This is a genomic window from Microbacterium schleiferi, assembly GCF_038150145.1.
Taxonomy (GTDB): Bacteria; Actinomycetota; Actinomycetes; order Actinomycetales; family Microbacteriaceae; genus Microbacterium; species Microbacterium schleiferi_B.
In genome coordinates this window covers 57,672-114,126 of record NZ_JBBWSA010000004.1, presented here as the reverse complement: position 1 = coordinate 114,126, position 56,455 = coordinate 57,672, and the positions used below count along the sequence as shown (strand labels likewise).

The following is a 56,455-nucleotide window of genomic DNA, read 5'->3' as shown; positions in this document are numbered from 1 at the left end:
GAGCTGGAGCAGGCCGATCTCGCTCGGCCTCCTCCGTGAGATCCTCGGACTTGAACCGCCGCAGAGCTTTCGCTACCTGACTGCGGATCAGGTTGAGGCAATCCGCTCCCGAGCGAACCGTGCTGAGGTCTTCCCGGTGCGTACCGATGGTCAAGGACCGAATGATGCGCATGCGAGGCCGCGAAACGGGAGGCCGATCGAACTCCAAGCCGGCGCATCTCATGACGCACGAGGAGCGGGGGAGAGTGCGTCAGGAGTATTGCTGGCGGGGAATGCCGCGTCAGTCATGCGCGGTCGGATGGTCCGATGAAGCTATCGATGACCGCTCGAGCGGCCCACTGGTTGGATCAGTTTGAAGTAGATGACCGCGCAGGGGCCATTGCTCTGCTTGACGCAGTGAGGTTCATTCCCGGCGGCGATGTGGTCGCAGGCGTAAGGCGCACAGTCGAGCGCTTCATTGCGGAGCACGGGGAACAACTTCCGGTGGCTCTCGTCCCAGTGCTATCGGACGAAGACCTCATCCGGCCCGCCGGAGCGGAAGTCGACTCGCGGGCAACGGCATTCATTGACTTTGATCCGGCGCAACCGCTTGCCAACAATCCAGGTAGCGAGGCGCTTATCGCCCAACTCATCGGCGAGTTGCGCCGCTCAAGCGCCGCAGAATGGATAGCTCCGACCCCGCTCACGCTTGACGAAATGCGCAAGTCTGGGGTGCGGACCCTCGTCTGCATCACCGACTACGTTGGTTCTGGCCAGCAGGTCCTGGACTATGTGGCGACTTGGTATCGCAACACCACGATCAAGAGCTGGTGCTCGTTCGGGTGGTTGAAGATCGTCGTAGTCGCGTACGCAGCGACGTTGGCTGGAAAGCGCACACTGGACGCCAGCAAGCTAATCCATGATGTTCAAGTCATCGAGATCGTTCCGGGGATCAACGAGTTGCGCCGAGCCGAGCCTGAGGGCAAAGCCGAAGAGGTCTGTCGCGTGTACGCGAAGCGGGGAAAGGTGTGGCCCGCTCTCGGCCATCGAGGTAGCGCTGGCTTGTACGCGAGTTCGTTCTCAGTTCCCAACAATCTCCCGGCGATCCTCATTCGGCGATCCGATCGGTGGGTGCCCTTCTTTGACGGCCGGTCAGTGCCCGTCGATTTGGCGGACGAGATCGGCGAGCATCGACCGGACGTTGACCTTCCGGGTCATCTCGAGGAGGCGGGTCAGCTGCGGCTCGCAGCACGTCATCGCGACGGCTATATCGAATCTCGTTGGCAGAACTTCGTCGGCGTGCTCGCGTTGCTCCCACGCTCTGACGAGGAGTTGGCCCTCGCGCTCGGTCTCGATTTACGAGCGATCCGCAACGTTATCGAGTCGCTTGAGCGGCTTTCTCTGATCGACGGAAGCCGAGCGATCACGTCCGCTGGTCGGAGGGAGCTCGCCGCTCAGCGTCGCAAGGCGCGCAGCGGTGCATCAGTGCTCACGCCACCAGATCCTTCGCCGTACTACCCTCGGTATACGAGGTGAGGGGGGATCACGGGCTTAGTGATGAAGCTGCCACGTCGTGGCAGCTCGCTAGAGCACGGCCTTCGCGTCGTGCTCGAAGACCGCGGCTAACTGCGGTCGGAGGACGATCAGAGGCTGCGCGTAGGGCTGGATGGAGAATGCCTGCCCTCGTGGGCCTCGGGGATTCTCCATCCAGACCGTGCGGACCCTATCGGGTCGAAAGGTAAGTGCCGTGATCCCTCCGAACCTCTACTACGAGCAAGGTCGTCACCTTGGCATAGAGGCCGACTCGCTGGACAAGGCAACCGCAGAGGTTGCCCGGTTGACTGCAGCGGGTGCCTATCCGCTACTTTCCCTCGCCCACTTGGCACATGAGACTGGTGCGACTTACTCGTACCTCCGGGAGGTTGTAAGCCGCACGAGGGATCCCTATCGTTCGATCGCGGTCCCCAAAACGACCGGCGGCGTCCGGGCGATCTCAGCACCGGAGCCAATCCTCATGGATGTCCAACGATGGCTTCTTGATCATGTGCTCGACAAGTTGACTTCCCACCCGGCGAGCTACGCCTACGAACGGGAAACGTCCATCGTCCAGTGTGCGACGCAGCACTTGGGTGCCAACTGGATGGTGAAGATGGACCTTCACGACTTCTTCGGCACAGTGAACGAGGTCTCGGTTTATCGGGTGTTCAGACGGCTCGGGTATCGCAAGCTTCTTGCATTTGAGCTCACTCGGATCACGACTAGGGCAGAAGGCGCTCGCACCGCGTCCTGGCGTGCCCAGACCGCTGTGATCCCGAGCTACGCCGTGGCAGGCGTCGGCGTGCTTCCGCAGGGCGGACCGACGAGCGGGGTGCTTGCAAACGCCGCTGCGGCGAGGCTTGACATGTTCCTGCAGAATCTTGCGCTTTCGCGTCGCCTTACATACACCCGCTATTCGGACGACCTGGTGTTCTCGGGCCGCACTTCGTTCCAGCGAGCTGAGGCCCAGAGCCTCGTTGGCGAGATTGCTGGTCTAGTTCGGAAAGCCGGCTTTGTCGTACACCGAGCGAAGACGCGGATCGTGCCACCTGGCGCGCGCAGGGTTGTGCTCGGGTTGCTTGTCGACAGCTCGGTTCGCCTACTGCCAGAGCATCGACGGCGCATCGAGGTGCACCTGCGGGGTTGTGAAGAGAACGGATTGGCGCGCCACGCCGCGCATCGCGGATTCGACTCAGTGTTCTCATTCGTCAATCACCTGGACGGCTGGATAGCGTTCGCGTTGGGCGTCGAACGAGAGCGAGCTCTGGCCTGGCGCCAACGGTTCCACCAGATTCTCGATCTGGAAGGACTCCCGAAGGTCGGGCGGGCTAGCTGACCTCACATCGGCGGCAGCTCAAAGAGGAACTCCTGCGCTGAGGAACTGGCGGACTGAAGGGAGCTCTATCGCATGCGGTGAAACTCGAGCAGCACGTCAAGCACGGCGCGATTCTTTCGCCGCTTTACCGGCACACCCGCCGGGCCCCGGCCGGTGCCATTCACGACCCACTCCTTGGAGACCCCTGATGACAATCATGAAGAATCGTCCTGCAACAAGTACCGCTATCGCGCTGAGCCTCGCTCTGGCCGTCACCGGCTGCGCTTCAGTGACCGGCTCCGGCCCGGGCGCCAGCACCGCCCCTTCCTCCGCGTCAGCTTCCGCTTTCGCGTTCAATGCCACGGACGTGATGTTCGTGCAGATGATGATCCCGCATCATGCGCAGGCCATCGAGATGTCGGACACCCTCCTCGCCAAGGATGGGGTCGATGCCGACGTGCGCGAGCTGGCAGAGAACATCAAGGCCGCGCAGCAGCCCGAAATCGACACGATGGAGGGGTGGCTCACCGCGTGGGGCGCGGAGATGCCCGGCGCCGGCGGAATGGCAGGTATGGGCCACGACGACGGAATGATGAGCGACGACGACATGTCGGCACTGGCGGCGGCCTCCGGCCCTGACGCATCGCGTCTGTTTCTCGAGCAGATGATCGTCCACCATGAGGGTGCCATCGACATGGCCCAGGACGAACTCGACAGCGGATCCAGCCCCGACGTGAGGGAGCTCGCCGAGGCGATCATCGTTGCTCAGACTGCCGAGATCGCCACCATGCGGGCCATGCTTGCCGAGCTCTGACGGCCTGAGCTGAGAGCGGCAAGCCCTCGCTCTGGAAGGACCCCCTCCGCGTCACTCTACGCGGAGGGGGTCTAGGGCGGTGCCGGGGGCGTAGAAGCTGCCGAGCAGGATGGCGCCGTCCAGCGTCAGACTCACCTCACCGGCTTCGACTGACGCAAACTGCACGCGCGCGCCGCGGCGGCCGCCGATTGTGACAATCGAGCCGCCGTCTTCGAGGTGCGGGGCTGCCAGGCGCCAGTCCATCATTCCGCCGTGAGCGAGGAAGCGGACGGAGCCGGTGAAGGCGCCCTCGACGCCGTCGTCCGCAGGAAAGATCACCTCGTCGCCGTCGAGCCGCGCCCCGTCAGCGACCTCGATCGAGCCCTCGGCAGATCGCACGTACTCGTGCAGGCTCTTCTTGATGCCCCACCGCAGCGCGTGCATCAGCGCACCCGCCGATGCACGGACTGGTAGCTGAGGTAGGCGTGCAGGCCCTCGATCCCGTACTCCACGCCGAGGCCGGAGTCGTGGCGCCCGCTGAAGGGGGCGGCGTGGTTGGAAGCGAAGAAGTTCACCCCGATCGAGCCGGTGTCGATGCGCCGCGCGACCTCGAACGCGCGGTCCTCGTCGGCACCGAAAACGATCCCGCCGAGCCCGAAAGGTGTGTGCGCCGCCTTTCGTCGAGCCCGGAGATGTGGTCGAAGCCGACACCACCATCGGGATCATCGAGATCATGAAGCTCATGAACCCGGTCGTGGCAGGCGCCGCCGGCACGATCGCGGCGTTCGAGGCGCAGGATGGCGCGCAGGTGCAGTTCGGTCAGGTCCTCGCGCGGTTCGAGGCGTGAGCTGTGAGCACTGACCGGCCCGTCGTTCTTGTCGCCAACCGCGGCGAGATCGCCGCGCGCATCGTCGCCGCAGCGCAGCGGATCGGAGCAGAGGCGGTGCTGGCTGCCAGCGCTGCTGACACGCAGTCGCTCGCGGCCCGGGCTGCCGACCGCGTGCTGGTCATCGGCCCCGCTCCGTCGGCGCAGAGCTACCTTCGCCCCGAACTCATCGCCCAGGCAGCTGTCCACGCCGGCGCCGATGTGGTCCACCCCGGTTACGGCTTCCTCAGCGAACAGCCGCGGCTGTGTGAGCTTCTCGAGGAAGAGGGGATCGCCTTTGCCGGCCCCCGTCCCGAGACCCTGCGCGCTGTCGGTGACAAGGGCAGCGCCCGGGCCGTGGCGGTGGCAGCCGGGGTCCCCGTCTCTCAGGGCCGGGTCATCACCGACGTGCACGATGTCGCAGCTCTCGGTGCCGACGTGGGCTATCCGCTCATGGTCAAGGCCATTCACGGGGGCGGGGGGCGCGGCATCCGCCTTGCCACCACCGAAGCCGAACTCGTCGCCCTTGCTCCCCAGGCCGCGCAGGAAGCTGCGGCAGCCTTCGGTAACGGCGACCTCTATATGGAGCGCTACTACGGCTCTGCCAGGCACGTCGAGGTGCAAGTCTTCGGCGACGGCGAGGGTGGCGCGCTGATCTTCGGTGACCGCGACTGCTCTGTGCAGCGCCGCCATCAAAAGCTCATCGAGGAATGCCCTGCTCCCGGGTTGTCGGCCGAGCGTCGCCGCGTGCTGCACGATGCCTCGCGTGCGCTCGTGGAAGCGCTGCGCTACCGGGGCGCCGGCACGGTGGAGTTTCTCGTCGACACGCTCAGCGACGACGTCGTCTTTCTCGAAGTCAACGCTCGCATCCAGGTCGAGCACCCGGTCACCGAGGAAGCCTTCGGAGTCGACCTCGTCGCAGCCCAACTCCTGCTGGCGCTGGGGCTGCCCACCGGGTTGCCGGTGCCCCCCGCAGTGCCGCCGGCTGTCGCGATCGAGGTGCGTATCAATGCCGAAGACCCCGCCGCCGACTTCCGACCCAACGCGGGACGGATCGGCCAGGTGCGGTGGCCCCGTGGCCCCGGCATCCGCATCGACACCCAGATCGAGTCCGGGTTCGAGTTTCCGCCCTACTACGACAGCCTCGCCGCCAAGCTCATCGTGCGTGCCCATGACCGCGCCGCCGCGGTCGATGGCGCGCTCGCCGCGGTGCGCAACACGCGCGTGGCGGGCCTGACTACCACGCTCCCCATGCTCGAGGCGGTCCTTGCCCACGAGGACTTCAGGGCGGGGCCGGTGCCGACCACCTGGTTCGGGCAGGAGTGGGAGCGCATGAGGGAGAAGATCGGATGACGCAGCATCCGCGTGCCGCGCACTTGAGTCAGCTCGGCGGGAACCGCACCCGCGGGCCCGTGCGCATCGTCGACACTTCCTTGCGCGATGGCAACCAGAGTCTGTGGGGGGCCACCGGCATCACGACGGGCATGGCCGAAGCTGCGGCTGTCGATCTGGCACAGATGGACCTTGCCGCGATTGATTTCACCAGCTCCACCCACCTGTCGATGGGGGTGAAGTTTCACCACGAGAACCCCTGGGAGCGGCTGGACCGGGTCAGCGCGGCAGCCCCCGAAACCCTGTTGTCGGCGATCACGACAGGGATGCGCTTCATGTCGTGGGAGAAGGCCAGCGAGCCGGTGATGCGCCTTGCCCTGCGGATGATGGCCACCCACGGGGTGCGGCGCCTGCACATTGCCGAGCCGATGAACGACCGGGACGCCACCATCCGGGTCGCGCAGTGGGCCAAGGACGAAGGCTTCACGCAGATCGTGGCCGGCGTCGTCTTCACCGAGAGCCCGGTGCACACCGATGAGCGCTACCTCGCTAATGCGGCTGCCTACCAGGCCGAGCCGGCGATCGACCACGTGTACCTCAAGGACCCCGGCGGCTTGCTCACCGTCGAGCGCGTGCGAGAGCTCGTGCCGCAGCTGCGGGAGGTCGTGCACAAGCCCCTCGAGCTGCACAGCCACACCACGACGGGGGCGGCGTCCCAGCTGTATGTCACCGCCGCAGCTCTGGATGTCGATGTGCTGCACACGGGTCTTGGACCTCTCTCCAACGGCACTGCCCAGCCAAGCCTGGAGCACCTGCTGACCAACCTCGACGCCGTCGGCATCGAGGTTGATGTCGACCGGGATGCCACTGCCCGGGCCGCGCAGACGCTGTGGGCGATTGCGCGCTCGCAGGGCCTGGCGGCCGGGGCTCCGAGCGAGTTCGATCTCGGGGCACACGTCCACCAGGTTCCGGGAGGAATGATGGGGACCCTGCGACGCCAACTCGGTGAGATCGGGATGGCCGATCGGCTTCCCCGAGTGCTGGAGGAGTGCGTGCGGGTGCGCGCCGACCTCGGGTACCCGATCATGGTGACGCCCTTCAGTCAGTTCGTGGGCAGCCAAGCGCTCATGAACGTACTGGCCGAAGAGAACGGACAAGACCGCTATAGCCGCATCCCCGATGAGGTCGTGCGATTCGTCCTCGGCCACTTCGGCACTCCCGAGGGGCAGATTGACCCCGACGTCCAGACGCGCGTGCGGGATCTTCCCCGCGCAGCCGAACTCGACCGGCCCGTCCCCGAACCGTCGCTTGACGAGCTGCGGATGCTGCACTCCGAGAGGCTCGGCCGTGAGCTGGCTGACGAAGACCTGCTGCTGGCGATCGTGATGCCCGCCGAGCAGCTCGATCCGATGTATGCCGCGGGTCCCGCACCGCGCTGGGTACCAGCATCCGCGGGGCCACCGCCGACGGATGTCGCCTCGTTCATCGCTGCTGCGCACACCCTGCCCCGGTGGAGGTCTTTGCGTATCGCGTTCGGCGAGACCCGCATCGCCCTGGACCGTCCCGCACAGGAGGAGCGATGACATCCGAGATTCTTTCCCGCCTCGCCGCCGTTGAGGGTGTCATGTTCGATGTCGACGGATGCCTGGTGATCTCTGACGGACCCGCAGGCCAGGAAGGCTCAGCACTCCCGGGGGCTGCCGAACTGATCGCGCAGATGCGGGCATCCGGGCGCCGGGTGTGCGTCTTCACGAACGGCACTGCGCAGCCGCCCGCCGAGATCGCCGCGCACCTGCGTCACCTGGGGCTCGGCGTCGCCGACGAGGAGGTACTCACCCCAGCCGTGGCCGCGGCCCGCACCTTGCGCGAGCGCTACGGCCAGCAACCCGTGCTCGCTTACGGCGGTGGCGGGGTGGTGCCGGTGCTGCGGGCTCACGGGATTAACCTCATCGACCCTGATGAGCACCGCTCGGGCGCGGCATCGGGCGCTGTCGCCGTGCTGGTGGGATGGGACACGGATTTCACCAAACCGAAGCTGCAGTTCGCCGCCGAGGCGATCCTCGCCGGAGCGGCGTTGTACTGCACCTCGGATGCTCCGGCCTTTGCGAGCAAGGACCGCCTGAACGTCGGACTGTCGGGCTTCATCGTGGCAGGACTTTCGCACGTGACCGGGCAACCCTGGACGGTGCTGGGAAAGCCGTCGGCGTTTGCGCTCGAGACCGTGTGCTGGGCACTGGGAACGACCACCGAGAGCACTCTTGTGCTCGGAGATGACCTCTACCTCGAAGCCAGCATGGCCCGTCGTGGCGGGGCGGTAGCGGGCATCGTCCTCACCGGGATGACCACCCGCGAGCGCCTCGCCGACATCCCGGGCGACGAGATGCCCGAGATCGTGGTCGAGTCGATGACCGAGCTCGCGGCCTTGTTCACGGATGCCGACGAGCTGCGGATGCCGGTCTCAACCGGTCTCAAGCGATGACGGACTCCGGCCAGCGCGCCCCCGCGCACGAGGTGCTCTACCGCCCCTCGACTGCTGCTCGCGATGGATCGGTGATCGCAGAGTACCTGCGCTGGCTCGCTGCCGAACGTGGACTGCGCTTCGACGATGTCCAGTCACTTCATGCGTGGTCGGTCGACGAGCTCGAGGCTTTCTGGCAGAGCGTGTGGGACTTCTTCGGGGTTCGTGCATCCGCCCCTGCGCGCTCGGTTCTTTCGGGCGGGCCGATGCCGGACGTCTCGTGGTTCGAGGGTGCCGAGCTCAACTACGCCGAGCACTGCCTGCGCCACGATGTCGATGCGCTCGCGATCTTCGCAACCTCACAGACGCGCGAGGACGTCTCGCTGAGCTTCGGCGACCTTGCCGAGCAGGTCCGGCGGGTGCGGGCGGGGCTGCACCGACTCGGTGTCGGACCTGGCGATCGGGTCGTGGCGTACCTTCCCAACATCCCCGAGACCGTGGTGGCGTTCCTTGCGACCGCGAGCCTCGGAGCGATCTGGGCCAGCTGTGCTCCCGAGTTCGGAGCCCGGGCAGTTCTCGACCGCTTCGGTCAGCTCGATCCCGACATCCTGCTGGTTGTCGGTGGCTATCGTTTCGGTGACAAACCGATCGACAAGTCGGCCGACGTCGCTGCGATCCGTGCGGGGCTGCCGACGGTCAGGAAGACGATCGGCGTGCCATACGGTGACTTTGCCGTCGATGCAGACATGGCGTGGGACGAGATCGCGGCGCCCGCGGACGATCCGCTCACCTTCGCGCCAGTGCCGTTCGCGCATCCGCTGTTTGTGTTGTTCTCGTCGGGTACGACAGGGGCACCCAAGCCGATCGTCCACGGGCATGGCGGCATCCTGCTCGAGCACCTGAAGACTCTCGGGCTGCACTGGGACCTGCGGGCGGGCGATCGACTGATGTGGTTCAGCACGACGGCCTGGATGATGTGGAACACCCTCGTCTCGACCCTGTTGCACGGCGCCGCCGCGGTGCTGATCGACGGAAACCCCCTCTACCCCGACCTCGACGCGCAGTGGCGCCTCGCCGCCCAGACCCGGGCAACGCTGGTCGGCGCGAGCCCGGGACTTATCAGCGCGTCGCGGGCGGCGGGACTTTCCCCTGCCCACGATCACGATCTCTCGTCCGTGCGGCAGATCGGCGTGGCCGGCAGCCCGCTTGCGGCCGAAGGATTCGTGTGGATTCACGAGCAGTTCGGTGACGATGTCGTCTTGAACGTCGGCAGCGGAGGCACCGACGTCTGTTCGGCGATCGTGCAAGGCTCGCCGCTGCACGACGTGTGGCTCGGGGAGATCAGCGGCGCCTCGCTCGGTGTGGATGCCGTCGCTTTCGACGCCGCCGGAGAGGTCATCGTCGACGACCTCGGTGAGCTCGTCATCCGTCGCCCCATGCCATCGATGCCGGTGGGCTTCTGGGGCGACGCTGACGGCAGCCGCTATCGCGACACATACTTCGACGTCTATCCGGGTGTGTGGCGGCACGGCGACTGGGTGCGCTTCGCGCCGGGCGGCAGCTGTGTGATCGCCGGCCGATCAGACGCCACCCTCAACCGGGGCGGCGTGCGCCTCGGTACCGCCGAGTTCTACCGCGTCGTCGAGGAACTTCCCGACGTGACTGACAGTCTCGTCGTGCACTTGGAGGATCCTGACGGTGGGCCGGGTGTGCTCGTCCTGTTCGTTGTTCCCGCGACCGACGCTGGCGCCCCAGCCGCAAGCGCTGCGTGGGATGAGGAGCAGAGCGTTGCCCGCATCACTGTCGCCCTGCGCTCGGCGCTGACCCCCCGACACGTGCCAGATCACATCGCGGTAGTCTCCGCCATTCCGCACACCAAGACGGGAAAAAAGCTCGAGGTACCCGTGAAACGCGTGATGCAGGGGAGTGACCCCGTTGAGTTGGCGGCGCTGTCGTCGCTGGATGACCCGCACGCCCTCGAACCGTTCGCCCGGTTCGCTCGCGAACGTGGCCTGCTGGTGTAGCAGCCGGGACGCTGCTTCGTCGCAGTATCGACGTATGCCCCGCGGGACGTACGGGCCTCCGTAGACTGGCGCGCGCTGCCGATCAGAAACGAGACGATGAGCATCCCGAACCCGTCCGAGCACTCCTCGCCGCTGGCGCACCGCCCGTGGCTTGCCGCCTACGCCGAGGGTGTGCCCGCAGACATCGACGCGGTCGACCAGACGCTCGTCGACATGCTTTCGGCATCCGTCGACCGCTACGGCAAGGACGCGGCGCTGGAGTTCTTCGGAAGAACGACCACCTACGGCGAGCTGGGCGAACAGGTCGAGCGGGTCGCGAACGGACTGCGCAAGCAGGGGGTCCTCGCGGGTGACCGGGTGGCGCTCGTGCTGCCGAACTGTCCGCAACACGTCGTGGCGTTCTACGCGATCCTGCGCCTGGGCGCCATCGTCGTCGAGCACAACCCGCTGTACACGGCTCGCGAGCTGCGGCACCAGTTCGAGGTGCATGGCGCGGTCGCCGCGATCGTGTGGGATAAGGTCGCCGACACGATCGCCGAGATGCCCTCAGACGTCAGGCCGCGCACGATCGTTTCGGTACGGATGCCGGACGCGCTGCCCCTGGGCAAGCGTCTCGCCCTGAGGCTCCCGGTCCCCGCAGCGCGGGAGACCCGCACCGCGATGACGGCGAAGCCGACCGCAAAGAAGCTCGTAGCGTGGAAGACGCTGACGGCTGCCGGTCGTCTTCCGAAGAAGATCGCGAAGCCGGCGCTCGATGACATCGCACTGCTACAGCTGACCAGCGGTACGACCGGAACCCCGAAGGCTGCGATCCTCTCGCACCGCAATCTGCGCTCGAACGCCGCTCAAGGTCGCGCGTGGGTGCCGGGCCTGAAAGAAGGTGCCGAAACCTTCTACGCCGTGCTTCCGCTGTTCCACGCCTACGGCCTGACTCTGTGCCTGACGTTCGCCATCTCGATCGGGGCGCGCATCGTGTTGTTCCCACGGTTCGACGTCGACGCAGTGGTGACCGCTGCGAAGCACTCGCCGCCGACGTTCCTGCCCGCCGTCCCACCGGTCTACGACGCCCTGGCCCGGGCGGCTGCCCATCGCCGGATCGACCTGCACAGCATCCGCTTTGCCATCTCAGGGGCAATGAGCCTGCCGATCCCGACAGTCACGCGGTGGGAGGAGGCCAGTGACGGCCTGCTCGTCGAGGGCTACGGCATGACCGAGTCCTCGCCGGTTGCCCTCGGAAATCCCATCGGTCCGACGCGGCGCCCCGGCACGGTCGGGGTTCCGTTTCCGAGCACCGAGATCCGCGTGGTCGACCCCGACAACCCGAGCATCGATCGTGCGATCGGCGAAGCTGGCGAGCTGCTCATTCGGGGACCCCAGGTCTTTCAGGGCTACTGGGAGCGTCCCGAGGAGACAGCCGCTGCCCTGCTTCCGGGCGGCTGGCTGCGCACCGGCGACGTCGTGACCGTCGCCGAGGACGGCTTCGTCACGGTCATTGATCGCGTGAAGGAGCTCATCATCACGGGCGGCTACAACGTCAGCCCGAGCGAGGTCGAGCAGGTGCTTGTGTTGCATCCGGATGTCGATGCCGCAGCCGTCGTCGGTATCCCGCGTTCCTCGGGTGGCGAGGATGTCGTGGCAGCCGTCGTACTGCGCGAGGGTGCCCACTTCGACTCCACGGGACTGCGCGACTTCTCGCGTCAGCATCTCGCTGCGTACAAGGTTCCCAAGCGCATCGTCGAGGTGGCCGATCTGCCCCGCTCGCAGATCGGCAAGGTCCTGCGCCGGTCGGTGCGCGAGAGCCTCACGGGGAGCTGAGGCGAGCGCCCGGCCCCTGTAACGCGGGTGAAACCGACCGCGCGTATCGTGGCGCGCGACGCTCATGAAAGCGAAAGCCCGCACCCGGCGGGTGAATGGAAAGCGTGAAGCGGCTCGAGAAGGAGTTGCTATGACATTCCAGGTTCCCCTCGTGGACATCACCGCGTACGTGACCGACGGGACGCCCGAGGCGAAGGCCGAGGTCGCCCGCCGCATCGACGACGCGTGCCGCACAGTCGGGTTCATCCAGATCACCGGCCACGGCATCCCCGATCCCGTCATCCGCGGCCTCACCGACGCGATGGACGCCTTCTTCGCCCTCGACCTGGAGGCGAAGAAGACCTATCGAACCCCGCCGCAGATCAACCGCGGTTACAGTCCGCCGAAGTCCGAATCGCTAAGCCTCAGTCTCGGCGTCGAGCAGGCCAGCCGCATGAACGACTTCTTCGAGGCGTTCAACGTCGGGGCATCCGCTGCGACCTACCCGCATATGGCAGAACTCCCACAGCCCGACTACGCAGAGAACCTCTGGCCCGCCGTCGAGGGGTTCCAGACGCAGGTGGAAGCCTACTTCGACGAGGCTGCCCGCGTCGCCCGGGTCATGACCCGGATCTTCGCCGACGCACTGGGGCTGGACCCGGAGTTCTTCGCCTCCCGCACCGATCACTCGCTGGATGTCATGCGGATGAACAACTACGCGCTGCCGCCTGGGACCGATGTGACTCTCGACGGCGACCTCATCGGCATGGGCGAGCACACCGACTACGGGATCGTGACGATCCTCTGGGCCGATCAGGTCAAGGGTCTGCAGGTGCTCGGCGCGGACGGCTCGTGGAACGACGTGTCGCCGGCCGACGATGCCTTGCTGATCAACCTTGGCGATGTCACGGCCCGGTGGACCAACGAGCGGTGGATGTCGACGCTTCACCGTGTGAAGCCACCCGTGATCGACGGCACGATCGAGCGGCGCCGATCGGCTGCCTTCTTCCACGACGGGAACGTCGATGCCCTGATCGAAACGCTGCCCTCGTGCGTGGATGCCGAGCATCCCGATCTCTACGAGTCGGTCACCGTGGGCGAGCACATCGCCGCAAAACTCGCCGGGTCGCGCGCGGGCGTGCGCAACGAGGCGGCCGCGCGGGAGTCGGCGCGCGTGCTCGCGAGCCAGCGCTACTGAGGATGTGAGCGTTCGAGGCGCGCATCGAGACCGTCGAGCAGAAGCATCAGACCAAAGTCGAATCCCGACCCCTGGTCGGAGGCGTGAAGGTTCACGTGCTCGATGAGATGAGTGTGTCCGACCTGTTCGAGGTAGGCCAGGGCGGCGTCGCGTTGTTCACGCTCGGCGGCGGCATCCGTCGGCGCGAAATCGAGGGCCTGGATGACGTACCCCTGGATGTAGGCCTCGAGCACGTGATGGGCATGAAAGGCCTGTTCGGGTGTGAAACCAGCGCTGCGCAGGTGCCCGAGGGATGCGTCGATGTAGGTCATCCGTGCCGGACCACCGCTGGACGCACGAATCCGGTTGGCCCACGGGTGGCGCAGCAGCGTCGTGAACGCTGATCGGGCGGTGCGACGCACAGCCGTGCGCCAGTCGCGCGTGTCGCCGGTCAGGGTGACCTTGGCCCAGACGAGATCAACGATCCCGTCAATGACGGCTTGCTTCGATGGCAGGTGGTGGTAGATCGACATCGCCTCGACGCCGAGCCGGGCACCCAGTGCCCGCATGGTGAGCGATTCGAGCCCCTCGGCGTCGACGAGTTCCAGCGCCGCGGCGAGGATGCTGTCGCGGCTGAGCGGTCGGCGAGTCGCGTCGGGCTCCCCGTCGGATCTCGTCATGTGACGACCTTCCCGCACCTTGACGAACTTACGGTGTAAGACTAGCCTGGTCGCCAGCCATACAGTGTAAGGCTGAATCGATTTGACTCAGGAGGGCCACCATGCTCGCTATTCGCCGCTCCCGCTACGGCGGACCGGAGACGCTCGAGATCGCTGACATCGATGACGAGCCGCTGGAAGCGGGGCGCGTTCGGCTGAGGGTGGCGGCTTCATCGCTGAACCCGTTCGAGTGGCATCACATGCGCGGCCTGCCGTGGTTGATGCGCCCCACATCCGGATGGCGCCATCCGCGCAATCCCGGACTCGGCGTAGACGTTGCCGGCATCGTCACCGAGGTTGCGGATGACGTCGCTGATCTGCGAGTGGGCGATCCCGTGTTCGGCGTCGCGCGAAACTCGCTGGCGGAGTCGGCGACCGCGCGCGCCGAGTATCTCGTGCGGATTCCCGATGGCGTGGAGCTGGAAGCCGCGGCTGCTGTGCCGCTTGCGGGTCTGACGGCGCTGCAGGCCCTGCGCAACCAGGGGCTCATCACGGCGGGCTCCGGTGTGCTGATCCTCGGCGCCGCGGGTGGCGTGGGGCACTACGCCGTGCAGATCGCCCGCGCTCTCGGTGCTGGTCGTGTTGTGGCAAGCTGCAGCGGGCGCAACGCCTCGTGGGTCCAGGGTCTGGGAGCGGACCGCGTTCTGGATTACACGCGGGGCGAGGTCGACGCCATCGACGAGCGGTTCGACGTCATTCTCGATATCGCCGGCGGAGCACGAATCGCGTATCTGCGATCCCTTCTCGCGCCGGGAGGCTCGCTTGTCCTCGTGGGTGGCCCCGGCGACGGGTGGCTCCTCGGGCCTGCCACACGGATCTTTCGAGGACTGATCACGAGTCGATTCCGCCGAGAGCGGGTCGTCATGGTAAACGCGACGTGGTCGGGAGAAGACCTCGCGACCCTCGCGACGATGCTCGGCGAGGGGAGCCTGCGCAGCATCATCCATCGAGAGGTCGGACTCACGGAGGTGCCCGCGGCGATCGCGGAGCTCGAGGGTGGACACGTCCCGGGAAAAATCGTCGTGCGACCCTGACGGCCGCGGTGGCCTCAGCGGGGACCTTCGGCCCTTCATGTGGCCTGACCACAGGCGTATCGTGCCCGTGTGCGCACGATCGAAGAGACCCTCGACCTCCAAGCCGATGCGGCGATCCACAAGATCGAGGGGATGAGGCATCCGCTGCGCTTCACCGTCTCGGGGATGCTCGCCGGCGCCTACGTCGGCATCGCCGTCGTGTTGATGCTCAATGCGGCAGGCCCGCTGGTCGAAACCAGCGGCGGTTGGGCGAAGCTCGTCAGCGGCTTGGTGTTCGGCGTCGCACTGACCCTCGTCGTCTTCGCGGGGGCAGAGCTTGTGACCTCATCGATGATGACGCTCACGCAGGGAACACTCATGCGCGCGACAGCACCCGGCCCGGCCGCGGGCGCGCTCGGCTTCACGTTCGTCGCGAACCTCCTCGGCTCGGCACTGTTCGGGGTGCTCGTCGCGGTGTCGGGAGTCCTGCACGCCAATCCCGCTGCTGGCGCGATGCTCGAGGTGATGCTGGATGCCAAGGCTCACGAATCACCTCTGGAGCTGTTCGTGCGCGGCATCCTGTGCAACGTGCTCGTGTGCCTCGCGATCTGGATGGTCGCGCGGTCGACCACCGACGGTCCGAAGTTCGTGGTGATCTTCTGGGCACTTCTGGCGTTCATCACGTCGGGTTTCGAGCATGTCGTGGCAAACATGACGACCTTCACCCTGGGGTTTGCGACCGGAGTCCCGAGCGCGACCTGGCTCTCGTTCGGCACAAACATGCTGTGGGTCGGCCTCGGCAATCTCGTCGGCGGCGCGGTGTTCGTGGGACTTGCCTACTGGGTGATCGGCGGGGCGCCGCGCTGGCCCTCCGTACAGACCCTCAGGCCCGAGGAGGCCCAGGCGTCGGTGTGACGGATGCCGCGAGCTGCGTCATCCGACGCTGGCGCATCGCCAGAAACAGGGGGAACGTGAAGGCGAAGGCCGTAAGCCCCGAACCGAGGATGTAGAGCCACGCGAAGCGCATCCCGAGCCGGCGAGACTCGGCGACGATGAACACGCACCCGGCGACGGCGACGACGAGCAGGTCGACCGTGATCGACGAGACAGCCGGGCCGCTGGTGGTGAGGTCGCCGATGAAGTCTCGCAGCTGGATGATCGCGAGGGTGTTGAAGAACCACGTGCCCACCAGCCCCGCGAGGGCCAGGACGAGGTAGGTGATGGCGAGCGGGCTCCAGTGTCTGGTCATGCCTCGATCCTGACCGCTCGCTCAGCATCCGACCAGGTGCGCGCCTCAGGCAGGATGGATGAGTGATCGATGACTCCTCGCACGGCTCCCCCGATCCTTCCGTCGACCTCGACGCTCTTGCCGGCCGAGCGAGCGAGATTCGTCTGATCGCTGTCGATATGGACGGCACCTTGCTTGACGGCGAAGGCGCGGTGCCGCCGGCGCTGTGGCCGATGCTCGACCGCCTGCGCGCGGCGGGGATCGCGTTCGCACCCGCCAGTGGCAGGCAGCACGCCACACTGCGCCGGGAGTTCGGTACGCACGGTGACGATCTTGTCTTCATTGCCGAGAACGGCACGTTCGTGACGCGCGGTGATGAGGAGCTCAGCGCCGATGTCATGGACCGCGCGTTCGTCGCAGAGCTTCTGGGTGACATCCGCGGCTTCACCCACGACGTCGGCGTCGTGCTGTGCGGCAAGGGCTCGGCGTATATCGAACGAACGGATGCCGTCTTCCGCAGCCAGGCGGAGAAGTACTACGCGCGCCTGACCGATGTCCCCGACCTCACCGCCGTGGAGGACGAGATCCTGAAAGTCGCCGTCTTCGACGTCGAGGACGGCGAGAAGAACACGGCTCCCGCGCTGGAGCGACACCGTCTGACGCACCAGGTCGTCGTATCGGGACACCACTGGGTCGATGTCATGAACCGGGGAGCCTCCAAGGGCACCGCGCTTCGCGCCATCCAGGACCTCCTGAACGTCACTCCCGAGCAGACCGCCGTGTTCGGGGACTACCTCAACGATCTCGACATGATGGATGCCGCAGACTTCTCGTTCGCGATGGCCAATGCGCATCCGGATGTCGCGGCAGCAGCCCGCTACCGGGCGCCATCCAACGTCGACCACGGCGTCATCCGCGTCCTGGAGCGCCTTCTGGGCTGACGGCCCCGCGTGCGGCTGCCACGGGGCAGGCTGGACCCATGATCTCTATCCCCACCGTGACCCTGGCCGACGGCGTGAGCTTCCCGGAGGTGGGCTTCGGCACTTATGGCCTCCGCGGGGACGATGGCACCGATGCCATCGTCTCGGCCGTCCAGGCGGGATACCGCCTCCTGGATTCGGCAGTGAACTACGAGAACGAGGGCGAGGTCGGTGAGGCGGTTCGGCGCAGCGGCCTGGACCGCGACGAACTGATCGTCACGACGAAGATCCCGGGGCGCGACCACGGGTACGACGAGGCCCGCCGCAGCGCCCACGAGTCTCTCGACCGCCTCGGGCTCGACCGCATCGACCTGTATCTCATCCACTGGCCGAACCCCAGCGTCGACAAGTATGTCGACACGTGGCGCGCGATGATCGACCTGCGGGCTGAGGGACTCGTGCGCTCGATCGGAGTGTCGAACTTCACGGAGGCGATGCTCGATCGGCTGCACGGCGAGACGGGAGTGATGCCCGTCGTGAATCAGGTCGAGCTCCACCCCTACTTCCCGCAGGCATCGCTGCGCGCGTACCACGCGACTCACGGCATCCGCACCGAGAGCTGGAGCCCGCTCGCGCGCCGCAGCGAACTGCTGAGCGAACCGGTGATCGGCGACCTCGCGACTGAACTCGGCATCAGCCCCACGCAGGTCGTGCTGCGCTGGCACGTGCAGGTCGGCGCCACGCCCATTCCCAAGTCCGCTCACGCCGGTCGCCAACGCGAGAACGCCGATGTCTTCGGATTCACGCTCACCGACGATCAGGTTGCCGCGATCTCGGCGCTTGAGCGCGGGCGGCTCTGGGGCGGCGACCCGAACACGCACGAAGAGATGTGACGGCGACTCGCTTCAACCGCCGACCGGGCTGTCAAGTCCCACCGATCCTGACATCCAGCCCGAGACGCAGGGTGAGGATCCGTTGCGCGCCGATCTCAGCGAGGAGGGGCAAGGAGATCTCGCCCCTGAAGACGAGTAGGGAGCCGAAGTCAGCGGGAGCGGTGGTCTTCGGGGTGAAGGCGCGCACCGCGTCGCGGTTCGCGGGGGCCGCCGGCTCCCAGGAGTCGAATGACGCGCTGCCGGTGGCCCGCCCACGGCGAAAGAAGCTCCAGCATCCCGTCGTCATCGGTGCGCGAGCCGGTCAGGGCGTACCCGACCTCGTGCGCGAGGTGATAGTCGCCGACACTGACAGCATCCGGGTCGCCGAACGCCTTGATGCGTGTCTCGGCTGAGCTCCACGGCCCGATACCGGATTGGCTGAGCAGGATGCGATCCACGTCCTCGATGTCGGAGGCAGCGTGAACGGCGCGAACGATCGAAGCCCCTCGCGCCGCAAGCTGGACGATCGTGCGAGCTTGCGGGGGCTCGAGTCCGGCGCGGTGCCAGTCCCACGATGGGATGCGATGCCAGCCCTCGATCGATGGCGGGGCGAACATGGGCCGCGGGGTGGGACCGGGGGCGCGCGTTCCGTGGGCGGTCACTACTCGTCGCCAGGCGCCGAAGGCCTGGATGCCGGTGACCTTCTGTTCGAAGACCGAGCTGGCCAGAGCGTCGAACACGAGGTCGGTACGGCTCAGGCGCAGGCCGGGGTGACGATGTGCGAGGTCGGCGATCAACGGATGCCGCGAGGGGTCGAACCCACTCGTGTCGTCGTGGGCGCCGCACAGCGCGGGAACCTGGTTGAGGGCCCAATCAGCTCCCTCACCCCAGGCCGCAGCGCGCACTGAGCCGTCGGAGGTGCCGCGAAGAGCGAGCGTCGCAACACCCTGGGGGGTGCGGCTGGCGCGCCAGATCACCGACCCTGCCGTTGCCATCGTGGGGTCGTGCGAACCGCGTCGCTGGAACAGCACGGTGGCAGCGAGGTTCAGCGGATGCCGAGGCCGGTAGACCATCTCGATCGCCGCCGCGGAAGCGGTGGGGCTCGGTGCGAGCGAGGTCATGCCAACACGATACGGGCGCCCGCTGACACCCGTGCGGTGGCCGCGCGCTGCCTAGAACCGGTCGGGCGACGGCGCGCCGTGGCCGTACCGGATGACGACGTCGGCGTGGCGGTCGAAGCGGTATCCGACGCCACGCACTGTGCGAACGATGTCTTCGTAGCGTCCAAGCTTCGAACGCAGGCGTCGGACGTGCACATCGATCGTGCGTTCTCCGGGCACCTCGCCGTCCTCGGCGCTCTGCCACAGCGAGGAGACCAGTTCCGCCCGCTCGATCGTTCGGCCTTCGCGCAGCACCAAGTACTGGAGCAGCTCGAACTCCGTGAAGGTGAACGGCGCTGTTTCGCCGTCGATGACGATGCGCTTGCGTGAGATATCGAAGACGACACCGCGTGCGGAACGGTCGGTGTCTTCGGGTTCGGTGGCAGCAGTGACCGCGGCGATGGCCGACGGCTCACGCAGCGCGCGGCGCACGACATCGACATCGCGTCCGCCGGCGCCGCGAGGGGCGAGTGCGACGGTGGCGTAGGTTTCGGCATCCGGTGCGAGCTCGGCCAGGGTGCGGCGCAGTGCATCGACGAGAACCGGGAGTGAAACGCCGGCAGCGGCGGCTTTGGTCTCATCGAGACCGACATACAGAGCGAAGCCGCGGGGAGTGCGTGCGGCGGGCTCCTCGGCGATCGGAGGCACGGCGTGCAGGTGACGGGTGGGAGCGGGGCGGGTGAGGAGGGCGGTGTTCGACATGGGGATGATGGTCCTTGCGGAGGGCCCGGCTGGTTCGGGCAGAGGTGTTGCGGTGACCCGGCGGTCGGTGTCGAGCGCAGTTCTGATGGGTGCGCTCTGCGAGAGGGCTAGGGGGCGGTGCGATCTGGATCGCAGAACGAGCCCCGCTGAGGTGTCGTCAGCGACACATTCGACAACACATGACTGAGCGGCCGGCCATCATCATGCCGGCAGTACCGTTCGCCTCCCAGGCGGACAGAACATGCGCGTTGTCAGTCATGCGGCCGATTATGACCGACAGTGTCGAAGTGCGTCAAATCCCGGGCATCGCGCCCTGATCCCCCGGTATTCCGCGAGCAATCTGCTCACGGGGAGGAGGTTGATGGTGACACTTCGTCAGTCGCGCGGTGTGGGTCGCGACCAGGTCACGGCTTGTTGTTCGCAAAGACAAAAGGGTTGCGGTCGGCATCCACCTGTGCGTACTATCGCCGTCGAAGCGTTCAGCGAAGCGCTTCGAACACCAGGCAAGCACGTGGATTTGCCACGACATCGGTGGATTCGAGGGCACACCCGATCCGGCGGTGTTCAAGCGGTGGACTGCCTTCGGCCTGCTGAGCTCCCACTCTCCCGCCCGGCGCATGGACCCACCTGTTGACTGGCGAGCGCGTCGAGGGTAGCGGATGGCGCACCGAGGTCCACGGGTTCGACAGCGTGCCGCTGTACGTGCGCCCCGGCGCAGTCCTGCCCTGGGGTGCGCGCGATGACAGGCCCGACTACGACTATCTCGACGGACTCGCGCTTCGTGTCTTCCCGGGGGGAGAGGGGATTGCTAGCGTCACGGTGACCACCCCCGACGGGCGGGTCGAGACGTTCGAGGTCGACCGCGCCGCGGTCACCGAAGGAGAATGATCGAGAGTGAGCGAGCAATGACCGGATCTCCTGACTACCGTGATTCCGGCCTGGTCTTCCCTGACGATTTCACGTTCGGTTCGGCGACAGCGTCGTACCAGGTGGAAGGTGCGTTCGACGAGGACGGGCGCGGACCCTCGATCTGGGACACCTTCAGCAAGACGCCGGGCAAGGTGTGGAACGGCGACACCGGGGATGTCGCCTGCGACCATTACCACCGGTGGGAGAGCGACCTCGACCTCATGGCCGAGCTGGCCCTCGACGCCTACCGGTTCTCGATCGCGTGGCCCCGCATTGTGCCGACGGGGCGCGGTGCCGTGAACCAGGCAGGACTCGACTTCTACTCGCGACTCATCGACGGTCTGCTCGCCCGGGGCATAAAGCCGGTAGCGACGCTGTACCACTGGGACCTGCCGCAGCCGCTCGAGGATGCCGGTGGTTGGGCGAACCGCGCGACAGTTGACGCGTTCGAGGAATACGCGAGGGTCGTGGGCGCGGCGTTCGGTGACCGGGTGCACACCTGGACAACGTTGAACGAGCCGTGGTGCTCGGCGTATCTGGGGTACGGTCAGGGCGGTCATGCGCCGGGTCGTCACGAGCCGGCAGCGGCTCTCGCGGCCGTGCATCACCTCAACCTCGCGCACGGGCATGCCGTGCAGGCGTTACGCGAGACGTCCACCGGCGACCCGCAGTACTCCGTCACGCTCAACTTCCACGTCCTGCGCGGCGAGGGAGACGGCGCCTCGGAGGCGATGCGCCGGATCGACGCTCTCGCGAACCGGGCGTTCACGGGACCGATACTGCGCGGGGAGTACCCCGCGGATCTGCTGGAGGACACGGCGTCAGTGACCGACTGGTCGTTCGTGCGCGAGGGTGATCTTGCCGACATCCATCAGCCGATCGATGTGCTCGGTGTCAACTACTACTCGACCGCGACAGTGCGCATGTGGGACGGCGTCTCACCGAAGCAGCAGAACGACGGACACAAGGGCGCCGAGGGCGGCACCGCGTGGCCCGGCAGCGACCAGCTCGTCGAGTTCGTGGAGCAGCCTGGCCCGTACACGGCCATGGGCTGGAACATCGCCCCCGAGGGGCTCGAGGAACTGCTCGTCTCGTTGCGCGAGCAATTCCCGCAACAAGCGCTCATGGTCACCGAGAACGGCGCGGCCTTCGACGACGTCGTGGCGGCCGACGGATCGGTGCCCGACCCGGAGCGGCTCGACTACCTGCGGCGCCACATCACCGCGGCCCACCGCGCGATGGCCCGTGGCGTCGATCTGCGCGGGTATTTCGTCTGGTCCCTGCTCGACAACTTCGAGTGGGGCTACGGGTACGCCAAGCGGTTCGGCATCGTGCGCGTCGACTTCGACACCCTCGAGCGCACCGTGAAAGACAGCGGCAGGTGGTACCAGGAGCTGGTCGCAACCCACCGGATCCCCGCGTAGCGAGCGGCTGCGTCATCCGGCGCAACACCGACGCCGCGCCTTCTGCGCGAGCGTACGCTGGAGGCATGAGCGAGACGCGGTTCGCCGACCAGAAGGATGCCTCCCGGTACACCCTGCACGTGGGTGACGATCTGGTCAGCGCGCTCGATTACAACGACGACGGCCGTTCCGTCGCCCTCACCCGGGCGTTCACGCCACCACCCTTCCGGGGCAAGGGCTACGCGGCCGAGATCGTTGCGCGCGCCGTCGCGGAGCTGGAGGCGCGCGGCGACCGCGAGGTCATCCCGGTGTGCTGGTACGTCGCCGAATGGTTCGAGCGGCACCCCGAGCACGCCGGCATCCTCAAAGCTCGCGCCTGAGCAACCGCGCCAGCGGGGCGCTGACGCGGATTATCGGCGCATATGGTCGTCTTGCCGAGAAGAGGCGACCGTACGCGCCAACTGTTCGCGACGAATGTGGCAATATCGGCCAGTTTGTTGGCTTGCGCCGCGGCGAAGCGCTTGCTCCCGGGTCGCTCTAGGATGCTGCGAACGAAGGAGGAACGCCGTGAAGTCGAAGCGCGTGACCCTCGCCAATGTCGCTGCCGCTGCCGGTGTCTCGCGGACGACCGCTTCGCTCGTGCTGTCGGATCGTGGGGACGAACTGCGGATCTCCGAGGCAGCGCAGCAGCGCGTGCGCCGCGTCGCAGCAGAGCTCGCGTATCGGCCCAACATCCTCTCGTCAGCGTTGCGCCGCGGGTCTAGCCGGACGATCGGCTTCGTCTCCGACACGGTGGCTACCTCGCAGCTGGCCGGCGACCTCATCAAGGGCGCTCTGGAATACGCCCACCGAAGCGGGTACATGCTCTTCATCGGTGAGACCGAGGGTGCCCCCGACGAAGAGCGGCGCCTCGTGCAGGGCATGATCGACCGCCAGGTCGATGGCCTCATCATCGCGTCGATGTTCACGCGTGTGCGTGCGGTGCCCGCGGGAATCGATCCTCGAAGCGTCGTGCTGCTGAACGCTCTTCCCGAAGACAGCGCCGTCGGAACCGTCCCCTCCATCGTCCCCGACGAGTACGCCGCCGGACGCGCTGCAGTCGAGGTTCTCCGGGCGGCAGGGCACTCCCGTATCCACCTCCTCGGCGCGGGCCCGGGACCCGACGACGTTCCGGTGCAGACTGTCGCGGGGTCCGAGCGGTTGCGCGGCATTCTCGATGCCCTGGCCGAAGACGGGCTGGAGCCCGCCAGTGCACGGCTGTGCTCCGTGTGGCTGCCTGAGGACGGATGGGCTGCCACTCGTTCGCTGTTGGACACCGGCGTGCGCGGTGAGGCCATCATCACCTTCAACGACCGCCTGGCCTTCGGTGCCTACCAGGCGATTCACGAGGCGGGACTGTCGATTCCCAGCGACTTCTCGATCGTTTCGTTCGACGACCATCAGCTCGCGAGTTGGCTGCGTCCGCGACTGACGACCTTCGCGCTGCCCCACTACGAACTGGGAGCGCTGGCGCTTCAGGTGCTGCTGGACGATGATGCTCCCGACGGGCGGCGGATCCGGCGCGTTCCGATGCCGTTGCGGATGCGCGAGTCTGTGGCAGCTCCCGGCCCGGGACGGACGGGTGTGGGCGCCCGCGCAGCGGCATCCGCCCCGCGTGAGGCCGCCGTATCCCCGTGAGCCTCGGAGCGGATGTCGGGAGCCCGCCGTAGCGTGAGGGCATGCGCATCCTCCACACCTCCGACTGGCACATCGGGAGGTCGTTCCACGGCCACTCGACGCTGCCAGCGCTGCGGGAGGTGCTCGATGCGCTCACCGACCAGGTTCGAGACAACTCCGTCGATCTCGTGATCGTCGCGGGCGATGTCTTCGACTCATCGACGCCGCCGGCCGAGTGCTACACGCTGCTCACCGACACGCTCTCGGGGCTCGCTGACGCCGGTGCTGCCGTGGTCGTGACCAGCGGCAACCACGATTCGGCGGCCCGCCTGGGATTCCAATCCGGCCTTTTGCGGTCGGGGATTCACGTTCTGACCGACCCGGCGACGCTCGACGCGCCGATCACGCTGACCGACGCGCACGGGCCCGTCCACGTCTACGGCATCCCCTACCTCGAACCGGCACTGCTGCGCCGGACCTGGCCCGGCGAGAAGCTCCGCACGCAGCACGACGCCATCGCTCACGCGATGGGACTCATTCGCGCAGACCGTGCTACGCGGGGTGGTCGCTCGATCGTCGTGTCGCACTGTTTCGCCGCGGGGGTCGATCCCACACCCGGCCTCGAACGAGACATCCAGCAGGGCGGACTCGACGTCGTCCCCCTCGCCGAATTCGAGGGCATCGACTACGTCGCACTCGGACACATCCACGGTCGTCAGCAGCTGGCCCCCGCGGTGCGGTACGCGGGAGCACCGTTGCACTACAGCTTCGGCGAGGCAGACAAGCCGCGCGGCTCCTGGCTTGTCGATCTCTCGGCAACCGGCGAGGCCTCTGTCGCCTGGCTCGATCTGCCGATACCCCGCCGCCTCGTCACAATTCGCGGGACGCTCGATGACCTGTGCTCCGGCGCCGACCACGAGCACGCCGCGAATGCGTGGGTGCGGGCCGAATACACGGATGCGACGCCGCAACGGGATCCGCTGCGCCGCCTGCAAGCGCGCTTCCCCTTCTGCGCCGCCGTCGTGCACGCTCCCGAGAGCCGGCACGACCGTGACGAGCAGACCTACGCGGGCCGCGTCCGGACAGCCCAGACCCACGTCGAACTGATCGATGCGTTCCTTGCCCACGTCCGCGAGGGCGAGGGAGCGAGCGAAGCCGAGGCCGCGCTCATCGCTGACGTGCTCGCCGATCGCGCGGTCGCGGAGGCCCTCGCGTGAGGATCCACAGGGTCCAGATCGAGGGGTTCGGTCCGTTCCGCGAACGGCAGGATGTCGACCTCGACGCACTGGCCCCGTCGGGGGTGTTCGTGATCGCCGGTCGCACCGGAGCGGGCAAGTCCAGCATCCTCGATGCGATCTGCTTCGCCCTCTACGGCACGGTCCCGCGCTATGACGGCGTCGATCGTCGCCTGCGCAGCGATCACTGCGGCCCCGACGATCCGACGCAGGTCACGCTGGAGTTCAGCACCGGAAGTGACCGGTGGCGCATCTCGCGGTCGCCGGACTACGAACGCCCCAAGCGCCGCGGCACCGGCATGACAGTCGTCGCCGCCGACGCGCTGCTGGAGCGGCTGGAGACGGACGCGGATGGCGGCGAGCGGTGGGTAGGTTATGCGGCGGGTCCGCGCGACGTGGGCCACGCGATCGACGAGGTCGTCGGCCTTTCCCACCAGCAGTTCCTGCAGGTGATCCTGCTCGCCCAGAACCGTTTCTCGCAGTTCCTGCTGGCCGGAAACACCGACCGGCAGCGGGTGCTCCGAACGCTGTTCGGCACCCAGATCTACGAGGACTACGAGAAGCGGCTCGACGAACGCCGCCGCGAGTCCGAGCGCGAACAGGAGCGCGACACCGGGCACCTGCAAAGCCTGCAGAGTGACATCGAAACGCTCGCACGAGAGGCCGGATGGCTCGTTCCCGACGAGACGGTCGACCTCGAGCGGCTGGCCGCCCGCGCCGGGTACGACCTGCAAACCCGCGCCGACGCCGTTGACCGGGCCGAGGAGGCTCTCGCCGCCGCGGAGGGCGAGCACACCCGCGTGCGCCAGTTGCGCGAGCAGCAACAACAGCGCAACGCCGCGCGCGAGCATCTGGCAGCGATCGAGATCGAATCCGAGAGACTCGGGCCGGATCGAGTGCTCCTCGAGAGAGCCCGCGCTGCGGAGCCGCTGCGCGCCGCGATCGAAGAGGCGGGCCGTGCTCACGCCGACGTCGAGGCGACGGGCAAGAGCGAGGCGTCGATACTCGCTGACGCTGTCGCGGGGGTAGACACCGCCCTCACTGTCGACGAGTTGTTCGCCGCGGCTCAGGCTCTTACGGGCGACATCGCGCGATGGCAGGATGCCGAAGATGCCGAGCAGCAGCTCGCTATGTACCGCGCCGATCTGAACCGCGCAACCACCCAAGCGGAGGCGGTTCGGGCGGTTCTTGCGGTGACACGCGACGCGCTCACCGTGGCTGAGCAGGAGCGGGCGCGGCTCGGCGACGAGATCGAAAAACTGTCCATCGCTGCGGCTGGACTCGATGCCGCCCGCGCCGAGAGCGAAGACCTAGCCATGCGCCTGGTCGCCGCGCGAGAGGCTGAAACCGCGGCAGGTGAGCTTGTCGACGCGAGCGCTGACCGGCTCACGGCGTCGCGTGCCGTCGAGGAAGCTGTGGCAGCGTGGGGACAGCTGATGCGTCGGCGCCTGGCCGGGTTCGCCGCGGAGCTTGCCGACGGGCTCACGGATGACGATCCCTGCCCCGTGTGCGGGTCGCTGGATCACCCCGAGCCCGCTCCGAGCAACCACGATCCCGTCACGGATGCCGTCCTCGCGGCCGCCGAAGAGGATCGCGACCGCGCCCTGGCGGCGGATCGCGAGAGCGCCGCACGTCACACCGCGGTCACCGCGCGCGTCGACGCCGCGCGTGCTCGGGCGCGAGGTTCGGTCGACGAACTTCATGCGCGTCAACGCGAGAGCCAGTCCCGGCTCGAGCTCGCCGAGCGCGCAACCGAGGCGCTCGATCGCGCCCGTTGTCTGCGAGGCGAACTCGAGGCACGCGAGAACGAACTGCGGCGAGAGCTGGACGAGGCTGCCGCTCGCCTGACAGAACTCGACACGGCCCGCACCGTACTGGGCGGGCGGATCACGGAGGCCGAGGAAGCCGTCGCTACTGCGCGCGGTCCTTTCCCCAGCGTTCACGCACGGATCGCCGACGCCGAGGCTCGGCGACGAATGGCGCAGTCGCTCGCGGAGGCTCGCCGTGCCCACGAGCTCGCGCTCGAACGGGTACGGGATGCCGATCGCGAGCTCGACGCGGGAGTCGCGGCGTCCTCGTTCCCTGATGCGCCGTCAGCACGTGCCGCGCTGCTCACACCGATGCAGCTCGAAGACCTTTCGTCGCGGCTGAGCGATCACGACGCCGCCAAGCGCATCGCGAAGGAGCGCCTGCTCGAGCTCGAACTGCAGCTCGCCGATGCCCCCGATGACCTCATCGACACTGACGCGTCGCTCCGCGAGGCAACGGCAGCCCGGGAGACGTGGCAGCGTGCCGTCGCCGAACTGGCAGCGGTCCGCGAACGCGTTGCACGTTTCGGCGACGTGCGCGCGGCAATCGAGAGGCTCAACCAGGACGGCGAGCAGCGGCGCGAGCGGCACCGGATGCTCGTCCGTCTGGCCGACACACTCGCCGGGCGCGCCCCGAACACCATGCGCATGACGCTCGAGACGTTCGTGCTCGCCGCCGAACTCGAAGAGATCGTCGCAGCCGCGAACCTGCGCCTCGCCGATATGTCCGACGGGCGCTATCGCCTGGAGCACACCGACGCACTTGCGCGGCGAGGTGCAGCTTCGGGCCTCGGGCTACACGTCCACGACGCGTACACGGGACGATCGCGTCCGCCCCAGTCACTCTCCGGTGGCGAGACCTTCCTTGCCTCACTCGCTCTTGCCCTGGGCCTGGCAGAGGTCGTCACGAGCCGCGCGGGCGGCATCCGGCTTGACACGCTGTTCATCGATGAGGGGTTCGGATCGCTGGATGCCGAGACCCTCGAGCTCGCGCTGCGGACCCTCGACGACCTGCGCTCGGGTGGCCGCACGATCGGCGTCATCAGCCACGTCGAGGCGATGAAAGAGCAGCTGCCGATCGGCATCCTTGTCGAAGCGTCGCCGCACGGCTCAAGGGTGATCACGGAGGCCGCGCCCAGCCTGCTCTGATCGCGAGCGCCGCCGTGACGGGCCGCGTCCACTCGACAGGGGCATACGCTGGCAGGGTGAGTTCGGATTCGGGAGCGTCGTCGCAGCCACGAACCACCACGATCCCGCTCACCAACGCCGCGCGGTGGCGAGCGTTTGCCGTCGCGGCATCCGTCGCGGCGATCACGATCCTTGACCTGTCGAAGGTCAATGTTGCGCTGCCCTCGATCGAGCATGCTCTGGGCGCCGGTTCCACCGAGCTCCAGTTGATCGTCTCGGGCTACGTCCTGACCTTCGGTCTGTTCTTGGTTCCCATGGGGCGCTTGGGCGACCAGCGTTCCCGCCGCGCGCTGTTTCTGGTGGGCCTGATCCTGTTCACTCTCGCAAGTCTTGGGTGCGCGCTGGCTCCGAACATCGTGGTCCTCATGGTCTTCCGATTGCTACAGGGTGTTGCTGCCGGCATCCAGATGCCGCAGGTCCTCGGCTTGATTCAGCAGATTTTCCAGGGGGCCGAGCGGGGGCGCGCGTTCGGTCTGTTCGGAGCCACGATCGGGCTCGCCACGGCGTTCGGACCGACGCTCGGTGGGCTCATGATCGCCCTCGGCGGTCCGGATGACGGCTGGCGCTGGATCTTCTGGATGAACGTTCCGCTGGGAATCGCCGCGATCGCCGCCGCGGTCTGGGTACTTCCGACCACTCGGATCCACACCGGGCGCCGCATAGCTCTCGACCCGATCGGTGTGGTTCTGTTCGGCGTGACGGTGCTCGCCCTGATGTGGCCGTTCCTGTTCACCACGGGCTCACCCGACGACGACCCACGTCGGTGGTGGTTGCTGACCGTCTTCGTCCTGTTCGCGGCCCTCTTCGTCGCCTGGGAACGGCGCTACGCCGCCCGCGGGCATGCGCCACTGATCCCGTTCTCGCTGTTTCGCATCGCGTCCTATCGCAACGGCACCCTGCTCGCTACCTCGTACTTCGCGGCCCTCCCCGCCCTGTTCCTGCTGACCACCCTGTACCTGCAGACGGGGCTCGAGCTCGAGCCCGTCTTCGCAGGGATGGTCACCATCGGCTTCGCGCTCCCGAGCGCGGTGGCCTCCTGGGTCGGCGGCAATCTCGTGACCCGCATCGGTCGCCCGTTGGTCGTCGGTGGACTCATCATGGTCCTGGTCTCGGCGGTCGGTCTCGTGCTCGTCGCCATGTTCGCGACGCCCGCGCTGACTCCGTGGCTGATGGGCGCCGTGATGATCGTCGGAGGCCTCGGGGGAGGGCTCGTCATCTCACCGAACCAGACCCTCGCGCTCGCGGACGTGCCGGTATCCGAGGGAGGCCTTGCCGGCTCGGTGGGCCAACTCGGTCAGCGCATCGGTACTGCCGTCGGCACTGCCGTCGCTCTCGCTCTGTTCTACGCCACGATCTATCGCGAGACCGGAAACCGGGACTCGCTGGCCGTCTACCACGACGCCTATCTCATCGGGATGTCGTCAGTCGCCCTCTTCATCGCGCTGGCGTTCGTCGTCTCGATCGTCGACCTGTCCCGGCGCCGAGCTGCGGCACGGGATGCCGAAGCCGACGAGGCTGAGGAGCGTCGCGCGGGACCGACCTGAGCCAGGAGCTCCGAGCTAGCGGCCTCAGAGACCGTAGTCTCGGCGCACCCTCTCCAGGAGCAGCACACTGCAGGCATCCGTCGCTTCGCCCCAGTCCCACCGCGCGCCGTCCTGGGCGCGATCCGACACGGCCTTGAGCACCCGGATCGGCACGTTGTACTGCTGAGCGACCCACACATACGCGTAGACCTCCATATCGACGAGGGACGCGCCGAGATCACGGATGCCTGCGGCGGCGTCCGCATCGTCCACGAAGTGGTCGCCGGTCGCGATCGTGTGGCCACTCCCGCCGAACGAGAGCATGGCCGGGAGTGACACGTGCTGCCCCACGACATTGTCGAGGTCGGTCACATCGTGTTGGATCGCGGCAGTGACCTCGTGCACGGTGGCCTCGACATCCTCGTGGATGGCGCCGGCGGTGCCTACGACGACGATCTCGTCGTAGTCGCCGCGTTCCAGGGCGCGCGTCAGCGCATGCGTCGCCTGGAGTTTTCCCGGGCCCGTGACAAGGCGGTCGAAGCCGGGAAGCTCGTCGGGAAACGCAACCAGCTCGCGGTCGAGGGCCGCAACGAGAAGTCTCATGCCTTCATTTTGTCTGGCGTTTCGAGGTGTACGGGTTCACGCTCAGCGGCGAAGATGGGAGGCGACGACAGGAGGACGCAAGTGAAGTCTGTGGTGTTGGAAACTCCCGACGGGATCGACGTGCGGCTCGGGTGGGACCCGTCGATGAGCGAACACGATCGCAAGCGCCTCCTGGCCAAGGAACTCGTCGCCGCCAAGCTCAAGCTCGACCCGAAGGACGTCAGGGTCGAGCGGGAAGCCCCGGCTCAGTTCGGGTTCCACACGCAGCTGTTCGCGAGCGTTGAGGGCAAAGAACTACCGCTGCACATCCGCAACGCGAGCTTCCGCGCGGCAACCGTCGTCGCTCTCACCGATCAGCCGTACACGATCGGGCTCGACATCCGCGACCTGCATCCCGACGAGGCCACGATCCATGAGATGCAGCGTCACTCGCACCTGTTCGACGAGTCCAACATCCTGAACCTCATCGACCATTGGACGCGCGTGCAGGCCGTGCGCGAAGCCGATGGCCGCGGTGCGCGCGTTGTGCCCGATGTGGTCAAACTCGACGCGACCCGGCAGCGGGGGTGGGTCCCCGACCGCAGGGCGCAGTACACGATCCTCGATCTCTCCCGCGATGGCTTCGTCGTGACGCTCGCCTTCGCCGACGCCGAGGACGCCCGCACCCCCGTGTGAGGAAGGCGGCTCCGACTTCCGGGATTTTCGTTCGGTCGCGCCATGAGGTGGGTGGTGGATGCCTGAACTCGCGATTGGGCGCGACCGAACTCGGGACCCGACCATTCGGTCGCGCTGATGTGCGGGTGATGCAGCCTCCATGCCGCGCGACGGCGCGACTGAACAAAGGAGAGTGGATGCTCAGGCGTCGGATGCCGGGCTGAGCGCGGCATCCAGTTCCGCAAGCCACACCCGGGCGTTGCCGTCCGAGGGTGCACGCCAGTCGCCGCGCGGCGACAGGGACCCAGCAGGCGACACCTTCGGACCGTTCGGGATGGCTGACCGCTTGAACTGTGCGAACCCGAAGAAGCGCTGCAGGAACACCCGTAGCCAGCGCACGACGGTCTCTCGGTCGTAGTCGTAGCGCTCGTCGAGCGGGAACCCCGGGGGCCACGCGCCGGCGTCAGCGTCCCGCCACGCCTGTTCGGCGAGGAACGCGATCTTCGACGGGCGGAAGCCGTACCGCAGCACGTGGAAGAGGGTGAAGTCGTGCAGCGCATACGGGCCGATGCGGTCCTGGGTCGACTGGATCTTGCCGTCCTGGTCAGCGGGCACGAGCTCGGGGCTGATCTCGGTGTCGAGCACCGACTGCAGCACGGTGGTCGCTTCGGGGGTGAGAGCAGCGGCTCCCTGGTCTTCGCCGTGCGCGATGACCCACCGGATGAGGTGCTGGATGAGGGTCTTCGGGACCCCGGCATTCACGGCGTAGTGGCTCATGTGGTCACCGACGCCATAGGTGGCCCAGCCGAGCGCGAGCTCCGACATGTCGGAGGTTCCGATGACGATGCCGCCGTTCTGGTTCGCCAGACGGAACAGCAGGTCAGTGCGGACTCCGGCCTGCACGTTCTCGAACGTGACGTCGTAGACCGGCTCGCCCTGGCTGAAGGCGTGTCCGATGCTGCGGAGGATCTCGGATGCCGTGGCACGGATGTCGATCGTCTCGATCGAGGCGCCGATGGCCGTCGCCATGGCTACGGCATTGGACTTCGTGTGGTCGCTGGTTGCAAAGCCGGGGAGCGTATACGCGAGGATGTCGGAGCGCGGCCGCCCCATCCGATCCATCGCCCGGGCGACGACGAGCAGGGCGTGGGTGGAGTCGAGCCCACCGCTGACGCCGATGACGGGTTTCGGGTTGCCGATCGCCCGCATCCGCTGCACGAGGCCCTCGACCTGAATATTGAAGGCCTCGTAGCAGTCCTGGGCAAGGCGGGCAGGGTCGTCGGGCACGAACGGGAACCGATCGAGGTGACGGCGAAGTCCGACATCCGTGGCAGGCGGATCGAGGACGAACTCGATCCTGAGGAAGTCATCGGCGCCGAGTGCACTGCGGTTGTCGTCGAAGGTGCCCTGACGGATGCGGTCTTGACGCAGCCTGTCGAGATCGACGTCGGCGACGCTGCGGCGGGGTCCGTCGGGGAAGCGCTCGGTCTCGGCCAGCAGCGTGCCGGCTTCGTAGACCATCGTCTGGCCGTCCCACGACACGTCGTTCGTCGATTCGCCCAGGCCCGCTGCAGCGTAGACGTAGGCGCTCAGGCACCGTAGCGACTGGGACTGCACGAGGATGCGACGGTCATCGGCGCGGGCGATGGTGATCGGGCTTCCCGAGAGGTTGGCGATGACGCTCGCTCCCGCCAGTGCTGCCGGGGATGACGGCGGAACGGGCACCCACATGTCTTCGCACACCTCGACGTGCACCACGAGACCCGCGACATCACGCGCCTCGAAGAGCAGGTTCGTGCCGAAGACGGTCTCGAGAGCGCCGATCCGGATCGCCTCGCCCGACCACGCCTCACCCGGCGCGTACCAGCGCCGCTCGTAGAACTCGCGGTACGTGGGCAGGTACGCCTTCGGAACCACGCCGAGTACCTCGCCGCGATGGATGATGACCGCGCAGTTGTAGAGGCGGTTGCGATGGTGCAGCGGGGCGCCGACCACCAGCACGGGGAAGAGGCCGACGGATGCCGCCACGATCCGCTCGATGGCGCGGGTGACGCCGTCTAGAAGCGCGTCCTGCATGACGAGGTCGTCAATGGCGTAGCCCGACAGGCACAGCTCGGGGAACACGGCGACGGCGACGGCATCCGCATCGCACTCGCGCGCTGCCGCGAGAACCGCTTCGGCGTTGGTCGCGGGGTCGGCTACCGCCACCGGGATCGTGCACGCCGCGACGCGCGCGAAGCCGTGGCGGTACGCGCTTTCGAACGGCAGGCTCGTGCTCACGCCTCCAGTCTCGCACTTCGCGTCCTGCCGCGCCGAGAAGCCCGCGACTGCACCCGGCCAGGCATCCTGGCTGGGCCGTGTCGGATGCCCCGGCTATCGTCGGGAGCGGAAAGGCATCATGCGATACATCGAGAGCGAGCGCCGGTTCGTCTGGAGCGCGAGTGACCTCAAGGCCGCCGCCGAGTGCGAGTTCGCCTGGGTGCGGGCTATCGACGCGAAGCTCGGTCGAGTCGATCCGGTGGAGGACCCGGTCGATCTCACTCTGGAGCGCGCAGGGCGGCTGGGTGGCGTCCACGAGCATCGAACCCTCGAGGCCTACCGCGAACGATTAGGCGATACCGTCGTCGAGATTCCCGAGACCGTTTCCTCGGATGCCGAGGCTCTTGCCCGCGCCGTCGAGCTGACCAACGACGCGCTGCGTTCCGACCGGGTGAGCGTCATCTACCAGGCGACCTTCGCCGATGACGAGTTCGTGGGTTTCGCGGACTTCCTGCTGCGGGATTCGGGCGGGCGCTGGATCGTGCAGGACACCAAGCTCGCCCGCCACGCGCGAGTCACCGCGCTCATGCAGCTCGCGGCATACGTCGATCGGCTCGACCAGCTCGGGGTGCCCCGATCCAGTGAGGTCCAGCTGTTGCTCGGCGACGGATCGACCAGCACCCACCGCGTCGACGACCTCCTGCCGGTCTATGCGCTGCGCCGCCAGCGACTGCGGGCGCTGCTGGCAGACCGGCTCTCGACATCCGTGCCGATCGCGTGGGATGACCCGCGCGACGAGCTGGGAGTCGTCGCGTGCGGCAGGTGCCCGACGTGCGAGCTCGAGGTCGTCGCAACGCGGGATCTGTTGCTGGTGGCAGGCATTCGTCCCGTCCAGCGCGAACGGATGCAGGCAGCCGGCATCCGCACGATCGATGACCTGGTCGATGCGAGCGCGACGCCGGCGGGGATGAACCCCGACACCTTCGCGATGCTGCAGACCCAGGCGAGACTGCAGCTGCGAACGGCCGCCGGGGTGGGCGCCTTCGACTCGTCGGCCGCGGGGGATGCCGTACCCGGTGCCCCTGCCGCGCCAGCACCACCGCCGTTCGAGGTCGTCGCGCCGGCCGCGCTGGCAGCTTTGCCAAGGCCCGACCACGGCGACCTCTTCTTCGACTTCGAGGGTGACCCGCTCTACACCGAGGCGGTCGATGGTGATGCGCGGGGACCCGAGCAGACGATCTCGTGGGGTCTGGACTATCTGTTCGGCTGGGTCGATGATCGCGAGCAGTACAGCGCGCTCTGGGCCCACTCCTTCGCCGACGAGCGGACAGCCCTCGAGACGTTTCTCGACATGGTCGCGGTACGCCGTGCGGCACACCCCGCCATGCACATCTACCACTACGCGCCCTACGAACCCACGCACCTCCTGCAGATGGCTGCCCGATACGGGGTTCGGGAGGCAGAAGTCGATCGCCTCCTGCGTGATGGGGTCTTCGTCGACCTCTATCCCGTGGTCAGACGCGCGCTGCGCGTGGGGTCGCGTTCGTACTCGATCAAGAAACTCGAGCCCCTGTACATGGGCGACGAGGTCCGCACGAGCGATGTGCAGCGCGGCGATGACTCGATCGTGAGATACGTCGAGGCGCGGGCGCTCGCCGAAGACGGGGACGCGGATGCCGCGCAGGCCATCCTCGATGACATCGCCGACTACAACCGCTACGACTGCGTCTCGACCCGGCGCCTGCGCGATTGGCTCGTCGACCGCGCTCGCGAGACGGGTCGGCGCCCGGCCGCGAATCCGGAACCGAGCGAGACCGGCTACGAACCTTCGCCGCAGGCGACAACTCTGCTGCGCCTGGCGGGTGAGACCTCCGATGAGGCTGATGCGCAGGCACTGCGCCTCGCCGCCGCAGCGATCGACTACTACCCGCGTGAGGCGAAGTCGTTCTGGGCCACCCACTACCTGCGGCTTCGCGAACCGATGTCGCTGTGGGAAGACACGCGAGACGTTGTTGCCGTGGACCCGGCGCGTTCCCGCATTCGTGAGGACTGGCACAGGCCCGAGGGTTCTCGAGCAGACCGGCGCGTGATCGAGGTGCGGGGCGAGCTCGCGCCCGGCACGAGGCTCCGCCCCGGCGCCGACCCCTTCGCGATCTACGAGCTGCCCGCGCCCTTCCCATTCGCCGCCGCAGCGCGGTGGATTCACGCCGATCATCGGGTCAGCGTCATCGAGGAGCTCGAGGACGGTGTGGTCATCGAAGAGCGAGCCGTCGAGGGCTTCACCTGGCAGGACCTGCCGATCGCGCTGACGCCGGCCGCCCCACCTCGCGCGGCAAGTCAGCAGACCGCCATCGACGCGTGGGCGGCTGCCGTCATCGACGCCCATCCGAGATTCCCGAAAGACCCGGCATCCGACATCCTGCGGCGCCTACCCGCCCGATTGCTCGCGGCTGAGCCGGCGACCGCTGCTGCGGACGCTGACGACGTCGACGCGCTCGTCGAAGCAGTGCTCCGCCTCGACCACAGTGCCCTGTCGGTGCAGGGACCTCCGGGTACCGGCAAGACGTACGTCGGTTCGCACGTGATTCAGCGGCTCGTCGCCGAGCACGGCTTCCGGGTGGGAGTCGTCGCCCAATCGCACGCGGTGGTCGAGCACATGCTCGGCCGTGTCATCGCAGCGGGGGTACCCGCTTCTCGAGTCGGCAAGGCGCCGAAGGATGCCGACGCCGACGTGCCCTTCACCGTGATCCCCAAGAACGGTGTTGCCGCGTTCGCTGCCGAGAACGCGGCAACCGGTTTTGTCGTCGGCGGGACGGCGTGGGACTTCAGCCACGAAGGTCGTGTGCCGCGCGGGAGTCTCGACCTGCTCGTCATCGACGAGGCCGGTCAGTTCTCCCTCGCATCCACGATCGCCGTCTCGCTTGCAGCGCCGCGGCTGCTGCTCATTGGCGATCCGCAGCAGCTTCCGCAGGTGAGTCAGGGGACGCATCCGGAGCCGGTCGATACGTCGGCGCTCGGATGGATCATGGACGGCGAAGACGTCATCCCGTCGAGCTTCGGACGCTTCCTTGCGGCTTCGCGGCGGATGCATCCCGCGGTCACGGCCCCGGTCTCGGACCTGTCGTACCGCGGTGCGCTGCGCGCTCACCCCAGCACGGCGCTCCGGCGCCTCGAGGGTGTCACGGCCGGCGTCGTTCCCGTGCCGGTTCGTCATCGCGGCCGGGCTACCCAGTCACCGGAGGAGGCCGAGACCGTCGTCGCGATCGTGCGCGATCTCGTCGGGCGCTCGTGGACGGATGTCGTCGTGGACGACCGCGACAGCTCGGTGACCAGCGCGACATCCCGGCCGCTGCAGGCCTCGGACATCATCGTCGTCACGCCCTACAACGCGCAGCAGGTGCTCGTGGAGTCAGCCCTGTCGGCAGCCGGTTTCGACGGGGTTCCGGTCGGGACCGTCGACCGTTTTCAGGGCCAGGAGGCTGCTGTCGCGGTCGTGTCGCTCGCGGCATCCTCGGGTCGAGACGCACCCCGAGGGCTTGAGTTTCTGCTGCTGCGCAATCGCCTGAACGTCGCCATCTCGCGGGCGATGCACACTGCCTATATCGTCTACTCGCCGGGGCTGCTGGACGACCTTCCGCGCACGCCCGAGGGAGTGGCTCGCCTGAGCGGATTTGCGCGGTTGGTCGGGGCCGTACCCACCGAGACGGGCAGGGCGATGGATGCTGCTTCGGCGGTTCCCGCGATGAGTGCGGTGGTTCCCGGCGGCGATACCCCCGTCGGCTAGGATCCGGCCGAGGCTCGCTCGCGCCTCGGATCTCGGGAGTACATCATGCCGGTCATCGATAGTGCCATCTATGTCGACGGGGTGCGGGTCGAGAGCCCGACGTCGCTTGAGGAGGCGTACCGGCTGCGCCAAGAGCTCCACGGGTTCGCGTGGATCGGTCTGTACCGACCCACCGCTGAGGAGTGGGACTCGGTTTCGCGGGAGTTCGACCTTCACCCGCTCGCGGTCGAGGATGGCTCGACGGGTCACCAACGCGCGAAGGTGGAGCGCTACGACCGCACCCTGTTCGTCGTGTTGCGCCCGGCGCGCTACGACGACGCTCGAGAACGGGTGGAGTTCGGCGAGGTCCACCTCTTCGTAGGACACGGCTTTGTGATCAGTATCCGTCTCGCGGAGTCTCCCGATCTTGCCGCGGTGCGACAGCGGCTCGAGAGCACACCCGAGCTGTTGCGGCTCGGTTCCGAGGCAGTTCTCTACGCGGTGCTCGACCGGGTGGTAGACGACTATGAGCCAGTCATCGGGGGCATCGAGAACGACATCGACGAGATCGAAGATCAGCTCTTCGGCGACGCCAACGACGAGTTCCTCTCGCGGCGGATTTACGAGCTCTACGGTGAGGCCGCTGCGTTCGGGCGGGCGGTTCACCCGCTGATCGGAATGATCGAGCGCCTTCGACGCGGGTACGAGAAGTTCGACGTCGATCTGGAACTGCGCCGCCATATGCGGGACGTCCTCGATAACGTCACCCGCGTGAGCGAGCGCGTCCAGTCATCCCAGGCTCTACTCGACAAGGCACTGACGGTGCACTCCGCTCTGGTGGCGCGCCATCACACCGAAGTGTCGATGCGTCAGGACGAGCAGGTCAAGAAGATCTCAGGCTGGGCGGCGATCATCTTCGCGCCGAGCCTCATCGCCGGAATCTACGGGATGAACTTCGATGACATGCCCGAGCTTCATTGGCCGTGGGGTTACCCCATGGCGATCGGGATGATGCTCGCGTTCGCGGGCGGGCTGTACGCGATCTTCCGCTCGCGCAAGTGGCTCTAGCGCCCAGCCTGTGGGCACGATCGGGTCCGCGGCCCGTCAGACCGTGCCGTACAGGCGGTCGCCGGCGTCGCCGAGGCCCGGCACGATGTAGCCGCGCTCGTTGAGGCGCTCGTCGATGGCGCCGAGCACCAGGGTCACATCGCGCCCGGCGACCTGCTTCTCGATCGCGGCCACCCCCTCCGGCGCGCCGAGCAGGCAGATCGCCGTGACGTCCTGTGCACCGCGGTCGAAGAGGAAATCGATTGCCATGCCGAGCGAGCCGCCGGTTGCCAGCATCGGATCGAGCACGAAGCACTGCCGGTCGCTGAGGTCCGCGGGCAGGCGCTCGGCGTACGTCGTGGGCTCGAGGGTCTCTTCGTTGCGCACCATGCCGAGGAAGCCGACCTCGGCGGTGGGGAGGAGCTTCACCATCCCGTCGAGCATTCCGAGGCCCGCGCGCAGGATCGGAACGACGATCGGGCGCGGCTCGCTGATCTTCACGCCGGTTGTTTCGGTCACGGGCGTGCGGATGGTGATCTCGGATACCCGGACGTTGCGGGTCGCCTCGTAGGCAAGAAGGGTCACGAGTTCTTCGGTCAGTTGCCGGAAGACCGGCGAGGGCGTGCGCTCGTCCCGTAGGACGGTGAGCTTGTGCGTGATGAGCGGGTGATCGGCGACGTGCAAGCGCATACGCCTCAGAGTAGTCCTAGGCTCGTGGCGTGACCCACGCCGACACTGACCTCTCGGCGATGGGTCGCGCGCTCGAGTTGGCGCGCGAAGCCGGAGGAGCCGGCGAGGTTCCGGTCGGCGCCGTCGTTCTCGATGAGACAGGGGCGGTCATCGGTGAGGGCCGCAACCGACGCGAGGCGACGACCGATCCGACAGCGCATGCCGAGGTAGTCGCGATGAGGGCGGCAGCCCAGACCCGGGCCTCGTGGAATCTGGAGGGGTGCACCCTGGTCGTGACGCTCGAGCCGTGTCTCATGTGCGCCGGAGCCCTGCTCCAGGCGCACGTTTCCCGGCTGGTCTTCGGCGCGTGGGACGACAAGGCGGGAGCTGCCGGATCGCTCTACGACGTCGTGCGGGATCGTCGGCTCCCGGTTCGCGCCGAAGTGATCGCGGGCGTGGAGGCGGATGCCGCGGCATCCGTGCTGCGCGACTTCTTCGCCGCCCGACGCGACGCCTGACCCAAGCGCCGCTAGCGGGGCAGGTGGGGAAGGATGGCGGTCCCGAGTTCCTCGAGCTGGTCGAGATCGGTCAGATCGACCTGCTGGAAGTAGATCCGGGTCGCTCCCAGCGCAGCCAGGCGCTCGACCTTCGGGATGATCTCGTCGGCACCGCCGAAGAACATCGCCTCACCCTCGTCGCCGGTGCGCTCCCGGCCGATTGCGGCCAGGCGCCGGCCGAGAGTGGCGTCGTCGCGGCCGACCACGGTGGGCAGCGCGACCGAGAGCTTGAGTGAACCCGGGTCCCGCCCGGCATCGACGCATGCCTGCCGCACGCGTTCGAAAGCGTCGGCGACCTTGTCCTCGGGTTGGAAACCGATGTTGAACTCTGTGGCGAACCGTGCCGCCAGCGCGGGGGTGCGTGTGAGCCCGCCGCCGCCGATGATGACGGGAACCTGCGGTTGCACGGGTTTGGGCAGCGCCGGTGACTGGGTCAGTCGGTAGACAGTGCCTTCGTGGTCGAAGGTCTGACCTTCGGGTGTTGCCCAGAGGCCGGTGATCACCTCGAGCTGCTCTTCGAACAGGTCGAATCGCCTCGCGGGGAACGGGATGCCGTAGGCCTCGTGCTCTTGCTCGAACCACCCCGTCCCGAGGCCGAGTTCGGCGCGGCCCCCCGACATCTCGTCGACCTGCGCCACCTGAATGGCGAGGATCCCGGGATGACGGAAGGTCACCGGCGAGACGAGTGTGCCCAGGCGCACCCGCTCGGTTTCCCGCGCGAGCCCGGCAAGGGTTGTCCAGGCATCCGTCGGGCCGGGGAGCGGGTCACCGGCACCCATGGCGAGGTAGTGGTCCGAGCGGAACCAGCCGTCGAACCCGAGGCGTTCCGTTGCCGGGGCGCTGGCCAGCTGCTGCGCGTACGAGAACCCCTGCTGTGGCTCGGTGAAGACGCAATACTCCATGGTTGCCTCTCTAGCTCCGGGCGTCGGTGCCCTCGGATGCCGAGTTCCCGGCCGCCCCGGCATCCGTGACCGGTTCCGTCGGGGCGTGGTAAACGTCGGGCTCGAGATAGATCACCCGGGCGATCGGAACGACCTCGCGGATCCGTGCCTCGATGGCGTCGATGTCGGCGGCTACCTCGCCCAGGGTCTTGTCCGAGGTGAAGCCGAGCTTGCCGGCGACCATCAGTTCGTCGGGTCCGAGATACAGCGTCTTCAGATGGATGACGCGCTCGATCTCGTCGCCGCTCTCGATCGCGGCCACGATGCGGTCTCGATCCGCGCGGGTTGCACCCTCGCCCACGAGCAGGCTCTTGGTCTCGATGCCGAGCGTGACGGCAACCAGGATCAGCAGCGTGCCGATGAGGAGGGTGCCGATCGCGTCGTAGACCGGGTCGCCCGTCAGCCACGACATCCCGACGCCGAAGAGGGCGAAGACGAGGCCGGTCAGGGCCGCGACATCCTCGAGCAGCACGACCGGCAGCTCTGGCGCTTTCGCGTGGCGGACGAACGCTACCCAGGACTGGTTCTTCGGACGCACGAGGTTGCTCTCGTGAATAGCCGTGCGCAGTGAGAACGACTCGAGCCCGATGGCGATGAGGAGGACGATGATGGGTACCCACACGTTCTCGAGTTCGTGCGGATGTGTGAGCTTGTCGATGCCCTCGTAGATCGAGAAGAGCCCACCGACCGAGAACAGGATGATCGAGACGACGAACGCATACACATAGCGCTCGCGGCCGTACCCGAACGGATGCTCCGCGTCGGCCGCACGCCGTGACTGGCGCCCGCCCAGCAGGAGCAGCAGCTGATTCCCGGAATCGGCGAGGGAGTGGATGGCCTCGGCGAGCATCGACGCGGATCCGGAGACGAACCACGCGACGAACTTCGACAGCGCGATCCCCATGTTTGCGAGGAACGCCGCAATGATGGCGCGATTACCGCCCGATGCACTCATGAGCGGGAGTCTAGGCCCGTCGTGTGTCGGGCTCGTGCCGCTCAGTCAGCCGAGCGCAGGATGATCGTCTCGGTCGCGGGGAGCGAGGTCGGCGGATGCCCGATGTAGCCGATGACTTGCAGCAGCGCGTGGCGGAACTCCACCGGGCTCTCGAGGTGCGGTGAGTGGCCAACACCCTCCAGGCTCAACTCTTCGACGTGACCGCCTGCCGCAGCGTAAGCCTCGAGCACGTCGCGGGTCTGCGAGACCATCTGCTGGGCGGGTGCGACATCCTCTCCGGGCCACCCGGGGATGATGCCGAGAGCGCCGAGGTGGTTGAGGTCATAGAACGACGCGTCAGACACGATCGCGTCAGCCGTGCCGTGCACCCAGAGGATCGGCGGCTTGGGTTCGATCTCGACGATTGACGAGGTGTTGAAGTACTTCGGCGCCATCGTGTTGAGAACGCCCACGGTCCCGGCAGCAAATCCGGGCCAGTTCTCGCTCGGCACGCCGTTGCCGGGGTAGTTGCCGGGTGCCGTGGATGTCGTGAGCATCGAGGCCACCCAGATGTCTTCGTTCTCGCTGCTGTAGCCGGGAGCCACGTAGCCGGAGCGGAAGACGCTGCGGGGCGAGGTCTGTGCCTCGTCGCTCGTGTCGCCGGCGTTCAGCCGCTCGACGAAGTCGGGGTTGCCGCCCCCGCCGCCGGTGCCGGCATCGTCGTCGGTCAGGCGGCTGCCGTCGCGGCGCGTGCCGCCGAAGCCGTACGGCGAGACCGGGGCCTGCAGCGTCAGGCTGAGGACTGGGTGATCGATCGCGTACTGCATGACGACGCCGCCGCCCATCGACCAGCCCACGAAGTGTGCGGTGGGGATGCCGAGAGATTCCATCGTCGCGAACACGTCGTCACTGAAGTCGCGCACTCCCCGGGTTGCGTCCACCGGCAGGTTCTCGGTTCCCCCGAAGCCGCGCAGATCGATCGCGATGACGCGAAGATCGGACGGCAGATCTTGCATGATCTCCTGCCAGAACAGCGCAGACGAAACGTTCCCGTGCACGAACACGACAGTGCGGTCGGCGGGTGTCGTCGGGTCATCCTCGGTGCGTTCCAGGATGTTCACGGTGAGCCGAGAAGTCTCGATCGTGCGGGAGACAATACCGTCGAAAAGGGTCATAGCGGATCCTTGGTTCTCGAGTGTTCTGGAGTGACCCAGGCCGGGGACGCGTGCGTTGCGCCGACTCCTCCGACGATAGCCCGCCCGCGCCGTGAGAAGGGAGACGCCGAGCGTGAAAATTGGCAGAACGTCCGCGCCTAGGATGACGCCATGGCATCCTCTGCACCGTCCTTCGTCGTGGCCGTCCTCGGAGCAGGTTCGATGGGGGGTGCGATCGCGCGCGGGGTCGCCGCATCCGGCACAGCCGATGTCATCGCGACCAACCGCTCGGGGCAGAAAGCCGCCCTCCTCGCGGGCCTCCCGGGTATCCGCAGCTACGCCCTCGAGGAGTACCCGGAGCGCAACCGGATCTCGGCTGCCGAAGCCGACGTGATTCTCGTCGGCGTCAAACCTGCGATGGTCCCCGAGCTGCTGTGCGAGATCGCCCCGTCGCTGCGTCCGGGGGCAATTGTGGTGAGCTTGGCCGCTGGCGTGACGACGGCGACATACGAGGCGTTGCTTCCCGAGAGCGTCGCCGTGCTGCGGTCTATGCCGAACACACCTGCCCTGGTCAGCCGCGCCGTCACGGGACTTGCGGCAGGTTCACGCACGAGCGAGGCTGACCGCGCGAGAGTGCGAGGCCTGTTCGAAACCGTCGGGGTCGTCGTCGAGGTCGACGAGGAGCAGATCGATGCCCTGGGTACGATCTCGGGGTCGGGACCTGCCTACGTCTACCTCCTCATCGAAGAGCTGGCCCGGGCAGCCGAGGGCAAAGGCTTCTCACCCGAGCAGGCGCGGCTGCTCGTCGAGCAGACCTTCATCGGCGCGGGCGCGCTGCTGGAGGCATCCGGGGAGGACCCGAGAGAGTTGCGTCGGCAGGTAACCAGCCCGAAGGGCACCACCGAGCGGGCGATCGCGGTGCTTCAGGATGCCGATCTGGGCGCCCTCTTCGGACGTGCGACGGATGCCGCGCTCGCCCGCTCGCGCGAACTCGCCGCCGGCGCCTGAGCGGACGTCCCGCACGAGGGGTCGCGACACGCCACGGGGCACCGGCGTATGCTTCTCGTTCGTGACTTCCCGCGCGGCGTTGACGTCGTCGACGCGACGAGGCTGGTGGCGACCCCATCCTGCCCAGGTGATCGTGTTCGGCTTCGCCGGCGCTGTTCTCGCGGGTACCGTGCTGCTTCTTCTCCCGATCTCAGCGGCGGACGACCGCAGCACCAGCGTCGTGGACGCGCTGTTCACGGCGACATCGGCCGTGTGTGTCACGGGCCTCACGGTTCTGGACACAGCGACGCACTGGAGTGGGTTCGGGCTCGTCGTCATCATGCTGCTGATCCAGCTGGGTGGCCTCGGAATCATGATCTTCGCGTCGCTCGTCGGTCTGCTGATCGCCCGACGGTTCAGCGTGCGGGCCCGCATGACTGCCGCAACCGAGGCGGGGGCACTGTCTACCCGCGATGTGAAGGGTCTCGTCCGTGGCATCGTGCTGATGTCGCTGGCGATCGAGGCTGTCGTCTTCGTCTTCCTCTTTCCGCGGTTCTTCTTCCACTACGGCTACGGCGCCGGCGAGGCAGCGTGGCACGCACTGTTCCACTCGGTGTCGTCGTTCAACAACGCGGGATTCGCGCTCTACAGCGACAACCTCATTCCCTTCGCCGCCGACCCCTTCATCGTGCTGCCCATCTGTGGTGCGGTCATCCTCGGCGGCATCGGATTCCCCGTCTTGCTCCAACTGCGCAAGGAGTTTCGCAAGCCGCTGCACTGGAGCATGAACACCCGCATCATGCTGTGGGGCACTGCCGTTCTGCTGGTCGCCGGAACGGTGTACATCACTGTTCTCGAATGGTCCAACGAGGGCACATTCGGCAGCTACCCGCCCGCCGATCGGGTGCTGATGGGTTTCTTCCACTCGGTTCAAACACGCACCGCCGGTTTCAACTCCGTCGATATCGGTCAGATGCACGACGAGACCTGGCTCGGCATGGACGTTCTGATGTTCATCGGGGGAGGACCCGCCGGCACGGCGGGTGGAATCAAGGTCACGACCTTCGCGGTGCTGTTCTTCATCATGTGGACGGAGCTGCGTGGTGAGGCAGCGGTCAACGTCTTCGGCAAGCGACTGTCTCGCGCGGTGCACCGGCAGGCGATCACCGTCGTTCTCGTCGCGCTCGGCGCCGTGATGGTCGCCACCATCACGCTCATGATCATGACCGGGCGCGGTCTCGACGAGATTCTCTTCGAGGTGATCTCCGCGTTCGCTACCGTCGGCTTGAGTACCGGCATCACTGCTGATCTGCCAGCGGGCGGCGATATCGTCCTCGTTGTTCTGATGTTCCTCGGCCGCCTCGGTCCGCTCACCCTCGGATCGGCTCTCGCACTGCGCGAGCGCCGCATCCTGTATGAACTTCCCAAGGAAAGGCCCGCCATTGGTTAGGTTCGCCCTCTTCGCCGACTCCTCCCGGCGCATCGCCGAGGCAGATTCCGTTGCCGTGATCGGGCTCGGGCGCTTCGGCAGCGCCTTAGCTCTGGAGCTGATGGCGGCGGGCACGGAGGTCCTGGGCATTGACACCGACGAAGACCTCGTCCAGTCACACAACGGTGAACTCACGCAGGTCGTGCGCGCCGATGCCACGAAAGAAGAGGTGCTGCGTCAGCTCGCCGTCGATGAGTTCGACCGTGTCGTCATTGCGATCGGCCAAGACCTCAAGGCCTCGATCCTCACGGCATCCCTGCTCATCCAATTGAAAGTGCCGGTGATCTGGGCCAAGGCCGTCGATGACCAGCACGGCCGAATCCTCGAGCAACTCGGCGTGCATCGCGTGATCTACCCCGAGAAGGACATGGGTCGCCGAGTCGCTCACCTCGTTCGAGGCGCGGCCAAGGACTATCTCGAGATCGAGCCGGGATACTCGCTTGCCAAGATCACGACTCCCGACCTGATCGTCGGGACGCCCCTGGGTCAAACCACGCTTCGTCGCAAGCACGGCGTCACGGTGACCGCCTTCAAGCACGCCGAAGAGACGTGGATGAACGCCGACAACGAGACCGTCCTCGCTCACGGCGACAGCATCCTGATCGTCGGCCCCACGGATCGGGTCGAGGCCTTCGCCCAGCTTCGCTGACCTCGCCTGTGTGGGAGCGGACGCGGATGCGCAGGTCTAGCGGTCGAGGGCGGCGAAGCGCTCGATGTCGCTGTTGGTGCCTGACACGATGATGAGGTCGTGGTTGGTCACCACCGTGTTCGCCTCCGCGTAGCGGAAGGGCTTCCCCGGGCTCTTGACGCCCACGACAGTGACGTTGTACTTCGAGCGAACGCCCGATTCGTTGAGTCCCACGCCGCGGATGAACTTCGGCGGGTACATCTTGGCGAGCACGAAATCGTCGTCGAAACGGATGAAGTCCAGCATCCGCCCGCTCACGAGGTGTGCGACGCGCTCGCCGGCTTCGCGCTCAGGATAGATGACGTGGTTCGCGCCGACGCGGGCGAGGATCTTCCCGTGCGACTGCGACACCGCCTTCGCCCAGATCTGCGGCACCTTCAGGTCCACGAGGTTGGCGGTGATGAGCACTGACGCCTCGATCGAGGACCCGACGGCAACGACGGCTACCTGGAACTCCTGGGCACCGATCTGCTTGAGGGCATCGATGTTGCGGGCGTCTGCCTGCACCGTGTGCGTGACACGCTCCGACCACTTCTGGACGAGCTCGAGGCTCTCATCGATCGCGAGGACTTCGCGCTCGAGGCGGTCGAGTTCACCGGCGCAGGCGGCGCCGAATCGTCCGAGTCCGATGACGAGGACGGGGGAGTCGCTTCGGATGCGCTCAACCAACGATGGGCCTTTCCACGGGCAGCGAATACAGCTGCGAACGGGATGTCGCGGCCACGGCCGCGGCGAGTGTCACTGTACCAACGCGTCCCATGACGATCGTCACGGCGAGAACGTATTTCGCCGAGTCCGGCAGGGTCTCGGTCAACCCGGTCGACAGACCCACCGTCGCAAACCCCGAGATGACATCGAACAGCACCGAGGCGACATCCGCCTTCGTGATCTGCAGGATGATGACGGTCGACACGGCCACGATCGTCGATCCCCAGGCGAGCACCGACAGCGCCACGCGCAGGACATCGCTCGGGATGCGGCGGCGGAACACCTGCGTGGAGTTGCGGCCCTTCGCCTCGGACCAGACAGCGAGGGCGATGACGGCCAGCGTGGTCACTTTGATGCCGCCCGCCGTGGAGGCCGATCCGCCGCCGACGAACATGAGCATCATCGCGACGATCTGGCTCGATCCGTTCAGCTCCGACATATTGAGCACCGCGAACCCGCCCGATCGGGTCATCGCCGAGAGGAAGAACGACTGCATCGTCGTGTCGGCGGCATCCAGACTGCCGAGAGTCGCCGGGTTGTTGAACTCCAACCCCAGGAAGACGAGTCCGCCCACCACGAACAGGGTGGTCGTCGTGATCAGGGTGAGCTTGGTGTGGAGGGGCCACCGACGGATGTGCCAGAGCTCCCGCCGCAGCGCGAAGATGACGGGAAACCCGATCGACCCGAGGAAGACGCCGCCCATCAGGACGAGGAGGACCCAGTAGTTGTCGGCGAACGCCCCGACCCCTTCGACGTTGGGCGTGAAGCCGGTGTTCGTGAACGCCATCGCGGCGTAGAACGGTGCCTCCCAGAGGGCGACGTTCCATTCGATGCCCGAGGCCAGCATCCCGGGATAGAGCAGGACGGCGACGACGAACTCGATCACGAGGGTCGAGACGGCCACCACCCGCAGCAGCGCGCCGATATCGCCCAGCCGCACGGTTTGGCTCTCATTGACCGGCCCCCCGTGGCTGCGCAGGGGATTGGTGTCGCTCGCGGCGATGAGCTTTGCCCGCAGGCCCAGTCGCCGCGAGATCACAAGGCCGAGGATGGAGGCGAGCGTGAGGACGCCCATCGCGCCGATCTGCACGCCGATGAAGATCAGGACGTGCCCGAACGGTGACCAGTGGGTGGCCATGTTCACGGTTGCCAAGCCCGTCACACAGATCGTCGAGACCGCCGTGAACAACGCGTCAGCAAACGCCGTCACCTGACCGTTCGCCGAGGCTATCGGCAGGGAGAAGAGTCCCGTGAAGATCAGGATCAGACCGACGAACACGAAGATCGCGAACCGCGACGGTGAGTTCTGAGCGACGGTGCGGAACAGCTCGAAGAGGCGGTGCCCGAGGCTCCGCAGGGGATGCGGCGTTGCACGCACGCCTTCGGACATCCCCACCCTCCCTGGTGTCTCGCTCGGTGGCTCATACGGTAGCCCTGTCGGCCGGATCGCTCACTCATGCTACTGCCGGGCGCGCACGCGACTACCCTGAACACATGGCGGACATCTTCGACGTGATCGCAGACGGCACCCGGCGCGACATCCTGCGGCTCTTGCTCGACCGCGAGTCCGCGTCCAACTCGGGTACGAGTGTGTCCCAGATCGTGACTGAGCTCGGTGTCAGCCAACCCACGGTCTCCAAACACCTGAAGGTGCTGCGCGATGCCCACCTCGTGTCAGTTCGGGAGGAAGGGCAGCATCGCTACTACAGCCTGTCGCCAGAACCCCTCGACGAGGTCGACGATTGGCTCGTGCCGTTCCTCACGACCGAAGACGACCTTGAGTTCGAGCTGCCCGTGGCACTGTCTGACTCGGCGGTGCACGCAGCCGAGGCGGTGGGTCGGGCAGCGGCATCCGCCAAGTACGCCGTCACCAACGCCTGGCGGAAGCTCCCCGGCCGGTAACCACTCACGTCACACGAGTCACACCGGTTTACACGCGTCTCGCGCAGGCTCTAGAGTGTTCGCTACCGCCGGCGCGTCATTCCGGCGCGCTAGGCGTGGAAAGGGGAGGCCGTGGCAGAGCTGCCGGATGTGCGCTTCCTGACGGTCGCGGAGGTCGCTGACCTGATGCGGGTGTCGAAGATGACCGTCTACCGTCTGGTGCACAGCGGCGAGCTGCCGGCGGTGCGCTTCGGACGAAGCTATCGCGTGCCGGAGTCTGCGGTGACAGCAGCCCTTCAGCGGCCCATCGCCGACGTCGGCTAGACTGATCCGAGGCATTTTTCCATTCATGCCCGTTCCCGGGCGAGAACGCACGCCGCGTTCGACGCCCAGACCCCGACATTGTGAGGTTTTCCGTGGGTTCTGTCATCAAGAAGCGCCGCAAGCGCATGGCGAAGAAGAAGCACCGCAAGCTGCTTCGCAAGACTCGCCACCAGCGCCGCAACAAGAAGTAAGTTGCGGCCACCACACCAAGCGCCTGTCCGAGGGACGGGCGCTTCGTGTTTGTGCACACGGCGCTGACGGCATCCTGTCTGGCGCGCGGCCGCCGCTCGGAGGTAGGCAATCTCGCCGAGGTAGGCGGGTCTGGGCGGAATCCGTACTACCTTGCTGATTTCTCCTACCTCGGTGATTCGCGCCGGGCGTCCTCCGTGTCGCCATCCGCGTCATCTGAGGCATCACTCTGGACGGGAATCGCGTTGGTGTATTGAGCGGCGCGGGCTTCTCCCTGCGCGCTCCCCGAGAACAGCCCCTCCGCGGCGCCGGTGTTCGTGCTCTCCGCCTCGGTGGCTTCGGAGGGCTGGGTGACCATGATCCGTTGCACGGGCAGGGCCTCGGGATTAGTGCGCCGCACCCAGGCGACCATCTCTTCGCGCACCAGACACCGTAGGTCGAACAGTGTCCCCGCGTTCGCGGCGGTGACCAGGATGCGTACCCGCACCATTCCGCCGGTGGCTTCGGTCACCTGGAGCACTGCCGTGCGTCCGTCCCACAACTCGGTCTCGTCGACCACACGCTGCAGGTGCTCGCGCATGCGCGCGGTGGAGATGCGCCAATCCACGTCGAGCTCCACGGCTCCCAGCAGTTCGCTCCCCTTGCGCGTCCAGTTCTCGAACGGCGTCGTGGTGAAGTACGTGCACGGCAACACCAGGCGGCGGTCATCCCAGAGGTCGAGGACGACATAGCTGAGGGTGATCTCGCCGACGCGACCCCACTGGCCGTCCGCGACGACGACATCATCCACACGCAGGGCTTCGCTGAAGACCAGCTGGATACCGGCGAACATGTTGGCGAGCACGGACTGTGCAGCAAGTCCCGCGACGATCGAGGCGATACCGGCCGATGCCAGAACGCTGGCGCCGAAAGCCTGAATCGATGGGAAGGTGAGCAGAGCCGCACCGATGGCGAGGATGACGATGATGACCACGGCGACGCGGCGGAGAATCAGCACCTGGGTACGGATGCGTCGAGCGATGCGATTGTCGGGCACGTCGATCCGATAGTGACCGAGTGCCATCTCGGTGGCAAAGCGCACGAGCTCGATCAGCAGCCACGCTGCCGCCGCGATTGAGGCAATCGCCGCAGCACGGTCGATGGCGGCATCCCACGCTGCATTCTCGGCAGCGTCGCCGCCCGCTAGCCCCAGCGGGAAGGAGCGGTCAATCGCGATCCACAGGGCAATGATCAGGATGATCGTGCGAAACGGCCGACGCGCGTAGCGCGCGAAGCTCTGACCCCACGCCCGTCGCCGGAGTCCGAACTTCACGATCCCCGAGACGATCACGGTCAGCACGAGTGCCGATACGACGGCGACGACCACGGCGATCGCAAATGTCAGCCAGGGTCCGAGGGTCGCTGTCGTTGCATCGACGACCTCTGTCGCGCTCTGCCAGTCGTGCTGGCGCAGGTTGAGCATCCGTTTCTCCCTCCGGGGCCTTCGTCCACGCTACGGGGCGCACCGGGGGCACCCGCAAACCGTGCGCCAGGAACACAGGAGGCTCGGAGGATCGCCGTCCCCGTACGATGGCACCGTGACGACAGTGACTCTCATCGGCCGGGACGGATGCCACCTGTGCGATGTCGCGCGGGGCGTGATCGACCACGTTCTCGCACATCTCCCCGACGAGCAGGCCGATGCGGTGACCGTCACGGAGCTTTCCATCGATGATGACCCGGCACTGTCGGAGCTGTGGTGGGAGAAGATCCCGGTCGTGCTCATCGACGGTGACTTTCACGCGCATTGGCGCCTCGACGCCGCGCGGTTGAGTTCGGCGTTGCAGAAAGCGGATGCCGCGCCCCGAGCCCAGGAGGTGTCGCGATGACGCTGCGTCATGTCGTGATGTGGACGATGGCGGCGGGCGACGCTGCCACGCGCGCCGAGCACGCTGCCGAGGTCGCGCGGCGGCTGAACGCCCTGGTCGGGGTCATTCCCGAGATCCGGGCGTTGTCGGCCGGCGCCAACAGCGAGTACCCGGATGTCAACGCCGACGTCGTGCTCATCATGGACGTCGACGACCTTGATGCCCTCGAGGCCTACCAGGTGCATCCAGCCCACGAAGACGTCGCCGCCTACATCCGCAGCGTCGTGGCATCCCGTCACGCCGTCGACTTCGTCATCTAGTCGCGGCGCGCCCGGCCTCAGGCGAGGCGCCGCCGCAGGGCGTCGAGTTCGGCATCCGTCAGTCCACCCGAGTGCAGGTAGCCGGCAGCGCCGTCGTCGTTCGCATCCACCCACTCCAGGGCGGCGACGATCGCTGCGGGCGGCGTCGCGGCGACAAGATCATCCAGTGCGGGTGTGCGGGGGAGTCCCATAGCTTGCAGCATGCCGAACATGCGCTCGGTCCAGGGGCCAGCGAGGTTTCGCTCCGAGGAGGCGTAGTCATCGACGATCGCGGCTCGTTCCACGCCGACGGCGTCAAGGATGAGCGCGATCGCGACGCCTGTGCGATCCTTGCCGGCCGTGCAGTGTACGAGCACGGCGCCGTCGGATTCGGCTACCGTGCGCGCCGTCTCGGCGAAGGCGCTCGCGCCGTGCTGCAGCATCGAGACATACAGATCGGGCAGTGAGGGGATATGGGCCAGGGCTGCCTCGATCGCGCGGGATACGGCCTCGGGATCACTCTGCTGCGATGCGGAGCGCAGCACCTCCTGAGCCAGCCCGGCCATCGCTCCCTCAAGCACGCCGAGCTGAACGACGCGTGGGGGTCTCGTCGCAGGAAGGATGTCGGGACCCATCTGCCGTTCCATGTCGGTGCGGAAGTCGATGACAACCTCGATGTCGCTCGCGGCGAGTTGCTCCAGACCCCGGGGGGTCAGACCGCTGAGGGCGTCCGACCGGTACAACACCCCGGCCCGCGTTCGACCACCCGACCCCACCGGCAGGCCGCCGATGTCACGAAAGTTGTGTGTCCCCTCCGGGCGCACGGGTGAGAGATCGGATGCCGGAGCTGCGGTCATCCTCCCAGCGTAGGCGTGACCGGCACCCGGCTCAGGGCGCGAGGCGCGTGGGTCCACGGAAGAGGAAGGTCACCTCGCGGATGGACGATTCGCCCAGCAGCAGCATGAGCAGGCGCGCCAGGCCCATCCCGAAGCCACCGTGCGGCGGGACGCCGTAGCGGAAGAAGTCGAGGTAGTGCTCGAGCCCCGCGACATCCAGGCCCTTCTCGGTGGCCTGCGCCTCGAGGACCTCGACGCGGTGCTCACGCTGCGCGCCCGTGGTGATCTCGGTGCCGCGGTAGAGCAGGTCGTAGCTCTTGGTCATGCCGGTTTCGGGGTCGCGCATGTGGTAGAACGGCCGGATTTCCGGGTGGTAGTCGGTGACGAACACGAAGTCGTGGTCGTACGTCTCTTTCACGTACGCCGACAGCTGGCGCTCGCCCTCGGGGTCGAGGTCGCCGTCGGCGCGGGGGATCTCGTAGCCGCGGGATGCGACGATCGACCGGGCCTCGGCAAGCGGAATGCGCGGGAAGGGCAGCGTCGGCACCGTGACCTCGAGTCCAAAGAGCTCCTCGATCTCGGCGCCGTGCTTTTCCTTGACGGCAGCGATCGCGGTCTGCAGCAGCTCTTCCTGCATCCGTGCGACGTCTTCGTGCGAGTCGATCCAGCTGATCTCGGCGTCGATCGAGGTGAACTCGGTGGCGTGGCGGCTCGTGAAGCTCGGGTCGGCGCGGAAGGCGTCAGCGATCTCGAACACCTTGCCAAAGCCCGCGGCCTGCGCCATCTGCTTGAAGTGCTGGGGGCTCTGGGCAAGGTAGGCGGTCTGGTCGCCGAAGTATTCGAGCTGGAACAGCTCAGCCCGCGACTCGGCGGGGCTCGACATGAGCTTGGGGGAGTGGATCTCGATGTAGTCGCGCTCGATCCAGTAGCTGCGCATCGCGTGTTCGAGGGTGGTCTGTACGCGGAAGATCAGGTTGTTGCGGGCCTGACGCAGATCGATGAAGCGCCAGTCCATGCGCTTGTCGAGTCCGCTGTCGGCGGCGATGGGTGTCTCGGGGTCGGATGCCGCGGCGATCTCGAGAGTGTGGATCTTGATCTCGACACCTCCGAGCTTGACGCGTTCGTCGTGCTTGAGTTCCCCGGTGACGGTGAGGAAGGTGCCGGTCGAGAGGGCTGAGATCGTCTCGGTGAGAGCGAGCGCCGCGGCAGCCGCATCGTCGGCGTCCTCCGGCAATTCCCGAGTAGCGGGGTTCACCAACTGAACGGCGCCGGTCTCATCGCGCAGGATGACGAACTGCACCTTCTTCTGATCGCGCACCGTCTCGACCCATCCGGAAACGGAGACGGTGCCCGCGGGCAGTTGCTTGAGCTGGTTGACCAGGACGCGTTCACTCACGAGCGCCCAGTCTACGGGCCGGTGCGCTGCAAACCCCCTGCGCCCTAGGATGGGCCCGTGAGCGACCCGAAAGAGCCCGTCTTCCGCATGGATCCGAGCACGTTTCGCGTGCAGGAGCCGGCGCAGGCCAAGCGCGCCGAGCGGGCCGAGCACGCCGATGTGCCCAGCGCGACGGATGCCGCAGCCGAGGCCGCCGCGGGCGATTCCGCCGAATCTGCGGCGACGGTCGCCCCCCGCCCCCGCAAGCCCCGCCGACCCCTGCGGTGGGCCGATCTCATCGTCTCGATCGTGCTGCTTCTTCTGTTGGCTGCAGCCGCGGTGACGGCATCCGTTTTCGGAGCCTTTCTGACCTTTGCGTCGGACTCGTGCTCGCCCACCGGGTGCAACTTCAGCGTCATGACGATCGGCATCTGGGTCGCCGTGCTCTCGCCGTGGGTCGTCTTCCTCGTCGCCCTCGCCGGCTCGATCGTCCTGATCGTGCTGCGTCGGATCTCGTTCTGGATCCCGATCACCGCCTTCGTTCTGATGGTCGCGCTGTGGCTGATCGGAGCCGTGCTGGTCTGGGCGGGAACCTGACCTGATCTGCCACACACAGGCGGTGTCCAGCCGGCTGTAACCTGGCGGCCGTACCGTGGCGGGGTGCATACCGCGACAGCAGACGGCTCTTGGCTGACGCACCTCGTCGACTGGTCGGTCTCGCTCATGGAGATCATCGGGCCGGCGGGTGCGGGTCTCGCGATCGCGCTCGAGAACATCTTCCCGCCGCTTCCGAGCGAGGTCATCCTGCCGATGGCCGGCCTCTCGGCAAGCCGCGGCTCATTCTCGCTCGCGGAAGCGCTGATCTGGACGACCCTCGGTTCGGTCGTGGGCGCCTTCCTGCTCTACGGCATCGGCGCGTGGCTCGGTGTCGACCGGCTGCGCACCATTGCGGCGAAGGTTCCGCTGCTGCGTCCCGATGACATCGACCGCACCGTCGCGTGGTTCCATCGTCACGGCGGCAAGGCAGTCTTCTTCGGCCGCATGGTGCCGATCTTCCGCAGCCTGATCTCGATCCCCGCAGGGGTGACACGGATGCCGCTGTGGAAGTTCGGCCTGTTGACCTTCGCCGGTAGCGCCCTGTGGAACACGATCTTCGTTCTTGCCGGGTTCCTGCTTGGCGAGGCCTGGCCCGTGATCGAGCGGTACGCCGACATCCTGCAATACGTCGTGATCGCCGCGGTGGTCGTGGGAATCGCCTGGTTCCTGGTCGTACGGGTCCGCACGCTCCTTGCCGACAGGCGTGCCGGCGATCCGGAGCCGTCAACCGACTGAGCGGCGAGGGCTCTCAGCCCTCGCAAAGAGAACCCCCACGTAGACTGGGGGAGTGCCCGCTGACCGTGTCCATCTCGTGCGTCACGGGGAGGTCTTCAACCCGAATCGGGTCCTGTACGGACGACTCCCCGGGTACGCGCTGAGCGAGGACGGACGCCAGATGGCCGAGCAGGCTGCTGCCTGGATCGGTGGGCTTGAGCGCCCGCTGTCAGCCCTCATCGTCTCACCGCTTCAGCGGGCCCAGGAATCAGCGCAGCCCTTCATCGACCGGTTCGGCCTGCGCGCGACGACGGACGAACGCGTCATCGAGCCGACCAACGTCTTCGAGGGAAAGCGCATGAAGCGTGCCCTCATGAACCCCCTGAACTGGCGCTACCTCGCTCGTCCCGCGGTGCCTAGCTGGGGCGAGCCGTACGCCCAGGTCGTCGCCCGGATGGACGCCGCTATGACGGATGCCTGGGGTGAGGCAGACGACGGCGACGTGGTCGTGGTCTCCCATCAGCTCCCTATCTGGGTGACCCACCTTGCAGTTGCCGGGCTTCCGACGCAGCACGATCCGCGGCACCGCCGGTGCGCGCTGTCGAGCGTGACGAGTTTCGAGCGGTCAGCCGACGGGTGGGTCGAGGTCGACTATGTCGAGCCCGCAGCGACATCGGGCGCCATCGACGTCGGGGCGGTGTGACGTGACGATTCGCCGTGGCCGCAGGTCGGCATCCGTCGCTCTCGCGCTGGTTGGCGTCCTCGCGGTGGGCGGAGTGCTCGCCGGGTGCACCGCCGATCCGCTCGCTGACCAGTACCGGGCGGGTGACAACAAGGGCTTCATCGCGCAGAACGGAATGGAAGCCGTCGCGATTCCCATCGACCAACGCTCCGCGCCGCTGAACTTCTCGGGCGTCACCGATACCGGCGAGACGGTGACGAGCGATGACTACCGCGGTCAGGTGCTCGTGGTGAACTTCTGGTACGCCGCATGCGCGCCGTGCATCGTCGAGGCGCCCGAACTCGAGGCCGCCTACGAGGAGGTCGGCGGGGCCGATGTCGCGTTCCTCGGTCTGAACACTGCCGACGAGGCGCCGACGGCGCGATCGTTCGCCGAAGACAACGGCGTCAGCTATCCGAGCCTCATCTCGGTCGGCGACCGCGAACTCAAGCTCGCGTTCGCGGACGCGACCCCCTTGAACGCGACCCCCGTCACGCTTGTCATCGACCCCGAAGGCCGCGTCGCTGCTCGGGTCATCGGCGCGCTCTCGAGCTCGTCCATCCTCACGACTCTCGTGAAGGAAACGCTCGCGGAGAACGGATGAACGTCACCGACCTGATCGGAGGGGGAGCCCTCTGGGTTGCCGTCCCGATCGCGTTGGCGGCGGGCGTCCTATCCTTTCTCTCGCCCTGCGTCCTTCCCCTCGTCCCCGGCTACCTCGGGTTCATCGGTGGGGCGGTGACCTCGGCCCGCGATGCGAACGGGGTCCCGGTCCCGAGCCGGGCGCGTCTCCTCGGCGGGGTTTCGCTGTTCATCGCCGGATTCACCGTCGTGTTCATGGCGATCACGATCCTCGGTGGTGCGCTCGGCCAGTTCTTCCTCCGGTATGGCGACCTCATCACCCGCATCCTTGGTGGTGTCATCATCCTGCTCGGCCTCGTCTTCATCGGGCTGTTCGGCTTCGCGCAGCGCACGATCAAACCGCAGGTGCGCGGTAACGTCGGCCTCATCGGCGCCCCCCTGCTGGGTCTCGCGCTCGGCCTCGGCTGGGCTCCGTGCATCGGCCCGACCCTGGCCGCGATCACCGCGCTGTCCTGGAATTTCGGCGACCCCGGGCGCGCAGCCCTCCTCGGCCTCACGTACTCGCTCGGACTCGGCATCCCCTTCGTGCTGCTCGCACTCGGCCTCGGCTGGGCAACCACGGCCGTCACGTTCCTGCGACGCCACATCCGCGCGATCAACATCGCCGGCGGCATCCTGCTCGTGCTGCTCGGCATCCTCATGCTCACCGGCGTCTGGACGACGCTCATGATCTCGCTCCAGGGGGTGCTCATCAATGTCCCCCTCCCGCTCTGATGACGTGACCGTCGATCCGCTTCGCCCCGCCGATCACGCCGATGCTGCGGCCGACAGCATGGATGCCGGTGGCTCATCCCCCGACGACACGGTCAACTCGCCCGCGCTCGGCGTCGTCGGATGGGCGCGGTGGGGATGGCGCCAGCTCACCAGCATGCGCACCGCCCTGCTCCTGCTTCTGCTGCTCGCGATCGCGGCGATCCCGGGGTCGCTCGTACCCCAGCGCAGTGCCGATCCCAACGGCGTCACGCAGT

55 protein-coding genes and 2 pseudogenes (2 of these 57 only partly in view) are annotated in these 56,455 nt (G+C 67.1%); 40 read left to right on the top strand and 17 right to left on the bottom strand.

Annotation, left to right across the window (positions count from 1 at the left end; genetic code table 11):
- The 4 genes from AADH62_RS14570 to AADH62_RS05645 form a co-directional block, all read left to right on the top strand.
- Window positions 1-310 carry the 3' portion of an ASCH domain-containing protein gene (locus AADH62_RS14570; RefSeq protein WP_425355649.1) on the top strand. Its footprint begins 302 nt before the window's first position, so 310 of the gene's 612 nt are visible here — the last part of the coding sequence; the start codon falls outside the window, past its left edge; its stop codon occupies window positions 308-310.
- Window positions 307-1,515: a phosphoribosyltransferase-like protein gene (locus AADH62_RS05655; protein WP_425355648.1), complete on the top strand. Its 1,209-nt coding sequence runs from the start codon at window positions 307-309 to the stop codon at window positions 1,513-1,515. The genes AADH62_RS14570 and AADH62_RS05655 overlap by 4 nt, the downstream gene beginning before the upstream one ends.
- Before the next feature lie 130 nt (window positions 1,516-1,645).
- Complete coding sequence (locus AADH62_RS05650; RefSeq protein WP_341578648.1) at window positions 1,646-2,851, top strand: reverse transcriptase family protein; 1,206 nt, start codon at window positions 1,646-1,648, stop codon at window positions 2,849-2,851.
- Window positions 2,852-3,038: 187 nt separating this feature from the next.
- Window positions 3,039-3,644: a DUF305 domain-containing protein gene (locus tag AADH62_RS05645; RefSeq protein ID WP_341578647.1), complete on the top strand. Its 606-nt coding sequence runs from the start codon at window positions 3,039-3,041 to the stop codon at window positions 3,642-3,644.
- Between the two features lie 51 nt (window positions 3,645-3,695).
- On the opposite strand, the gene AADH62_RS05640 is transcribed toward AADH62_RS05645, so the two are convergent.
- Together AADH62_RS05640 and AADH62_RS05635 are read right to left on the bottom strand one after the other, a co-directional pair.
- Entirely contained in the window at window positions 3,696-4,067 is a 372-nt protein-coding gene (locus AADH62_RS05640) for an HtaA domain-containing protein (protein WP_300591306.1), read from the bottom strand.
- Window positions 4,067-4,291, bottom strand: a pseudogene (locus AADH62_RS05635) (aldehyde dehydrogenase family protein); the annotation flags it as partial. The gene AADH62_RS05640 and the pseudogene AADH62_RS05635, both read right to left, overlap by 1 nt.
- A gap of 26 nt (window positions 4,292-4,317) precedes the next feature.
- On the opposite strand from AADH62_RS05635, the gene AADH62_RS05630 reads away from it, so the two are divergent.
- The 7 genes from AADH62_RS05630 to AADH62_RS05600 all read left to right on the top strand — a co-directional run bounded on the left by AADH62_RS05630 (window position 4,318) and on the right by AADH62_RS05600 (window position 13,294).
- Complete coding sequence (locus AADH62_RS05630; RefSeq protein WP_300591305.1) at window positions 4,318-4,470, top strand: acetyl-CoA carboxylase biotin carboxyl carrier protein subunit; 153 nt, start codon at window positions 4,318-4,320, stop codon at window positions 4,468-4,470.
- Between the two features lie 3 nt (window positions 4,471-4,473).
- Window positions 4,474-5,841: a biotin carboxylase N-terminal domain-containing protein gene (locus AADH62_RS05625; protein ID WP_341578646.1), complete on the top strand. Its 1,368-nt coding sequence runs from the start codon at window positions 4,474-4,476 to the stop codon at window positions 5,839-5,841.
- Window positions 5,838-7,403, top strand: coding sequence for a pyruvate/oxaloacetate carboxyltransferase (locus AADH62_RS05620; RefSeq protein WP_341578645.1), 1,566 nt, complete (start codon window positions 5,838-5,840; stop codon window positions 7,401-7,403). Before AADH62_RS05625 ends, AADH62_RS05620 begins: the two co-directional genes overlap by 4 nt.
- Complete coding sequence (locus AADH62_RS05615; RefSeq protein WP_331792217.1) at window positions 7,400-8,299, top strand: HAD-IIA family hydrolase; 900 nt, start codon at window positions 7,400-7,402, stop codon at window positions 8,297-8,299. Before AADH62_RS05620 ends, AADH62_RS05615 begins: the two co-directional genes overlap by 4 nt.
- Complete coding sequence (locus tag AADH62_RS05610) at window positions 8,296-10,302, top strand: acetoacetate--CoA ligase (RefSeq protein WP_341578644.1); 2,007 nt, start codon at window positions 8,296-8,298, stop codon at window positions 10,300-10,302. The genes AADH62_RS05615 and AADH62_RS05610 overlap by 4 nt, the downstream gene beginning before the upstream one ends.
- 96 nt (window positions 10,303-10,398) lie before the next feature.
- Complete coding sequence (locus AADH62_RS05605; RefSeq protein ID WP_331792219.1) at window positions 10,399-12,117, top strand: long-chain-fatty-acid--CoA ligase; 1,719 nt, start codon at window positions 10,399-10,401, stop codon at window positions 12,115-12,117.
- Between the two features lie 130 nt (window positions 12,118-12,247).
- A complete protein-coding gene (locus AADH62_RS05600) occupies window positions 12,248-13,294 on the top strand; it encodes an isopenicillin N synthase family dioxygenase (RefSeq protein WP_331792220.1) in 1,047 nt (348 codons plus the stop codon).
- Here the strand turns inward: AADH62_RS05600 and AADH62_RS05595 are convergent.
- The gene (locus AADH62_RS05595) at window positions 13,288-13,953 is read right to left on the bottom strand and encodes a TetR/AcrR family transcriptional regulator C-terminal domain-containing protein (protein ID WP_331792221.1); all 666 of its coding nucleotides are present in this window, start codon (window positions 13,951-13,953) and stop codon (window positions 13,288-13,290) included. The two genes, AADH62_RS05600 and AADH62_RS05595, sit on opposite strands and share 7 nt — an antisense overlap.
- A gap of 101 nt (window positions 13,954-14,054) precedes the next feature.
- Between AADH62_RS05595 and AADH62_RS05590 the strand changes: the two genes are divergently transcribed.
- On the top strand, window positions 14,055-15,026 hold the full coding sequence (locus AADH62_RS05590; protein ID WP_331792222.1) for an NAD(P)-dependent alcohol dehydrogenase: 972 nt from the start codon (window positions 14,055-14,057) through the stop codon (window positions 15,024-15,026).
- A gap of 69 nt (window positions 15,027-15,095) precedes the next feature.
- Window positions 15,096-15,920 (top strand): formate/nitrite transporter family protein, encoded by an 825-nt coding sequence (locus AADH62_RS05585; protein ID WP_300590496.1) that lies wholly within the window; start codon window positions 15,096-15,098, stop codon window positions 15,918-15,920.
- Here the strand turns inward: AADH62_RS05585 and AADH62_RS05580 are convergent.
- Window positions 15,889-16,254 carry a DUF2834 domain-containing protein gene (locus AADH62_RS05580; protein WP_331792223.1) on the bottom strand — a complete coding sequence of 122 codons (366 nt, stop codon included), beginning with the start codon at window positions 16,252-16,254 and terminating at the stop codon, window positions 15,889-15,891. The genes AADH62_RS05585 and AADH62_RS05580 overlap by 32 nt on opposite strands.
- 62 nt (window positions 16,255-16,316) lie before the next feature.
- Between AADH62_RS05580 and AADH62_RS05575 the strand changes: the two genes are divergently transcribed.
- Together AADH62_RS05575 and AADH62_RS05570 are read left to right on the top strand one after the other, a co-directional pair.
- The gene (locus AADH62_RS05575; RefSeq protein WP_341578643.1) at window positions 16,317-17,174 is read left to right on the top strand and encodes a Cof-type HAD-IIB family hydrolase; all 858 of its coding nucleotides are present in this window, start codon (window positions 16,317-16,319) and stop codon (window positions 17,172-17,174) included.
- Between the two features lie 38 nt (window positions 17,175-17,212).
- The gene (locus AADH62_RS05570; protein ID WP_341578642.1) at window positions 17,213-18,046 is read left to right on the top strand and encodes an aldo/keto reductase; all 834 of its coding nucleotides are present in this window, start codon (window positions 17,213-17,215) and stop codon (window positions 18,044-18,046) included.
- Window positions 18,047-18,195: 149 nt separating this feature from the next.
- Here the strand turns inward: AADH62_RS05570 and AADH62_RS05565 are convergent, their stop codons facing one another.
- Window positions 18,196-19,146, bottom strand: coding sequence for a DNA-3-methyladenine glycosylase 2 family protein (locus AADH62_RS05565; RefSeq protein WP_341578641.1), 951 nt, complete (start codon window positions 19,144-19,146; stop codon window positions 18,196-18,198).
- A gap of 51 nt (window positions 19,147-19,197) precedes the next feature.
- Entirely contained in the window at window positions 19,198-19,887 is a 690-nt protein-coding gene (locus AADH62_RS05560) for a winged helix-turn-helix domain-containing protein (protein ID WP_341578640.1), read from the bottom strand.
- A gap of 521 nt (window positions 19,888-20,408) precedes the next feature.
- On the opposite strand from AADH62_RS05560, the pseudogene AADH62_RS05555 reads away from it, so the two are divergent.
- The 7 genes and pseudogenes from AADH62_RS05555 to AADH62_RS05525 all read left to right on the top strand — a co-directional run.
- Window positions 20,409-20,775: pseudogene (locus tag AADH62_RS05555) on the top strand (hypothetical protein); the annotation flags it as partial.
- A 17-nt stretch (window positions 20,776-20,792) separates the two neighbouring features.
- Window positions 20,793-22,220: a GH1 family beta-glucosidase gene (locus AADH62_RS05550; RefSeq protein WP_341578639.1), complete on the top strand. Its 1,428-nt coding sequence runs from the start codon at window positions 20,793-20,795 to the stop codon at window positions 22,218-22,220.
- Between the two features lie 65 nt (window positions 22,221-22,285).
- Complete coding sequence (locus AADH62_RS05545) at window positions 22,286-22,579, top strand: GNAT family N-acetyltransferase (protein WP_341578638.1); 294 nt, start codon at window positions 22,286-22,288, stop codon at window positions 22,577-22,579.
- Between the two features lie 187 nt (window positions 22,580-22,766).
- Window positions 22,767-23,876 (top strand): LacI family DNA-binding transcriptional regulator, encoded by a 1,110-nt coding sequence (locus tag AADH62_RS05540; RefSeq protein ID WP_341578637.1) that lies wholly within the window; start codon window positions 22,767-22,769, stop codon window positions 23,874-23,876.
- A gap of 41 nt (window positions 23,877-23,917) precedes the next feature.
- Entirely contained in the window at window positions 23,918-25,072 is a 1,155-nt protein-coding gene (locus tag AADH62_RS05535; protein ID WP_292735026.1) for an exonuclease SbcCD subunit D, read from the top strand.
- Window positions 25,069-28,047, top strand: a complete 2,979-nt coding sequence (locus tag AADH62_RS05530; protein ID WP_292735029.1) for an AAA family ATPase — start codon at window positions 25,069-25,071, stop codon at window positions 28,045-28,047. The genes AADH62_RS05535 and AADH62_RS05530 overlap by 4 nt, the downstream gene beginning before the upstream one ends.
- Window positions 28,048-28,103: 56 nt before the next feature.
- A complete protein-coding gene (locus tag AADH62_RS05525) occupies window positions 28,104-29,630 on the top strand; it encodes an MFS transporter (protein WP_425355647.1) in 1,527 nt (508 codons plus the stop codon).
- A gap of 24 nt (window positions 29,631-29,654) precedes the next feature.
- Here AADH62_RS05525 and AADH62_RS05520 read toward each other — a convergent pair whose 3' ends face one another.
- Window positions 29,655-30,212: a nucleoside phosphorylase gene (locus AADH62_RS05520; protein WP_341578636.1), complete on the bottom strand. Its 558-nt coding sequence runs from the start codon at window positions 30,210-30,212 to the stop codon at window positions 29,655-29,657.
- Between the two features lie 93 nt (window positions 30,213-30,305).
- Between AADH62_RS05520 and AADH62_RS05515 the strand changes: the two genes are divergently transcribed.
- On the top strand, window positions 30,306-30,887 hold the full coding sequence (locus AADH62_RS05515) for a hypothetical protein (protein ID WP_341578752.1): 582 nt from the start codon (window positions 30,306-30,308) through the stop codon (window positions 30,885-30,887).
- 180 nt (window positions 30,888-31,067) lie between these two features.
- On the opposite strand, the gene AADH62_RS05510 is transcribed toward AADH62_RS05515, so the two are convergent.
- Window positions 31,068-33,146 (bottom strand): NAD(+) synthase, encoded by a 2,079-nt coding sequence (locus tag AADH62_RS05510; protein WP_341578635.1) that lies wholly within the window; start codon window positions 33,144-33,146, stop codon window positions 31,068-31,070.
- Window positions 33,147-33,264: 118 nt separating this feature from the next.
- Between AADH62_RS05510 and AADH62_RS05505 the strand changes: the two genes are divergently transcribed.
- Window positions 33,265-36,909 carry a TM0106 family RecB-like putative nuclease gene (locus AADH62_RS05505; RefSeq protein ID WP_341578751.1) on the top strand — a complete coding sequence of 1,215 codons (3,645 nt, stop codon included), beginning with the start codon at window positions 33,265-33,267 and terminating at the stop codon, window positions 36,907-36,909.
- Between the two features lie 45 nt (window positions 36,910-36,954).
- Window positions 36,955-37,956: a magnesium and cobalt transport protein CorA gene (locus AADH62_RS05500; RefSeq protein WP_341578634.1), complete on the top strand. Its 1,002-nt coding sequence runs from the start codon at window positions 36,955-36,957 to the stop codon at window positions 37,954-37,956.
- A 36-nt stretch (window positions 37,957-37,992) separates the two neighbouring features.
- Here AADH62_RS05500 and upp read toward each other — a convergent pair whose 3' ends face one another.
- On the bottom strand, window positions 37,993-38,625 hold the full coding sequence (upp, locus tag AADH62_RS05495; RefSeq protein ID WP_341578633.1) for a uracil phosphoribosyltransferase: 633 nt from the start codon (window positions 38,623-38,625) through the stop codon (window positions 37,993-37,995).
- Window positions 38,626-38,684: 59 nt separating this feature from the next.
- Between upp and AADH62_RS05490 the strand changes: the two genes are divergently transcribed.
- A complete protein-coding gene (locus AADH62_RS05490) occupies window positions 38,685-39,122 on the top strand; it encodes a nucleoside deaminase (protein WP_341578750.1) in 438 nt (145 codons plus the stop codon).
- 11 nt (window positions 39,123-39,133) lie between these two features.
- On the opposite strand, the gene AADH62_RS05485 is transcribed toward AADH62_RS05490, so the two are convergent.
- Genes AADH62_RS05485 through AADH62_RS05475 form a run of 3 tightly spaced genes read right to left on the bottom strand, consistent with a single transcriptional unit; the run spans window position 39,134 to window position 42,211 of the window.
- Window positions 39,134-40,063, bottom strand: coding sequence for an LLM class F420-dependent oxidoreductase (locus AADH62_RS05485; protein ID WP_341578632.1), 930 nt, complete (start codon window positions 40,061-40,063; stop codon window positions 39,134-39,136).
- 10 nt (window positions 40,064-40,073) lie between these two features.
- Window positions 40,074-41,057: a cation diffusion facilitator family transporter gene (locus tag AADH62_RS05480; RefSeq protein WP_341578631.1), complete on the bottom strand. Its 984-nt coding sequence runs from the start codon at window positions 41,055-41,057 to the stop codon at window positions 40,074-40,076.
- Between the two features lie 41 nt (window positions 41,058-41,098).
- The gene (locus AADH62_RS05475; protein WP_341578630.1) at window positions 41,099-42,211 is read right to left on the bottom strand and encodes an alpha/beta hydrolase; all 1,113 of its coding nucleotides are present in this window, start codon (window positions 42,209-42,211) and stop codon (window positions 41,099-41,101) included.
- Between the two features lie 150 nt (window positions 42,212-42,361).
- Between AADH62_RS05475 and proC the strand changes: the two genes are divergently transcribed.
- The 3 genes from proC to AADH62_RS05460 all read left to right on the top strand — a co-directional run bounded on the left by proC (window position 42,362) and on the right by AADH62_RS05460 (window position 45,315).
- The gene (proC, locus tag AADH62_RS05470) at window positions 42,362-43,198 is read left to right on the top strand and encodes a pyrroline-5-carboxylate reductase (RefSeq protein WP_341578629.1); all 837 of its coding nucleotides are present in this window, start codon (window positions 42,362-42,364) and stop codon (window positions 43,196-43,198) included.
- A gap of 61 nt (window positions 43,199-43,259) precedes the next feature.
- A complete protein-coding gene (locus tag AADH62_RS05465) occupies window positions 43,260-44,627 on the top strand; it encodes a TrkH family potassium uptake protein (protein ID WP_341578628.1) in 1,368 nt (455 codons plus the stop codon).
- Window positions 44,620-45,315: a potassium channel family protein gene (locus AADH62_RS05460; RefSeq protein ID WP_300591387.1), complete on the top strand. Its 696-nt coding sequence runs from the start codon at window positions 44,620-44,622 to the stop codon at window positions 45,313-45,315. The genes AADH62_RS05465 and AADH62_RS05460 overlap by 8 nt, the downstream gene beginning before the upstream one ends.
- Window positions 45,316-45,351: 36 nt before the next feature.
- On the opposite strand, the gene AADH62_RS05455 is transcribed toward AADH62_RS05460, so the two are convergent.
- Together AADH62_RS05455 and AADH62_RS05450 are read right to left on the bottom strand one after the other, a co-directional pair.
- On the bottom strand, window positions 45,352-46,023 hold the full coding sequence (locus AADH62_RS05455) for a potassium channel family protein (protein WP_195692296.1): 672 nt from the start codon (window positions 46,021-46,023) through the stop codon (window positions 45,352-45,354).
- A complete protein-coding gene (locus AADH62_RS05450; RefSeq protein ID WP_341578627.1) occupies window positions 46,016-47,452 on the bottom strand; it encodes a TrkH family potassium uptake protein in 1,437 nt (478 codons plus the stop codon). Before AADH62_RS05450 ends, AADH62_RS05455 begins: the two co-directional genes overlap by 8 nt.
- Before the next feature lie 104 nt (window positions 47,453-47,556).
- On the opposite strand from AADH62_RS05450, the gene AADH62_RS05445 reads away from it, so the two are divergent.
- The 3 genes from AADH62_RS05445 (at window position 47,557) to AADH62_RS05435 (ending at window position 48,458) form a co-directional block, all read left to right on the top strand.
- Entirely contained in the window at window positions 47,557-47,964 is a 408-nt protein-coding gene (locus AADH62_RS05445) for a metalloregulator ArsR/SmtB family transcription factor (protein WP_341578626.1), read from the top strand.
- 111 nt (window positions 47,965-48,075) lie between these two features.
- Window positions 48,076-48,267, top strand: coding sequence for a helix-turn-helix domain-containing protein (locus tag AADH62_RS05440; RefSeq protein WP_195692293.1), 192 nt, complete (start codon window positions 48,076-48,078; stop codon window positions 48,265-48,267).
- Between the two features lie 92 nt (window positions 48,268-48,359).
- Window positions 48,360-48,458, top strand: coding sequence for a 30S ribosomal protein bS22 (locus tag AADH62_RS05435; protein WP_003792170.1), 99 nt, complete (start codon window positions 48,360-48,362; stop codon window positions 48,456-48,458).
- A 164-nt stretch (window positions 48,459-48,622) separates the two neighbouring features.
- Here the strand turns inward: AADH62_RS05435 and AADH62_RS05430 are convergent, their stop codons facing one another.
- Window positions 48,623-49,918, bottom strand: coding sequence for a mechanosensitive ion channel family protein (locus AADH62_RS05430; protein ID WP_341578625.1), 1,296 nt, complete (start codon window positions 49,916-49,918; stop codon window positions 48,623-48,625).
- Between the two features lie 115 nt (window positions 49,919-50,033).
- Between AADH62_RS05430 and AADH62_RS05425 the strand changes: the two genes are divergently transcribed.
- Window positions 50,034-50,324: a glutaredoxin family protein gene (locus AADH62_RS05425; protein ID WP_341578624.1), complete on the top strand. Its 291-nt coding sequence runs from the start codon at window positions 50,034-50,036 to the stop codon at window positions 50,322-50,324.
- Entirely contained in the window at window positions 50,321-50,623 is a 303-nt protein-coding gene (locus AADH62_RS05420; RefSeq protein WP_341578623.1) for a Dabb family protein, read from the top strand. Before AADH62_RS05425 ends, AADH62_RS05420 begins: the two co-directional genes overlap by 4 nt.
- Window positions 50,624-50,640: 17 nt before the next feature.
- Here the strand turns inward: AADH62_RS05420 and AADH62_RS05415 are convergent, their stop codons facing one another.
- On the bottom strand, window positions 50,641-51,459 hold the full coding sequence (locus AADH62_RS05415) for a tyrosine-protein phosphatase (RefSeq protein WP_341578622.1): 819 nt from the start codon (window positions 51,457-51,459) through the stop codon (window positions 50,641-50,643).
- A 31-nt stretch (window positions 51,460-51,490) separates the two neighbouring features.
- Window positions 51,491-52,834, bottom strand: coding sequence for an aspartate--tRNA(Asn) ligase (gene aspS, locus AADH62_RS05410; protein ID WP_341578621.1), 1,344 nt, complete (start codon window positions 52,832-52,834; stop codon window positions 51,491-51,493).
- 57 nt (window positions 52,835-52,891) lie between these two features.
- Here aspS and AADH62_RS05405 point away from each other — a divergent pair, with 57 nt between their 5' ends.
- From AADH62_RS05405 to resB, 6 genes are all read left to right on the top strand, one after another.
- The gene (locus AADH62_RS05405) at window positions 52,892-53,410 is read left to right on the top strand and encodes a DUF6264 family protein (RefSeq protein ID WP_341578620.1); all 519 of its coding nucleotides are present in this window, start codon (window positions 52,892-52,894) and stop codon (window positions 53,408-53,410) included.
- Window positions 53,411-53,536: 126 nt separating this feature from the next.
- On the top strand, window positions 53,537-54,145 hold the full coding sequence (locus tag AADH62_RS05400) for a DedA family protein (protein WP_341578749.1): 609 nt from the start codon (window positions 53,537-53,539) through the stop codon (window positions 54,143-54,145).
- Between the two features lie 52 nt (window positions 54,146-54,197).
- Window positions 54,198-54,827, top strand: coding sequence for a histidine phosphatase family protein (locus AADH62_RS05395; RefSeq protein ID WP_341578619.1), 630 nt, complete (start codon window positions 54,198-54,200; stop codon window positions 54,825-54,827).
- 1 nt (window position 54,828) lies between these two features.
- A complete protein-coding gene (locus AADH62_RS05390) occupies window positions 54,829-55,449 on the top strand; it encodes a TlpA disulfide reductase family protein (RefSeq protein ID WP_341578618.1) in 621 nt (206 codons plus the stop codon).
- Window positions 55,446-56,201 carry a cytochrome c biogenesis CcdA family protein gene (locus AADH62_RS05385; protein ID WP_341578617.1) on the top strand — a complete coding sequence of 252 codons (756 nt, stop codon included), beginning with the start codon at window positions 55,446-55,448 and terminating at the stop codon, window positions 56,199-56,201. Before AADH62_RS05390 ends, AADH62_RS05385 begins: the two co-directional genes overlap by 4 nt.
- Window positions 56,182-56,455 carry the 5' end (the start) of a cytochrome c biogenesis protein ResB gene (gene resB / locus AADH62_RS05380; RefSeq protein ID WP_341578616.1) on the top strand. Its footprint extends 1,460 nt past the window's final position, so only the first 274 of its 1,734 coding nucleotides appear in the window; it begins with the start codon at window positions 56,182-56,184; its stop codon lies beyond the right edge, outside the window. Before AADH62_RS05385 ends, resB begins: the two co-directional genes overlap by 20 nt.

What these genes read in the sequence shown, in the direction of transcription:
- AADH62_RS05415 (WP_341578622.1), bottom strand. Translation starts at nt 51,459, where the DNA reads ATGACCGCAGCTCCGGCATCCGATCTCTCACCCGTGCGCCCGGAGGGG.
- AADH62_RS05595 (WP_331792221.1), bottom strand. Translation starts at nt 13,953, where the DNA reads ATGACGAGATCCGACGGGGAGCCCGACGCGACTCGCCGACCGCTCAGC.
- AADH62_RS05480 (WP_341578631.1), bottom strand. Translation starts at nt 41,057, where the DNA reads ATGAGTGCATCGGGCGGTAATCGCGCCATCATTGCGGCGTTCCTCGCA.
- AADH62_RS05505 (WP_341578751.1), top strand. Translation starts at nt 33,265, where the DNA reads ATGCGATACATCGAGAGCGAGCGCCGGTTCGTCTGGAGCGCGAGTGAC.
- AADH62_RS05655 (WP_425355648.1), top strand. Translation starts at nt 307, where the DNA reads ATGAAGCTATCGATGACCGCTCGAGCGGCCCACTGGTTGGATCAGTTT.
- AADH62_RS05570 (WP_341578642.1), top strand. Translation starts at nt 17,213, where the DNA reads ATGATCTCTATCCCCACCGTGACCCTGGCCGACGGCGTGAGCTTCCCG.
- AADH62_RS05615 (WP_331792217.1), top strand. Translation starts at nt 7,400, where the DNA reads ATGACATCCGAGATTCTTTCCCGCCTCGCCGCCGTTGAGGGTGTCATG.
- AADH62_RS05650 (WP_341578648.1), top strand. Translation starts at nt 1,646, where the DNA reads ATGGAGAATGCCTGCCCTCGTGGGCCTCGGGGATTCTCCATCCAGACC.
- upp (WP_341578633.1), bottom strand. Translation starts at nt 38,625, where the DNA reads ATGCGCTTGCACGTCGCCGATCACCCGCTCATCACGCACAAGCTCACC.
- AADH62_RS05600 (WP_331792220.1), top strand. Translation starts at nt 12,248, where the DNA reads ATGACATTCCAGGTTCCCCTCGTGGACATCACCGCGTACGTGACCGAC.
- AADH62_RS05535 (WP_292735026.1), top strand. Translation starts at nt 23,918, where the DNA reads ATGCGCATCCTCCACACCTCCGACTGGCACATCGGGAGGTCGTTCCAC.
- AADH62_RS05445 (WP_341578626.1), top strand. Translation starts at nt 47,557, where the DNA reads ATGGCGGACATCTTCGACGTGATCGCAGACGGCACCCGGCGCGACATC.
- AADH62_RS05500 (WP_341578634.1), top strand. Translation starts at nt 36,955, where the DNA reads ATGCCGGTCATCGATAGTGCCATCTATGTCGACGGGGTGCGGGTCGAG.
- AADH62_RS05560 (WP_341578640.1), bottom strand. Translation starts at nt 19,887, where the DNA reads ATGTCGAACACCGCCCTCCTCACCCGCCCCGCTCCCACCCGTCACCTG.
- proC (WP_341578629.1), top strand. Translation starts at nt 42,362, where the DNA reads ATGGCATCCTCTGCACCGTCCTTCGTCGTGGCCGTCCTCGGAGCAGGT.
- AADH62_RS05605 (WP_331792219.1), top strand. Translation starts at nt 10,399, where the DNA reads ATGAGCATCCCGAACCCGTCCGAGCACTCCTCGCCGCTGGCGCACCGC.
- AADH62_RS05545 (WP_341578638.1), top strand. Translation starts at nt 22,286, where the DNA reads ATGAGCGAGACGCGGTTCGCCGACCAGAAGGATGCCTCCCGGTACACC.
- AADH62_RS05430 (WP_341578625.1), bottom strand. Translation starts at nt 49,918, where the DNA reads ATGCTCAACCTGCGCCAGCACGACTGGCAGAGCGCGACAGAGGTCGTC.
- AADH62_RS05550 (WP_341578639.1), top strand. Translation starts at nt 20,793, where the DNA reads ATGACCGGATCTCCTGACTACCGTGATTCCGGCCTGGTCTTCCCTGAC.
- AADH62_RS05520 (WP_341578636.1), bottom strand. Translation starts at nt 30,212, where the DNA reads ATGAGACTTCTCGTTGCGGCCCTCGACCGCGAGCTGGTTGCGTTTCCC.
- AADH62_RS05490 (WP_341578750.1), top strand. Translation starts at nt 38,685, where the DNA reads ATGGGTCGCGCGCTCGAGTTGGCGCGCGAAGCCGGAGGAGCCGGCGAG.
- AADH62_RS05580 (WP_331792223.1), bottom strand. Translation starts at nt 16,254, where the DNA reads ATGACCAGACACTGGAGCCCGCTCGCCATCACCTACCTCGTCCTGGCC.
- AADH62_RS05485 (WP_341578632.1), bottom strand. Translation starts at nt 40,063, where the DNA reads ATGGAGTATTGCGTCTTCACCGAGCCACAGCAGGGGTTCTCGTACGCG.
- AADH62_RS05565 (WP_341578641.1), bottom strand. Translation starts at nt 19,146, where the DNA reads ATGACCTCGCTCGCACCGAGCCCCACCGCTTCCGCGGCGGCGATCGAG.
- AADH62_RS05620 (WP_341578645.1), top strand. Translation starts at nt 5,838, where the DNA reads ATGACGCAGCATCCGCGTGCCGCGCACTTGAGTCAGCTCGGCGGGAAC.
- AADH62_RS05610 (WP_341578644.1), top strand. Translation starts at nt 8,296, where the DNA reads ATGACGGACTCCGGCCAGCGCGCCCCCGCGCACGAGGTGCTCTACCGC.
- AADH62_RS05645 (WP_341578647.1), top strand. Translation starts at nt 3,039, where the DNA reads ATGACAATCATGAAGAATCGTCCTGCAACAAGTACCGCTATCGCGCTG.
- AADH62_RS05475 (WP_341578630.1), bottom strand. Translation starts at nt 42,211, where the DNA reads ATGACCCTTTTCGACGGTATTGTCTCCCGCACGATCGAGACTTCTCGG.
- AADH62_RS05385 (WP_341578617.1), top strand. Translation starts at nt 55,446, where the DNA reads ATGAACGTCACCGACCTGATCGGAGGGGGAGCCCTCTGGGTTGCCGTC.
- AADH62_RS05420 (WP_341578623.1), top strand. Translation starts at nt 50,321, where the DNA reads ATGACGCTGCGTCATGTCGTGATGTGGACGATGGCGGCGGGCGACGCT.
- AADH62_RS05450 (WP_341578627.1), bottom strand. Translation starts at nt 47,452, where the DNA reads ATGTCCGAAGGCGTGCGTGCAACGCCGCATCCCCTGCGGAGCCTCGGG.
- AADH62_RS05400 (WP_341578749.1), top strand. Translation starts at nt 53,537, where the DNA reads ATGGAGATCATCGGGCCGGCGGGTGCGGGTCTCGCGATCGCGCTCGAG.
- AADH62_RS05590 (WP_331792222.1), top strand. Translation starts at nt 14,055, where the DNA reads ATGCTCGCTATTCGCCGCTCCCGCTACGGCGGACCGGAGACGCTCGAG.
- AADH62_RS05640 (WP_300591306.1), bottom strand. Translation starts at nt 4,067, where the DNA reads ATGCACGCGCTGCGGTGGGGCATCAAGAAGAGCCTGCACGAGTACGTG.